The sequence below is a fragment of the Plantactinospora sp. KLBMP9567 genome (assembly GCF_033446045.1).
GTDB lineage: Bacteria > Actinomycetota > Actinomycetes > Mycobacteriales > Micromonosporaceae > Plantactinospora.
Genome location: NZ_JAWQRR010000015.1, coordinates 1 through 57,671 on the forward strand (window position 1 = coordinate 1; position 57,671 = coordinate 57,671).

General features: G+C 69.9%; 44 protein-coding genes (1 of these 44 running past the window's edge). 26 read left to right on the plus strand and 18 right to left on the minus strand.

The genetic code is table 11. The features are described from left to right. Window positions 1-114: 114 nt before the first annotated feature. Both R6Y94_RS11255 and R6Y94_RS11260 read left to right on the plus strand, forming a co-directional pair. Complete coding sequence (locus R6Y94_RS11255) at window positions 115-690, plus strand: hypothetical protein (RefSeq protein WP_318395765.1); 576 nt, start codon at window positions 115-117, stop codon at window positions 688-690. 216 nt (window positions 691-906) lie between these two features. Continuing rightward, window positions 907-3,063, plus strand: a complete 2,157-nt coding sequence (locus R6Y94_RS11260) for a M1 family aminopeptidase (RefSeq protein WP_318395766.1) — start codon at window positions 907-909, stop codon at window positions 3,061-3,063. A gap of 313 nt (window positions 3,064-3,376) precedes the next feature. Here R6Y94_RS11260 and R6Y94_RS11265 read toward each other — a convergent pair whose 3' ends face one another. After that, window positions 3,377-4,477, minus strand: coding sequence for a LacI family DNA-binding transcriptional regulator (locus R6Y94_RS11265; RefSeq protein ID WP_318395767.1), 1,101 nt, complete (start codon window positions 4,475-4,477; stop codon window positions 3,377-3,379). 228 nt (window positions 4,478-4,705) lie between these two features. On the opposite strand from R6Y94_RS11265, the gene R6Y94_RS11270 reads away from it, so the two are divergent. Together R6Y94_RS11270 and R6Y94_RS11275 are read left to right on the plus strand one after the other, a co-directional pair. Next, a complete protein-coding gene (locus R6Y94_RS11270) occupies window positions 4,706-6,352 on the plus strand; it encodes a sialidase family protein (RefSeq protein WP_318395768.1) in 1,647 nt (548 codons plus the stop codon). Window positions 6,353-6,443: 91 nt separating this feature from the next. Beyond that, window positions 6,444-9,719 carry a hypothetical protein gene (locus tag R6Y94_RS11275; protein WP_318395769.1) on the plus strand — a complete coding sequence of 1,092 codons (3,276 nt, stop codon included), beginning with the start codon at window positions 6,444-6,446 and terminating at the stop codon, window positions 9,717-9,719. 288 nt (window positions 9,720-10,007) lie between these two features. On the opposite strand, the gene R6Y94_RS11280 is transcribed toward R6Y94_RS11275, so the two are convergent. From R6Y94_RS11280 to R6Y94_RS11300, 5 genes are all read right to left on the minus strand, one after another. Beyond that, entirely contained in the window at window positions 10,008-13,049 is a 3,042-nt protein-coding gene (locus R6Y94_RS11280) for a family 78 glycoside hydrolase catalytic domain (RefSeq protein WP_318395770.1), read from the minus strand. 365 nt (window positions 13,050-13,414) lie between these two features. Continuing rightward, window positions 13,415-14,650, minus strand: coding sequence for an SGNH/GDSL hydrolase family protein (locus tag R6Y94_RS11285; RefSeq protein ID WP_318395771.1), 1,236 nt, complete (start codon window positions 14,648-14,650; stop codon window positions 13,415-13,417). 12 nt (window positions 14,651-14,662) lie between these two features. Further along, window positions 14,663-15,532: an alpha/beta hydrolase gene (locus tag R6Y94_RS11290; RefSeq protein ID WP_318395772.1), complete on the minus strand. Its 870-nt coding sequence runs from the start codon at window positions 15,530-15,532 to the stop codon at window positions 14,663-14,665. After that, window positions 15,529-16,887: a sulfatase gene (locus R6Y94_RS11295; RefSeq protein WP_318395773.1), complete on the minus strand. Its 1,359-nt coding sequence runs from the start codon at window positions 16,885-16,887 to the stop codon at window positions 15,529-15,531. The genes R6Y94_RS11290 and R6Y94_RS11295 overlap by 4 nt, the downstream gene beginning before the upstream one ends. Before the next feature lie 16 nt (window positions 16,888-16,903). After that, window positions 16,904-18,730, minus strand: a complete 1,827-nt coding sequence (locus R6Y94_RS11300; RefSeq protein ID WP_318395774.1) for a glycosyl hydrolase family 28-related protein — start codon at window positions 18,728-18,730, stop codon at window positions 16,904-16,906. 263 nt (window positions 18,731-18,993) lie between these two features. Between R6Y94_RS11300 and R6Y94_RS11305 the strand changes: the two genes are divergently transcribed. From R6Y94_RS11305 to R6Y94_RS11350, 10 genes are read left to right on the plus strand one after another with little or no spacing between them, the layout of a single operon-like run. Continuing rightward, entirely contained in the window at window positions 18,994-20,064 is a 1,071-nt protein-coding gene (locus tag R6Y94_RS11305; RefSeq protein WP_318395775.1) for a LacI family DNA-binding transcriptional regulator, read from the plus strand. Continuing rightward, window positions 20,061-20,987, plus strand: a complete 927-nt coding sequence (locus R6Y94_RS11310) for an ABC transporter permease (RefSeq protein ID WP_318395776.1) — start codon at window positions 20,061-20,063, stop codon at window positions 20,985-20,987. The genes R6Y94_RS11305 and R6Y94_RS11310 overlap by 4 nt, the downstream gene beginning before the upstream one ends. Beyond that, window positions 20,984-21,850 (plus strand): ABC transporter permease, encoded by an 867-nt coding sequence (locus R6Y94_RS11315; RefSeq protein ID WP_318395777.1) that lies wholly within the window; start codon window positions 20,984-20,986, stop codon window positions 21,848-21,850. Before R6Y94_RS11310 ends, R6Y94_RS11315 begins: the two co-directional genes overlap by 4 nt. A 32-nt stretch (window positions 21,851-21,882) precedes the next feature. After that, entirely contained in the window at window positions 21,883-23,406 is a 1,524-nt protein-coding gene (locus tag R6Y94_RS11320) for an ABC transporter substrate-binding protein (protein ID WP_318395778.1), read from the plus strand. Further along, window positions 23,403-24,434 carry an ABC transporter ATP-binding protein gene (locus R6Y94_RS11325; RefSeq protein ID WP_318395779.1) on the plus strand — a complete coding sequence of 344 codons (1,032 nt, stop codon included), beginning with the start codon at window positions 23,403-23,405 and terminating at the stop codon, window positions 24,432-24,434. The genes R6Y94_RS11320 and R6Y94_RS11325 overlap by 4 nt, the downstream gene beginning before the upstream one ends. Then, window positions 24,431-25,237: an ABC transporter ATP-binding protein gene (locus R6Y94_RS11330; protein WP_318395780.1), complete on the plus strand. Its 807-nt coding sequence runs from the start codon at window positions 24,431-24,433 to the stop codon at window positions 25,235-25,237. Before R6Y94_RS11325 ends, R6Y94_RS11330 begins: the two co-directional genes overlap by 4 nt. Before the next feature lie 11 nt (window positions 25,238-25,248). Then, on the plus strand, window positions 25,249-26,874 hold the full coding sequence (locus R6Y94_RS11335; protein ID WP_318395781.1) for an FAD-dependent oxidoreductase: 1,626 nt from the start codon (window positions 25,249-25,251) through the stop codon (window positions 26,872-26,874). Continuing rightward, window positions 26,874-27,800 (plus strand): dihydrodipicolinate synthase family protein, encoded by a 927-nt coding sequence (locus R6Y94_RS11340; RefSeq protein ID WP_318395782.1) that lies wholly within the window; start codon window positions 26,874-26,876, stop codon window positions 27,798-27,800. The genes R6Y94_RS11335 and R6Y94_RS11340 overlap by 1 nt, the downstream gene beginning before the upstream one ends. Then, window positions 27,793-29,433, plus strand: coding sequence for a glycoside hydrolase family 13 protein (locus tag R6Y94_RS11345; RefSeq protein ID WP_318395783.1), 1,641 nt, complete (start codon window positions 27,793-27,795; stop codon window positions 29,431-29,433). The genes R6Y94_RS11340 and R6Y94_RS11345 overlap by 8 nt, the downstream gene beginning before the upstream one ends. A 45-nt stretch (window positions 29,434-29,478) precedes the next feature. Further along, window positions 29,479-31,026, plus strand: a complete 1,548-nt coding sequence (locus R6Y94_RS11350) for an arylsulfatase (RefSeq protein WP_318395784.1) — start codon at window positions 29,479-29,481, stop codon at window positions 31,024-31,026. Window positions 31,027-31,045: 19 nt separating this feature from the next. Here the strand turns inward: R6Y94_RS11350 and R6Y94_RS45110 are convergent, their stop codons facing one another. The 11 genes from R6Y94_RS45110 to R6Y94_RS11405 form a co-directional block, all read right to left on the minus strand. Next, window positions 31,046-31,300: an alpha-amylase family glycosyl hydrolase gene (locus tag R6Y94_RS45110; RefSeq protein WP_412102737.1), complete on the minus strand. Its 255-nt coding sequence runs from the start codon at window positions 31,298-31,300 to the stop codon at window positions 31,046-31,048. Between the two features lie 130 nt (window positions 31,301-31,430). After that, window positions 31,431-33,278, minus strand: a complete 1,848-nt coding sequence (locus tag R6Y94_RS11360) for a right-handed parallel beta-helix repeat-containing protein (protein ID WP_318395786.1) — start codon at window positions 33,276-33,278, stop codon at window positions 31,431-31,433. Window positions 33,279-33,339: 61 nt separating this feature from the next. Next, window positions 33,340-34,161, minus strand: a complete 822-nt coding sequence (locus tag R6Y94_RS11365; RefSeq protein ID WP_318395787.1) for an ATP-binding cassette domain-containing protein — start codon at window positions 34,159-34,161, stop codon at window positions 33,340-33,342. Then, a complete protein-coding gene (locus R6Y94_RS11370) occupies window positions 34,158-35,159 on the minus strand; it encodes an ABC transporter ATP-binding protein (RefSeq protein WP_318395788.1) in 1,002 nt (333 codons plus the stop codon). Before R6Y94_RS11370 ends, R6Y94_RS11365 begins: the two co-directional genes overlap by 4 nt. A 31-nt stretch (window positions 35,160-35,190) precedes the next feature. Further along, entirely contained in the window at window positions 35,191-36,690 is a 1,500-nt protein-coding gene (locus tag R6Y94_RS11375; RefSeq protein ID WP_318395789.1) for an ABC transporter substrate-binding protein, read from the minus strand. Between the two features lie 73 nt (window positions 36,691-36,763). Beyond that, window positions 36,764-37,648 (minus strand): ABC transporter permease, encoded by an 885-nt coding sequence (locus R6Y94_RS11380; RefSeq protein WP_318395790.1) that lies wholly within the window; start codon window positions 37,646-37,648, stop codon window positions 36,764-36,766. A gap of 43 nt (window positions 37,649-37,691) precedes the next feature. Beyond that, window positions 37,692-38,621 carry an ABC transporter permease gene (locus R6Y94_RS11385; RefSeq protein WP_318395791.1) on the minus strand — a complete coding sequence of 310 codons (930 nt, stop codon included), beginning with the start codon at window positions 38,619-38,621 and terminating at the stop codon, window positions 37,692-37,694. Window positions 38,622-38,677: 56 nt separating this feature from the next. After that, window positions 38,678-39,004 (minus strand): DUF6385 domain-containing protein, encoded by a 327-nt coding sequence (locus R6Y94_RS11390; protein WP_318395792.1) that lies wholly within the window; start codon window positions 39,002-39,004, stop codon window positions 38,678-38,680. Window positions 39,005-39,045: 41 nt separating this feature from the next. Next, a complete protein-coding gene (locus R6Y94_RS11395; RefSeq protein WP_318395793.1) occupies window positions 39,046-39,978 on the minus strand; it encodes a DUF6772 family protein in 933 nt (310 codons plus the stop codon). Between the two features lie 50 nt (window positions 39,979-40,028). Beyond that, a complete protein-coding gene (locus R6Y94_RS11400; protein WP_318395794.1) occupies window positions 40,029-41,666 on the minus strand; it encodes a sialidase family protein in 1,638 nt (545 codons plus the stop codon). Then, window positions 41,663-42,736, minus strand: a complete 1,074-nt coding sequence (locus tag R6Y94_RS11405; RefSeq protein ID WP_318395795.1) for a LacI family DNA-binding transcriptional regulator — start codon at window positions 42,734-42,736, stop codon at window positions 41,663-41,665. Before R6Y94_RS11405 ends, R6Y94_RS11400 begins: the two co-directional genes overlap by 4 nt. Window positions 42,737-42,941: 205 nt before the next feature. On the opposite strand from R6Y94_RS11405, the gene R6Y94_RS11410 reads away from it, so the two are divergent. The 8 genes from R6Y94_RS11410 to R6Y94_RS11445 all read left to right on the plus strand — a co-directional run bounded on the left by R6Y94_RS11410 (window position 42,942) and on the right by R6Y94_RS11445 (window position 52,339). After that, entirely contained in the window at window positions 42,942-43,253 is a 312-nt protein-coding gene (locus tag R6Y94_RS11410) for a hypothetical protein (protein WP_318395796.1), read from the plus strand. Between the two features lie 117 nt (window positions 43,254-43,370). Continuing rightward, on the plus strand, window positions 43,371-44,309 hold the full coding sequence (locus R6Y94_RS11415; protein ID WP_318395797.1) for a formylglycine-generating enzyme family protein: 939 nt from the start codon (window positions 43,371-43,373) through the stop codon (window positions 44,307-44,309). Window positions 44,310-44,512: 203 nt separating this feature from the next. Continuing rightward, window positions 44,513-44,833: a hypothetical protein gene (locus R6Y94_RS11420; protein ID WP_318395798.1), complete on the plus strand. Its 321-nt coding sequence runs from the start codon at window positions 44,513-44,515 to the stop codon at window positions 44,831-44,833. Window positions 44,834-45,072: 239 nt separating this feature from the next. Then, the gene (locus R6Y94_RS11425; protein ID WP_318395799.1) at window positions 45,073-45,618 is read left to right on the plus strand and encodes a hypothetical protein; all 546 of its coding nucleotides are present in this window, start codon (window positions 45,073-45,075) and stop codon (window positions 45,616-45,618) included. Continuing rightward, window positions 45,606-46,643 (plus strand): phosphate ABC transporter permease subunit PstC, encoded by a 1,038-nt coding sequence (gene pstC, locus R6Y94_RS11430; protein WP_318395800.1) that lies wholly within the window; start codon window positions 45,606-45,608, stop codon window positions 46,641-46,643. The genes R6Y94_RS11425 and pstC overlap by 13 nt, the downstream gene beginning before the upstream one ends. A gap of 44 nt (window positions 46,644-46,687) precedes the next feature. After that, window positions 46,688-48,115 carry a phosphate ABC transporter permease PstA gene (gene pstA / locus R6Y94_RS11435; RefSeq protein WP_318395801.1) on the plus strand — a complete coding sequence of 476 codons (1,428 nt, stop codon included), beginning with the start codon at window positions 46,688-46,690 and terminating at the stop codon, window positions 48,113-48,115. Further along, on the plus strand, window positions 48,108-49,760 hold the full coding sequence (locus R6Y94_RS11440; RefSeq protein ID WP_318395802.1) for a phosphate ABC transporter substrate-binding protein PstS: 1,653 nt from the start codon (window positions 48,108-48,110) through the stop codon (window positions 49,758-49,760). The genes pstA and R6Y94_RS11440 overlap by 8 nt, the downstream gene beginning before the upstream one ends. Further along, window positions 49,757-52,339, plus strand: coding sequence for a hypothetical protein (locus R6Y94_RS11445; protein ID WP_318395803.1), 2,583 nt, complete (start codon window positions 49,757-49,759; stop codon window positions 52,337-52,339). The genes R6Y94_RS11440 and R6Y94_RS11445 overlap by 4 nt, the downstream gene beginning before the upstream one ends. 181 nt (window positions 52,340-52,520) lie before the next feature. On the opposite strand, the gene R6Y94_RS11450 is transcribed toward R6Y94_RS11445, so the two are convergent. Further along, window positions 52,521-52,694, minus strand: coding sequence for a hypothetical protein (locus R6Y94_RS11450; protein ID WP_318395804.1), 174 nt, complete (start codon window positions 52,692-52,694; stop codon window positions 52,521-52,523). 698 nt (window positions 52,695-53,392) lie between these two features. Between R6Y94_RS11450 and R6Y94_RS11455 the strand changes: the two genes are divergently transcribed. The 4 genes from R6Y94_RS11455 to R6Y94_RS11470 form a co-directional block, all read left to right on the plus strand. Further along, entirely contained in the window at window positions 53,393-54,439 is a 1,047-nt protein-coding gene (locus tag R6Y94_RS11455; RefSeq protein ID WP_318395805.1) for a substrate-binding domain-containing protein, read from the plus strand. A 231-nt stretch (window positions 54,440-54,670) separates the two neighbouring features. After that, on the plus strand, window positions 54,671-55,783 hold the full coding sequence (locus R6Y94_RS11460) for a hypothetical protein (protein WP_318395806.1): 1,113 nt from the start codon (window positions 54,671-54,673) through the stop codon (window positions 55,781-55,783). Window positions 55,784-56,287: 504 nt separating this feature from the next. Continuing rightward, window positions 56,288-57,037, plus strand: a complete 750-nt coding sequence (locus R6Y94_RS11465) for an Ig-like domain repeat protein (protein WP_318395807.1) — start codon at window positions 56,288-56,290, stop codon at window positions 57,035-57,037. Between the two features lie 263 nt (window positions 57,038-57,300). Next, on the plus strand, window positions 57,301-57,671 hold the 5' portion of the coding sequence (locus tag R6Y94_RS11470; RefSeq protein WP_318395808.1) for a hypothetical protein. 313 nt of this gene lie beyond the right edge of the window; the window shows 371 of its 684 coding nt (coding positions 1-371); it begins with the start codon at window positions 57,301-57,303; the stop codon falls past the right edge of the window.

Here is a 57,671-nt window from a genome sequence, read left to right on the forward strand (position 1 = left end):
GCCAAACGCCCCGCGCGGGGGGGGGGCCCCCCCCCCCCGCCGGGGGGGGGGGGGGGGGGGGGGGGCGCGCGCCCCCCCCCCCCCACCCCCGGAAGGGTGGAACAGGAGCAGCCGATGCCGGTGACCGTCGAGTGCGTGATCCCCACCGCGGACGGGGTGTTCCTGGTGCGGGACGTCAGCGCCGACACCGCTGTCGCGCAACAAGGTGCCGCCGACGCCGCGCGCATTCCCGGCAGCCGTGCCGGGCGCGGCTACGGTGCCGCCGGGGGTGTCCTGCTGGTCCGCTGTGCCGACCAGCTCAGCCGGCCGCGCCTGCGCATCGAGATCCTCGGTGCGGCGCCAGCCGACCAACCGCCGTGGCGCTGGGAGCCGCACACCACCCTCGACCTTCCGAGCGGACGGATCCTGGTGGACGCGGCCGACAATGCCGTACCGGCGGTCATGCGGGACATCGATGCCGGGGCGGGACCGGGCAGCTACGGCGTGCGCCTCGGGCACACCGGGCGGGCCGAGATGCGCGAAGCGGCGCGCCGCGTCCGGGAGGAGACCCTGTACGCCTCCGTCGAGGGCACGATGACGGCCTGGGGGAGCCTTGCGGGGCTGGAACGGTACCTCGTCCGGTTGTGGCCGCACCGTGCGGCGGCGGGCGGGATTCCCGTCGGGGTGCGGGCGAGACCGAGGGCGATCTGACCGGACCGCATCCGGTCGACCGAGACAGCGGGCAGCGGTCCCGACAACGTCTAGGGCCGGAATGTGTCGGCAGTAGACAGCGGGCCAGAGCGCTCCGCTCCGTATCGTGAGCGCGTCGGTGGTCGCGCTGGACTACGGAGTCGACAGGAGGCGCACCGGACCGAGGTCCGTCTCGGCCGCCGAGGAAGAGTCGTCCCAGCTCCCCGCGGAGAACACATGTTGCGCAGAGCCACACTCGTCATCTCGACCGCACTCGCCGTCGTCCTGGCCTCGAGTCCGGCCGGTGCGATGGCCACCGCCCAGGGCGGCTTCAGCCCCGGCGCGGCGGGCGCGGGCGACCCCTACCTCCCCCTCGACGGCAACGGGGGCTACGACGTCCAGCACTACCGGCTGGAGATCGGCTACAGCCCCGCCACCGACGTGCTGACCGGCGTTGCGACGATCACCTCGGTCGCCACGCAGAACCTCTCCGCCTTCAACCTCGACCTCGACGGGTTGACCGTCCGTTCGGTCACGGTCGACGGGCGCTCGGTCAGGTGGAGCCGGGACGGGGGCGAACTGACGGTCACCCCGGCACGCGGCATCGCCCGGAACGCCACCTTCAGCACCATGGTGCGTTACGACGGCGTACCGCAGACGATCGACGACCCGGCGATCGGTACCTCCGGCTTCGTCCACACCACGGACGGCATGGTCGTGGCCGGCCAACCGCACGTCGCCGCCACCTGGTTCCCGGTCAACGACCATCCGAGCGACAAGGCGTCGTACACCATCCGGATCACCGTGCCGGACGGCCTGACGGCGGTCTCGAACGGTGTCCTGACCGGCCGCTCCAGCCGGGACGGCCGGACCACGTGGAGCTGGGACGCCCGGCAGCCGATGGCCTCCTACCTGGCCACCGCCACGGTGGGCAGCTTCGACCTACGTGCGTACGAACGGGCCGGGGTCCGGTACTGGGACGCGGTCGACAGCGAGCTGACCGGGCCGGTCGTCCGGCCGCGCACCGGTGACCGGCTGCTCTACTCCCGGAGCGGCGCGCCCGGCTACAAGCGGCTCTCCCGGACCATCGACGTCCCCGCCGACGGCGCGCAGCTCAGCTTCTGGGCCAGCCTGGACACGCCGGACCCGGGCTTCTTCTTCGTCGAGGCGCACACCGTCGGGTCGGACGACTGGACCACCCTGCCGGACGCCGACGGCTACGCCAGGGACTACCCCGGGTCGTTGTGCGACAGCATCCCCGGCACGCATCCCTTCCTCGCCCACTACCTGAGCGTCGGGCCCGACGGCACGTGCGTGCCGTCCGGCACCACCGGCAGGTGGTTCGGGCAGAGTTCGTTCAACTACGGCAACGAGTACGGCAGGTGGACCGTCGACCTGGTCGCGTACGCCGGCAAGCGGGTGGAGGTCTCGCTCTCCTACGTCACCAAGGCGCCGGGCCCGGTCGATGACACGACCGAGCGCACCGGTGTGTACCTGGACGACCTCACCGTCTCCACCGGGGCCGGCAACACCTCCTTCGAGGCGGACGGGGATGTCCTGGACGGTTGGACCACGCCGGCCGCTCCGGCGGGCAGCCCCGCCAACCCGAACACCTGGACCACCACCACGGTCGACGAAGTGCCGTCGGCAGGAAGTGTCATCGACCGGGCACTCGGCCGCCAGCCCGAGGTCATCGAGTTCCTCGCCGCCGCGTTCGGCCCGTACCCGTTCCGCACGGCGGGCGCCATCGTCGACAAGGCGCCACTCGGCTTCGCGCTGGAGACCCAGACCCGGCCCGTCTACTCACCCGACTTCTTCGCGTACCAGAGCCAGGCCGACAGCGTCGTGGTCCACGAACTGGCCCACCAGTGGTTCGGCGACGCCCTGACGGTCCGGCAGTGGCGGGACATCTGGCTCAACGAGGGGTTCGCGACCTACGCCGAGTGGCTCTGGGCGGAGCACGACGGCGGCTCGACGCCCCAGGAAACCTTCGACTACTACTACCGGGAGTTTCCCGCCGACTCACCGATCTGGCAACTGAAGATCGGCGATCCCGGTCCGGCGGAGATGCTCTCCCCGGTCGTCTACAGCCGCGGGGCGATGACGGTACAGGCGCTGCGGGTCACCATCGGCGACGCCGCCTTCTTCGACATCCTGCGTACCTGGACGGCTTCCCGGGCGGGTGGCACGGTCAACACCGAGGAGTTCGTCGCGCTCGCCGAGCGGATCTCCGGAAAGTCTCTCGACGAGTTCTTCGCCGCATGGCTCTACTGCACGACCAAGCCAGCGGCGCCGGGCGCCCGGCGCAGCCCCGACCAGCCGAGGAAGGACCCGGTACCCGAGCCCAGGTTCAGCTCGTCGCTCCGGCCCGACGGGCAGCCGATGCGCTACTGATCGATCGGCGGGAACCGTCCGGTGGTACGGCCCGGTGGGCCGGCTCGTATCACCGGACGGACTCGGCTGCGGGCGCGCCCCAGCGACCGTCGCCCTGGCGTCCAGGCCCTCCGGCGCCCCGTCGACATCCGATCCTCCCGATCGGCGGTGAGTTCCCCACGACCTCCCGATGTGGGCGCGGTGGCGGGGACGCTGGTTGCGCGTCGACCAGGCCCGCTGCGGCAACCCGGCCGCCTGCGCCGGCTCGTCGAGGACCCGGTGCCTGCGGGGCGGTCCCGAGCCGTGGGTGCGGTCGCCGTCCGAAGAGCCGGCGTCAGGTGGTCGACACTCCGGTCTGCCGTGGCTGTCGGCGGGGTCGCCGCTGTCGCGACGGTCTGGGCGGCGGCGCGACGGTGGCGCCCGGCACGAGCGGGCATTCGACGCTCTCGCAGCGGGCTGCCTCCTCCTCCGGCTTCAGTAGCCGAACCAGCAGCCGGGTCGCCTGTCGGCCCATCTGCTCGCGGGGCACCACCAGCCCGGTCCACGGCGTGTCGTCACCGCGGGCACCCGTGGAGTCACCGAGAACGACGATGCTCAGGTCGCCCGGAACTGCCATGCCCTGCCGCTCACCGCAGGCCAGCAGCTCCTGGGCGAGGACGTGCTGCTCCGCGACGACCGCGGTGACGCCGGCCCGGCGGATCTCCGCGAGCAACCCCGTTACCTCGTCCGGCGACTCGAGCGTCCATACCGGGCCGACGGGCCGCCGCAGGTCCCCGGCCGGCACCGCGCGTCGGAATCCCTTCTCCCGGTCGCGGCTCGGTTGGGCGTCACCGTTGCCGATCCGCGCGTACACGACCCGCTCGTGTCCCACCTCGAACAGTCGCTCGGTCAGCCGCTGTGTCGCTCCGGCATAGTCGGCGGCGACATAGGGGATCGGCGCACCGCTGACCTCGCGGTGTCCCACGTAGACGAACGGGTATCCGGAGTCGCGGAGCTGCTCGATCTCCTCGACATTCGGGTAGCGGCCGAGGAGCAGCGCACCGTCGGCCAGGGCCAGCCGCGTCGACCCGTCCCGGAAGATCTGCCGGCCGCCGGCAACGCCGGTGAACAGCAGGAGGTCGTACCCGAGCTCGGCGGCCTCCTGCTCCATGCCGAGCAGGAACGGGAAGTAGAAGTCGACGCTGGTGGTGGGGAAGACCGGTTCGAAGGTGTAGACGCCGATGATCCTGTTGCGGCCACCGGCGAGCGACCTTGCGGAGGCATTGGCGACGTAGCCCAACTCGCGGATGACGCTCAGCACCCGCTCGCGGGTCGCCGGGCTTATCCGCACGCCCGCGTCGCGCTCGTTCAGCACGAGCGAGACCGTCGCCTGGCTGACGTCGGCAAGGCGGGCGACGTCGGCCTGGGTCGGTCGCCTCGCCGGTCCGCGGGTCATCCCTGCCCCTTGCTAATGCGCCCGACTGCGGTGATCGCAAGCTTCGCCTGTGGGTCGCGGCAGTGTCAAGGGAGCTGGTGCTAGTCATTTCACGGTCAGCGGCAGGAAACGAGCCGGAAATGCTAATACCCATTAGCACCTGGTGTCATGATCGGGACGGCGGTAACGTCCGGAAAACCTCATCGGGGTCGCGCAATGCCCGGAGCATCCGACCAAGGAGACATTCGCATGGTCCTGCCCATCAACCGGCACGACGTACCACGACGAACCGTCCTGGCCGCCGGTGCGGCCGCAGCGGGCGCGGCGCTGCTCGGCGCGCGTCCCGCCCTCGGCTCCGGCTCCACGCCACCGGCACGCGACGGGTTCTTCGCCGAGTCGACGGTCTGGGCCAGTGGCGAGGACGGCGTGGTGACGCACTTCGTCTACGGCCTGGCGGTGACCACTCAGGACACCGTGCTGGCTTTCAGCGAGGCGCGCCTGACCCGCGCTGATGACGGCGCACACCACGTGGTGTGCCGACGCAGCATGGACGGCGGGGCCACCTGGGGCGACACGATCGCGATCGAGACCAGCGAGGGGGAGGCGAGTTGGGCGAACCCGACGCCGCTCGTCGACCGGCGGACCGGCCGGGTCTTCGTCTTCTATGCGCTCAACGAGCACAACGCGGCGAGCCGGGTGTTCTTCCGGTCCACCGACGATGACGGTCGAAGCTGGTCCGACCGCCGCGAGGTGACCGGTCTTTTCGACGGTGACGAGCACGAATGGACGTTCCATCTTCCCGGGCCGGGCCACGGGATCCAGCTCGCCGACGGCCGGCTCGTGCAGCAGGTGTGGCACCGGCGTAGCGTGGCGTTCCCGGCCGACCAGCGGCGGTACGGGGTCGGCGTGATCATCAGCGACGACCACGGCGCCACCTGGCGGGCCGGCGGCGTGGTCCCGGTGTCACCGATATACCCGGTCAACGAGTCACGCCTGGTGCAGCGACCCGACGGGTCGATCGTCCTCAACGGCCGGTACTCCAGCGGCGGCGTCCACCCCCGGATCACCGCGGTCAGCGTCGACCGGGGCGAGTCGTGGTCGCCGCTGGTGTTCGACTCGTCGGTGGCCCACTTCACCGCGGTGGACGCGAGCCTCGCCCGCTACACCGGTGGTCCGGGCAGCCGTGCCGTTTCCCGGACGCTGTTCAGCCGGCCGGACAGCACCGCAGTGCGGGAAAACCTGACCGTGAGTCTCAGCTACGACGAGGGATGCAGCTACCCCTACAGCAGGACCGTCTACGCCGGACGGTCGAGCTACTCGGACATCGCGCGGCTCGCCGACGGGACGATCCTGGTGCTGTACGGCAAGGACGTCTCCGCCAGTAACGTCGTCGACCACGTCGCGCTCGCGCGCTTCGACCTGACCTGGCTCACCGGTGGCGAGGACTCGCTGCGGCGGGGTCCCCGGATCCGGGAGTTCCGCCAGCCGGCCGAGACCGCGTGGCGGCGGGTCCATGGTGGTGCCGCCAGCGTCGTCGGCGATCTGAACGCGTCGGGATACCGCCTGCTCGACTACGTCGCGGCGGCCCCCGGCGGCTACCTTGAGCTGTCCGTGCCGGTACCGCTGCCCGGTGTCTATGCCGTGACGGCCCGGTGCCGGCAGGACGCCGCGGCGGGCGTCTTCCGCGCCTCGATCGTCGGCGTCGGACCGGGGGAGACCTTCACGCCGGCCATCGACGTCGGCACCGCCTTCCGCGAGTTCTCCTGCGGACGCTTCACCATCGCCCGACCGGGCACCTACCGGCTGCGACTCGCGGTCGACGGACCCGGGGCCGGCGGCGGGACAGGACTCGGCCTGGACCACATCCGCCTGACGCAGGTCCCGCCCCGTCGTTGACGCCCGCCGCGTCCGCACCGTCGAGCCAACTCCCCCGCAGGTAGACCGTCGGCCCTCGCAGGTACCTGCTCGACCGTACTCGGAGGTTCCCATGATCCGGCCCGAAGCGGGACTCGCCCGCCGCGCCCTGCTCCGGTACGCCGCGGCCGGAAGCGCCGGTGCCGCCGTGCCCGCCCTGGTGGCATCCGGTGCCGCCGCAGCCAACCCCGACGGCGGCGGCGACGTTGACGCCCTCGTCCTGCAGAACCACGCGATCAGCCTGAGATGGCAGCACACCCCCGACGGTTGGGCATTGACCTGGCTGCGGAGCAAGCGGCACAACGGCTGGCGGAACGTCCGCACACCGTCCGGCCGGTACGGCATCTGGTCGGCCGGTTCGGCCCCGGACGCCGACAGTGTGCGGCGGGTGGCCGCCGGAACCCGCACGTCGTTCCTTCCGCAGCGGGCGAGCCGGCGGGGGCAGACGGTCACCTTCGTCGCGATGCAGCCCACCGGCACCATGCGGGCGGTGTGGCGGCTCGACCCCGCCACCGCGACCGACGTCGTGGTGACGCTCACCTGGACGCCGAACAGCGCCGGCTGGTATTCCATCCCGAGCCCGACGCTCGCCACCCTTGCCGACGAAGACCTCGGCTGGGGCGTCATCCCCGGCTACTGGTCGTCGGCGACCTCGGCGACCGACGACACGTTGACCTACCAGTACCAGGTGGGCGTGCCGACGGTACCGCTGGTGACCACGGAGGCCACGACGACCAGCCTCACCGCCATCCTGCGCAGCCGCACCCAGGACGTCGCGCTCGCGGTCATCGCCGACCCGTCGCTGGCCCGCGACCCGTGGGCCGGCAACGCCTCCACGCAGAGCACCTGGCAGGTCGCCATGTCGCTGCGGGCGCTCACCGGCGAACTCAGCCCGACGAGCGTCTACCCGGTGCTCGGGCAGGCAGGCTCGCAGCTCGCCGCCGGCGAATCGGTCACGGCGACGTTCCGGTACGTGCTCAGCGACGAGAGCTGGTACGAGGTGGCCAAGCATGCCACCCGGGACGTGTACCGGCTGGGCGACTATCTGGCCCTGGCACGCGCGACCGACTCGCTGTCGCATCGGATCAACCGGATGCACGACTTCATCGTGTCACCACGCTCCCAGTGGCACACCTGGGAGCACGCCGGGCTGACCCTCGGCGCGGAGAGCGGCAAGCTCTCCGACGTCGGCGCCATGTGGATGATGGACAAGCTCACCGGCGACCCGATCATCCGCCATGACCGGCTGCCGGTGGCCCGGAACTTCAAGCTGGCCCAACAGCAGACCACCGAGGGGCCGTTCCACGGCGCCGCGCTCGGCGAGTACTTCATGAACGGTGGCTGGGTCAGCGAGCTCGTCTGGACCAACAACCCCACCCCGGACTACGTCTCGCCGATCTTCACCACCTTCTACACGCTCGCCGACATGGGGAACATCGCCCTGTTCGACCCGTCGGACACCGAGATCCGGGATCGGATCCGGCTCGGCGCCGAAAGGCTGTTGAGCTGGCAGCACGACGACGGCAGCTTCGACATCGGTTACCAGCGGGAGAAGCCGGACGTCCGGCAGTACCCGGAGTTGCCCGACCTGCGTGCCACCTGGTACGGCTTCGTCGCCGCGTACCGGGTTCTCGGCGACGCCCGGTACCTGGCCGCGGCCCGGCGCGGGGCCGACTGGTTCATCGAGCACGCGGTCACCACCGGTGACTTCGTCGGCGTGTGCGACGACGCCCGGCTGACCCGCGACTTCTCCGTCATCTTCGCCGCGCAGGCCCTGCTCGAACTGCACGAGCTGACCGGCGTCCAGTTCTATCGGGATGCGGCGATCGAGTGCGCCCGCTTCTACACGCTGCACATCTTCGACCATCCCACCGCCACCACGGCCACGAAGACCTTCCACGGTGTCGAGGTGGCGGACTGGCAGACGAGCCAGGTCGGCCTCAGCTACGAGCGGTCCGGCTACACCGGCAGCGCGAGATGGGGCGGGCCCATCCTGCTGGCCAGCCACGCCGGTGCATTCGTGCGGTTCTTCCAGCTCACCGGCGACGTGCACTTCCTGGACCTGGCCCGGGCCGCGGCCCGCGGCCGTGACGCCTTCGTCGGTGTCGGCAGTGGCATACCGTCGTACTACTGGTCGGCCGGCAACGGCGGCGACAACGTCTACCCGTGGCACGGTTGGTGGCACATCGGGTGGGTGCTGGACTACCTGCTCGCCGAAGCCCACCTCCGCACCGGCGGCAAGGTCAGCTTCCCGCCCGGACTCTGCACCGCCAAGGTGGGATCCCACCGGCCGTACGGCTTCGCCGCCGGCCGGCTGTACGGACAGCCGGTGGACCTGTGGATGCCACGGACCCTGCTCACCGTCGACGACCCAAATGTGGACGTCATCACCGCACGGTCCACCGACGGCACCCGGTTGTACATGGTGGCGCTCAACCAACTCGGCCGGGCCACCTCGGCGACCGTGACGCTCAACCCACGCGGCGTCGAACCGGGCCGCCGCGCCAGCTGGACGGGGTGGCGGGCCGTCACCGGAAAGGCTGTCAGGACCGGCGACGCCGAGTGGTCGCTCTCACTGCCTCCGAACGGCGTCGCCGTCCTCGCTGTCGACGTGAGCCTCTCCGACGACCCGCTGGGACCGGAGTTGCGCGGCGTCACGGTCGATGGCGAACCCTTGACGCCGCTGGTCTTCTGGTCGTACCTCGCCACGGTCGAGAGCTGGGCGCAGTGGCGGGTCGCCGGCGCGCAGACCTGGACCGACACCGCCAACGAAACCGGGTATGCCTTCACACAGACCCTGGACCTGTCGACCCTTGAGAGGCCGACCGTGGTGCAGGTGCGCGTCGCCACCCGTCTGCCGGACGGGACCGTCGGATACTCGCCGAGCACCGAGTGGGAGGTGCCCGAGGTGTACGTTCCGGACGGCCCGAACCTCGCGCTGAACCGGCCGGTCGACGTCAGCTCGATATACCAGCCGCGGTACACCGGCGACCTGGCGGTGGACGGCAACGCCACCTCGAACGCCAGCCGCTGGCTCTCTGCCCTCGACGACGCGCAGCCGTCGATCACCGTCCACCTCGCCGCGCCGACCTCGCCGAGGCTGGTCCGGCTCTACACCGGCGGAGGGACCCCCTCCCTCCGGATCGTCGCCGGAGTCGTCCAGACCCGCAGCGCTGACGGCACCTGGGCGCAGGTCGGCGCCTTCACCGGCAACACCCTTCCGGTGGTCGACATCCCGATCGATTCCGGCCCCACCGACCAGGTTCGCCTGGTGGTCACCGAGCGGTCCACGGACGAGATCGACGTGGCGCGCGTCCACGAACTCGAGATCTACGACAAGGTGCGTTAGTCGGGCAATAAACAGAGGGCAGTCGTACCCGACCGGACAACCTGGTGTGGGCTGCCGCTGGCCGGGCTACCGGAGCAGGCGCAGGTCGACGGCGTCGGCCATTGCACGGTGGCCCGGCCGGGCCGGGGTGGGTGTGTTCGCCGCTGTCGTACCCGGGGAGCAGCGATGACGGGTCCCGCGGGTCCCGTAGCGCGGCGTCGAGGTCGATGACTCCGTGGTGGTCGACGCAGCCACGGAGGTACGCGTCGAGTCCGGTGCGCACCCGCTCCCAGCCCGGTCCCGCGGGGTCTACAGTTTCGCGCCGAAATGGTAGGTGCCCGAGCCCACCTCGTAGACCGCGTACCCGCCTTGCGTCTCGACGTACCTGACGCCTTCGGCCCGATCGGCTGGCCGACGGCCTTCGGTGACACTGTCACTGTCGCTGGTCGGCACGTAGACCGTCGCGGAGGAGTTGACCGGTACGGTGACGTCGAGCGTCAACTCGTCGTCGTCGCGCTCCCACCCGACCGCGATCCGGCCGCGGATGGACTCGTGCGTCGCGGTGGCGTGCCCGAGTGCACCGATGCGCGGTCGAACCACGAACTTCTCGTAGCCGGGCCCGGACGGGGACGGCGTGATGCCCGCGAGGTCACTGTAGAACCACTGGTCGACCGTACCCAGCATGTAGTGGTTGTTGGATCCCGGAAGAATGGCCCAGCGTGACGGGATCGTGGTCGCTCCGTTCTCGATCCAGTAGCCCCAACTGGGGTAGGTGGTCTGGCTGGCGAGCCGATGCGCAACGTCGTGGTGACCGTACGCGGACAGCACCGGCAGCAGCACGCTGGTGCCCAGGATTCCGGCGTTGAGGTGCCAACCGCGAGCCTTGATGTCGTCGACCAGGCTTTGCACCACCGACGCCCTGTGCGCCTCCGGGACCATGTCGAAGGCGAGCGGCACGGCATTGGAGGTCTGCTTGTACTCGAACCCCTCAAAGGTGTCGTAGTAGCCGCCGTTCTGGTCGTAGTAGACGGCGTTGAACCGGTCCCGCACATGGTCGGCCAGGGCGGTGTAGCGCGCGGCGTCGGCGGCTCGGCCGAGCACAGTGGCGATCTGCGCCATTTCGCGGGCCGACTTGTAGAAGTAGGCCGTGCCGACCAGGCGCCGGTCTTCCTGGGGGTTCGCCCCGAAGGGTGACGAGTGGTCGCCGTACTGCTCGACGCTCATGATTCCGTCGTCGAGCTGCGTCTGCATGAAATCCATGTACCTGGTCAGCAACCCGTAGTGCTCGGTGAGCACGGTGCGGTCACCGTAACTGACGTAGAGAGCCCAGGTGAGTGCCGGAAGAACACCGGTCCAGGCCGCGGAGATACTCCCCGAACGGAAGTCGTTCGGCCATGGCGCGACGACTGTCACCCTCCCGTTCTGCGCGGTATCCACCTGGTTGTCCTCGAAGTCGTCCAGCCACTTCTTGAAGAAGGCGGCCATGTCGAAGTTGTAGAGCATCGTCGGCAGCGCGACGTGCGCGTCGCCGGACCAGCCGCGCCGCTCGAAGGTCGGGCTGTCGGTCGGGATGCTCTGCAGGTTGTTGAGGATGGTGGCCCGCATCGCATCGTGGATGCGACCGTACAGCCGGTTGGACGACGTGAAGCGGCCAACCGAGTCGACCGCGTTGTGTACCTGCCGACCCGTGATGGTGCTGGTGCTGGGCCGCTCGGGCAGGCCCTCGACCTGGACGTACTGGAAACCGGTGTAGCTGAATCCAGGCTCCCAGACCTCCCTGCCCTTGCCGTTGAGGAGATAGATGTCGAGCTGTCCGGGCGCGTCGCTACGCTCCGGGTCGTGGTGACCGAGGTTCCGCACCGTTCCGTCGTCGTTCAACTCCTCGCCGTACAGCATCCTGACCTCGCTGCCGGCCGGACCGGAAACCGACAGTCTGGCCCAACCAGCCGTGGTCCGGCCCATGTCAAACACATATACGCCCGGCTTCGGCTCCGTGATGCGCACCGGCTCGATGTCGGTCGCGGTGATCGGAGGCATCGACTGCGCCCGAATCTCCTGCGCCGGGGGCGAGAGGACCGCAGCGCTGGACCAGCCGGTGGCGTCGTAGCCGGGCGTAGCCCAACCCGGCAGCGCCCGCCGGGCGTCGTATGTCTCGCCGGTGGCGATGTTGTCGTAAACCGTCGGCCCCTCGGTCACCCGCCAGGTCCGGTCCGAGGCCACGGTCTGCGTACTACCGTCGGTGTATTCAATCTCCAACTGCAGTAGCAGCTTGGTATCGTCGACGAAATCCGCACCGCCAGCCGGGCTGACGAATCCGAAGTGACCTCGACCCAGCTCGGCGCCGATCGCGTTGGTGCCCCGCTTGATTTTCCCGGTGACGTCGTAGGTCGAGTACAGCACCCGTTGGTTGTAGTCGGTGAAAGCCGGGTCGAGGACTCGGTCACCGCTGCGTTCCTCGCTCCTCGTGGCCGCGGCTATCCGTGCGCCGTTGAGGTAGTACTCACCATATCCGAGCCCGCTTGCATAGAGCCGAGCTTGTTTGACCGGCTTGGTGACACCGAACTCCTTCCGGAGCAAGGGCGCCGGCGGATGGGTAGGGCGAAGCCGTACCTGGTTCAGCCACGGCCCCTTCCCGTAGGCCGCAACCCCGAGCGCGTCGGACCAGCCGGTGTCGTCGAAACCGGGCTGGTTCCAGCCCGACTGGGCCTGCCGCGTCGCGCGCCAGGACGAGTCCGTCATGACCTCGACACGCTCGCCGCCGGCCAGCTCGACCATGAGCTTGCCGACCAGGCCCGCCGGGCCGACATACCGGTTGCGGGCCGAAACCGCCAGCGTGTTGGGCCCGGCCACCAGCATGTCGGCGAGGTCGACCTCAATGGCCATCCGACCGCCGAAGACACGCGAGTGAGAACGCGCGGCCTCCGCCCCGTTGACATACAACACGAACGCGTCATCCGCCGCGACGACCATCACGGCTCGCTCGACGGGTTGGGCCGGCAGATCGAGTGTCCGACGGAAGTAGCGAGAGCCGGCGGGTACGGAGGTTGCCGGATCGCCCTCCGGGTTCCAGATCCACCAGGCTCCGGCCAGGTTGTCCGGTCCCTCCGGCATGCCGATCCACTCGGCCTTCCAGTCGGACTCGTCGAGCAGCCCCATCTCCCACCAGGCCGGGGCGCTCCATGCCCGAACGTCGCCGTCACCGTCAGCGACCCGCACCCGCCAGAAGTACCGGGTACCGGCACGCAGACTCGGGCCCGCGTACGCGACGTTGACCGACTGGGACGACGCCACCCAGCCGGAGTCCCACACGTCCGGTCGGCCGCCGGTCAACCGGTCGGACGTGGACGCCACCTGAACACGGTAGCCCGTCTGTACCTGTGCCCGCTGCGATGACTCCAGTACCCAGCTCAGCAGGGGATGAGGTTCGTCAATCCCCAACGGATTGTGTGCATATTCCACCGTCATATCGGCCACGACCAGCCCGCGATCAGCCGCCGGCGCCGGCTGCGGCACCAGCGACGCCACCAGCAGCGGAACCGCCAGCACGGCAACCGCGCGAACCCGGAGTCGGAACACAATGCCTCCCACACAGATCGGTGCATGGAGCAATGGATGAATCGGCACACCGCCGCTACCACCAACAGACCGAACAATCGCGGTGTGAAAACGAAGACCTCGCATACCCCGAGGACACGCCGCGCCGGTTGAAGCTCGAGCTAACCGAGCAGGCGCAGCTCGACGGCGTCGGCCATGGCGCGGTATCCGGCCGGGCTGGGGTGGGTGCGGTCGCCGCTGTCGTACTCGGGCAACAACGATGTCGGGTCTTCCGGGTCGCGTAGCGCGGCGTCGAAGTCGATCACCCCATCGTGGTCGGCGCCGCTGCGGAGGTAGGCGTTCAACTCGGTGCGGACCCGCTCCCGTTGTTCGGTGTACGCGCCCCGGTGAGACGGCAGAACGGTGCCGGCGATGACCCGCAGGCCGCGGGCCGCCGCACGGTACGCGATCTGCCGGTGCGCGGCGATCAGGTCCGCAGAGGTGGCGGCCGAGCCGTAGATGTCGTTGATGCCTTCCAACACGATCACGGTGCGCACGCCCGCATGGGAAAGGACGTCGCGGTCCAGCCGGGCCTGGGCGGTGACGCCGGCACCGGGTCGCTCGGTGATGAGCCGGTTGCCCGAGATGCCCGCGTTGAGGATCGCCGGCCTGCGGGGTGGGGGCAGGGTGGCGGCGATGCGTTCGGCGAGGAAGTCGCACCACCCCTGGTAGCCGCCCCGGGGCAGGCTGCCGCTGTCCGTGATCGAGTCGCCGAGCGCGACGATCGTACCGGCGGACGGCTCACCCTCGCCGATGACCGCATCCACCCAGAACCAGTGCTCCACCGGCGTGCGGAACGCCGTCCCGGACTCGTCCGCAGCGGCGTCGCCCGGCGGGGACAGAAAGGAGAAGTCCTTGGGGCGTAGGTGCCCGGTGACCTGCTCGAACCGGCCGGGCGTGTAGACGCTGATCGCCAGGTCGTCGCCCGGCCCGATGAGGAGCGGCACCGGGTCGCTGATCACCTCGGCGCCCGGCGGTACGGTGATCGCCGTCGAGCCGCCGAAGGTGAGCGCCTTGTTCGTGCCTGACACCAGGGCCGCGCCGGCCGATCGGCGGCCGAGATAGGCCGAGCCGACGGGGAGCGGCGCGGTGCCGAAGGCGTTACTCAGCCGGACCCGTAGCCTGCGGGCGCCGATGGTCGCCCGCACGGTGACCCGGACGGTCTGGTCGGCAATCGGGTAGGGCAGCGCGTCCGGCGACGTTCCCCAGATGGTCACCGGTCCGTGGGTCGGCGGTGTCGCGACCGCGGCCGCCGGCCGAGAGGTCGCGAGCTGCGCGCCGACGGCCGCCACGCCGACTCCACCGAGAAACGCGCGCCGTCCGACGCGACTCGGCGACTCCTTCTTCGAGGCGAACATGCATCTTCCTCTCTACGTGGTGGGGCTTGCCGCGGTGGGCGCCGGCGAGCCGATCACCGACGTGAAGTGCTCGCCGAGGAAGCGGGCCGTCGCGCTCAGACAGCCGGCGTGGTCGTGTACCGGGAGTGCGTGCCCTTTTCCCACGACGATTTCGAGCCGGTTGGGTACGCCGGCAGCGTCGAGCGCGGCGTGGAATGCCTCAGCCGCGGCCGGCGGCGTGGCCTCGTCCTGGTCACCGACGCGGGTGAGGATCGGCGGGCAGGTCGGGGTGACGTGGGTGATGGGGGATGCCTGGGCGGCCGTCACCTGGTCGCTGTCATCGCCGAGGAACGCCCGGACCCGCTCCGGGAGCGGCGGCCGCCCGAGTGCTTCGCTGCGCAGGTCGACGACAGGGTTGTAGAGCACCGCCGCCTGAACCTGGCTGGAGACCTCCGCCCAGCCGCCGGATCCCTCGAAGCGCCCAGGGGTCAGGGCGACCATGGCCGCCAGCTGCCCGCCGGCCGATCCGCCGGCTACCGCGATCTGCCGGGGGTCGAGGCCGATTTCGGCGGCGTGGCCGCGCATCCAACGCACAGCGCACTTCGCGTCTTCGAGGGCTGCCGGCCACCGGGCCTCCCCGGACAGGCGATAGTGGATCGTGGCGGTTACATAACCGTCGGCGGCGAGCTCGTCGGCGAGTCGGGCAAGCAGACCGGGGCTACCCGAATTCCACCCGCCGCCGTGGATGAAGACGACCCCCGGCCGTTGCTGTGCAGGATCGCCGGCGTGGAGGTCCAGAGTCAGGGTGCGTCCTCCCCTGCCCGCTGTCCCGTAGGCGACGCCCGATCGCCGCCGATTTCCGCGGCGCGGCAGAGGAGTGGTGGCGGGTGGTGGTTGTGTCACGGACGTTCCCTTCCGGGCCCGAGCCCACTGATCGCCTCGTCATGCGAGGGCGACCGCACCGCGCCCACGAGCAGCGGATCGTCGACCTCGATCAGCCACTGGCGCAAGCGGGACATCAGTGCTGCCCGGTCGTCGGCATGGCGCGGATCGTCGATCACGTTGGACGTTTCGTCTGGGTCGGCGTCGAGGTCGTACAGCTCCGCAACGGGATGGCTGGCTGCCGGGCCACTCAGCCCGACCCGCGGCGTACACCGCCGGCGCCACGACTGGCTGGCGTCCATGATCGACGGTGCGGAGCTGAAGTTCACGATGAGCTTTCGCGAACCGGTTCGCACGCAGCGGCGCGGATCGTAATAGTCGTGGTAGGTGAGCTGGCCGAAGACCGCCTGGTGATGTCGGCCGGCCGTCCCCATCATGGCCGGCGCCTGGCTGAGGCCTGCCACGTCGGCCGGGATGTGTCGTCCGAGCGCGTCGAGCAGTGTCGGCACCAGGTCGATCCCGGAGACCAGGTCGGTCACGATCCGGCCGCCCTGCCAGCCGAGCGCCGGTGCCCGGGCCAGTAGCGCTATCTCCAGTCCTGGGTCGTAGAGAGTACATTTCGCCCGTGGCAGCGCGAGGCCGTGGTCGGTGACGAAGACCACGATGGTGCTCTCGGCCAGCCCCAGATCGTCGAGCTTGCTCAGAACCCGGCCCACGCAGGCGTCCATGTACCGCACCGCGCCCTGCAGTTCCGCGATCTCCTCTCGGGCGCTCGCGTCGTCGACCAGATAGTCGGGTACCGCAACTCCTCGCTCGGCGTACGGCGACATGTGGTCGCCGACGAATCCCATGACTCCGGCAGGGTCGCGGCGGCCCGGCAGCCGGTGCGGTTCACGGAACCCGACCTGGAGGTAGAACGGCCGGCCGAGGTCGGCGAACCGGACCAGCCGGTCGATCGCCCGGTCTGCCACGACTTCTCCCTGACCTCCCGTCAGCACCTCGTCGAAGCCGAGCCGCTGGGCAACCTCCTCGTCGGGTCGGACCCGGGACTCGTGGTGGACACCGATGAGCGATGTGAGATAGCCGAGTTCGGCCAGCCTGTCCGCCAGGTGGCGTTCGCCCGGCCGAAGGTCCCAACCGAACTGGGCGTGGGTCAGGCCGAGTACTCCGTTCTGCTGGGGGAAGCGGCCGGTGAACAGTGACGCCCGTGACGGGCTGCACTGGGGGGCGGTGCTGAACGCCCGGCTGAAGCGGACGCCCGAGGCGGCCAGACGATCCAGGTTCGGCGAGTCGACCGTGGGCACACCGTAACAGCCGAGAAAGCGACCGAGGTCGTGGCTGTGCAGCACAAGGACGTTCAGCCCGCGACTGTCCATTTCGATCGGTCGGCCGTCAGACAGCCGAGCCGAGGACGACGTTGCGCCAGGACTGGCCGTCGGAGAGCGCGAGGGCGCGCTTGCCGGTTTTCGGGTCGCGGACCATGACGAGCCCGCCGACGTTGTCCGCCGGGTCCGGCAGGGAGTCCGGCGCGTGCTCGGCGAGCACCACCTGATGGGTGTAGACGGACCGCATCCGCCGATCGGCGCTGCCCAGATCCCGCACCTTGTCGGCGGGCGGGACCAGGCCGTTGACGTTGGAGGTCATCGAGACCACCTCGTTGCTGGAGTTGGTCGCGCACAGCAACTCGGTGGCGGCCGAGCCGGACTGGTTGACCGGGACCACCCGCAGCCCGCCCTTGACGCCGGCGCTGGCGTTGCTGCCCTCCACGACGAAACTGCCGTAGGCGTCCGAGCCGACGTTGGGTGCGGCGGTGGTGGTGGACCGGACGATGACGGAGCCGTTGACGGCGGCGGTGAGCTGGTGTTGGTTGGCTCCGGCGCTGCGCCGCTCGACGTAGTTGTCGGCGCCGACCGTGCCGGCGTACAGGACACCGGCGGTGTTGCCGAACGTGTTGCCGGCGACCGTGGATCCGGAGACGGTGCCGACGACCCGCACCGGAGCCGTGCTGGCCACCGGGTTGTCGCCGAACACGTTGCCGGTCACCGTCACGCTTGCCGCGTCTCCGTTGATCCGGACAGCACCCCACCGTTCGTCCCGGTCGAGATTCCAGTTGTCGAACGAGTTCGAGGCAACCGTGATCTCGGACGCCGACGAGGCGAAGTAGACCGGCGAGCGGAGGACCCAGTTGAAGCTGTTGCCGGTGATCGTGACCTTCCGCGCGGCCGCCTCGGGGCGGAACTCGATCGCGTGCGACGGGCGGCCTCCGCCGGTGGGCTCACCGCCGCCGAAGATGTTGCCGGTGAAGGTGAGGTTCGTGCCGCCGGACGTGATGGCGACGACTGATCCGCCGGACCCGTTCTCGACGACGTTGCCGGCGAACGTCGAGTTGACGATCCCGCCGGAGAACAGCCGCCGGCCGATGTCGAGAACGTTGTTCGAGATGACGGCGCCGCGGAAGTTGTGGGCGTCCGCACCCGACGTGACGATGGCCGTGCCCATGCTGTGGAAGTGGTTTCCCTCGATGAGCCACTTGCGCATCCCGTAGGGCAGCAGGTGTACGCCGCTGCCGGAGACACCGGCGGTGGGCCACGAGATGTCCAGCCCGAAGTCACCGACCGCGACCAGGTTGTTGGTGAAGACGAGTCCGCGCCCGACGTGCTTGACGGCGGTGTAGAACTCCACGAAGGTGCACTCGGTGATCGTGGCGTCCATGTCGTCGGTGTTCGCCCGTTCGGCCCCGGGATCCCGGGCGATGTGGATGGCCTGTGAGTTCTTCAGGCTCGCCGCAACGACGAAGCAGAGGCCGCGAACGGCCGCCAGCGGTGCCCGCAGCAGGATGCCGGTCCCGTCGAAGTCGACGTCGATGATCGAGGTCCGCGAGCCCATCGTGCCGGCGCCGGCCAGGACGAGACGGTTGAAGTGCGGGCCTCCCGCCCCCTCCATGTCCGGGATGACCAGGGTCCGGGTGATCCGGTACGTGCCCGGCGGGAAGTAGACGATTTTGGTCGCCCGCTGGAGCTGCGCGTCGATGGCCCGCTGGATGGCATCGGTGTCGTCGGCCACCCCGTCCGCGACCGCGCCGAAGTCCTGCGGAGTCGTCGCGCCGGCCAGGTTGACCGGCGCTGCGTGGGCGGGAGCGGTGACCGCGCCGACGGTGGCCGTGGCGATACCCGCGATGCCGGCTGAGCGCAAAAGGTGACGGCGGTTGACGGTGCTCATGCGATTGGCCCCCTCAGTGGAGTGGGTCGGGCGGAGCGCCCGGTCGTCGTGCGTTCCGGGACAGCACCGGCGCGATCAACTGATACGTATTGAGGCGGCAGCGTACAGAAGATCGTCCGGGCACCACAAGAGGCGGCGAGTGGTCCTTCTGTAACGCGCCGGCAGCGCCGATGTCACCATTCCGTGATCCTGGCCCCTTGCGGAGGTGCCGCAGGGCCCCTACTGTGACCGAAGTTCGTTACGTATTAGTCAGATGGGTCGAGATGCGGAAACGTGTGGGGCCGAGACGGCCCACCCAGGTCGAGATTGCCCGCCGGGCCGGCGTCTCCCAGGCCACGGTCTCGCTCGTGCTGAACGGGACCGACGGTGTGCCGGTCTCGGAGCAGACCCGCCAGCGGGTACGCCAGGCGATCGAGGACCTGGGATACGCGGTGAACCCGGCTGCCCGGGCGCTGCGTGGCATGACCGTCAAGACCATCGGGCTCTACACGTTCGAGTCGGTCTTCCCGGTCGACCAGCGGGACTTCTACTACCCGTTCCTGCTCGGCGTGGAGGAGGAGGCGGCCCGCCTCGGCTACGACCTGTTGCTGTTCACCTCGGCCAACACGGCCCGGGACGGCGTCTACGCCCGGGGGCACAACGCGCTGCTGAAGGCGGACGGATGTGTCCTGCTGGGCCGGCACATCTCCCGCGACGACCTGGCGAACCTGGTCCGGGAGGACTTCCCGTTCGTCTTCATCGGTCGGCGCACGGTGGACGGCGCCGAGTTGTCCTACGTCGCCCCGGACTACGTCGCACCGACGAGGGGCCTCGTGGAGGAGCTTGTCGCGCTCGGGCACCGGCGTCTGCTGCTGCTGCGGCAGACCGACGGTGCCGAGCCGGGCGAGGACCGCGAGCTGGGCAGCCGCACTGGCGCCCAGGCGGCCGGCCTGCCCGCCGCCGACCTGCTCGTCGAGTTCTCCTCCGGCGCGGAGGACGTCACCACCGAGCGGGTGAGCGGTTGGATCCGAGCCGGCGTGACGGCGGTCCTCGTGGAGCCGTCCGAGGACAACGCCACGGGCGTGGCGCTGGCCGAGGTCACCCGGGCGGCGGGAATCCGGATACCCGACGACATCTCGGTGGCCTTCCTGGGCTCCGCGCCCGCACCGACGGCGACCCGGATCTGGACCTCCTTCGAGCTGCCCCGGGTCGAGATGGGCCGGGCAGCGGTCGACCTGCTGGTCAAACTGCTCGACGGTGTGCAGGACCGGCCGATCCAACTGCTCGTCCCGTGCACCGACGTGCGGGGCAACTCGATCAGCCGGGCACCGCGGGCGCAGGTGACGCCGCGATGACCAGATACGTGGTACGCACCGTCGGCACCGCGATCGTGATCATCCTCGGCGCCGCCACCCTCGTCTTCTTCATCATGCGGATCGCGCCGGGCGACCAGGCGACCGTGCTACTCGGTCCGGACGCCACGGCCGCCGAGGTGGCGGCGATGCGGAGCAGGCTCGGCCTGGACCAGTCGCTGCTGGTTCAGTACTGGCACTACCTCACCCAGCTGGCGACCCTCGACTTCGGCGACTCCTACCGCTTCGGCCGCCCTGCCCTCGGCCTGGTGCTGTCCCGCCTGCCGGCCACGGCGGAGCTCACGCTGACGGCCACCGCGATCGCGATGCTCGGCGCGGCGATCGGTGCCCTGGCCGGCGCGTACCGTGGCCGGTGGGTCGACCGTGGGATATCGGGCTTCGCCCTGGCGCTGTACTCCATGCCGCCGTTCTGGATCGGCATCATGCTGATCCTGGTACTGGCGCTGAAGTTCCGGTTGCTACCCAGCGCCGGCACCGGTACGCCGGCGCACATCGTGCTCCCCGCACTGACGCTCGCCGCCCCGTTCACCGCGCTGCTGGTCAGGATCACCAGGAGCAGCGTGGCGGACACCATGGCCGAGCCGTACGTGCAGCGGTCCCGCGCCAAGGGGCTCACCACCCGCCAGGTGGTCACCGGACACGTCCTGCGCAACGCGGCGCTGCCGGTGGTCACCATCGGGGCGCTGCACGTGGGAACCCTGCTGGGCGGCGCGGTCATCATCGAGACCGTCTTCGCCTGGCCCGGCCTCGGCTCACTGCTCGTCTCCGCGGTCGCCAACCGGGACTACTCCATCGTGCAGGCAGCGGTGCTCGTGATCGCGGTCATCGTGGTGTGCCTCAACGTCGCGGCGGATCTCGCCGCCGCCCGGCTCGACCCGAGGATCCGGTTGGGAGGCGCGGCATGAGTGCGATCGCCGTACTGGCGCGGGTCCGGCCGCGGGCCCGGCGTTACCCGCCGGCCGTCCCCGCCATCGCCGCCGTCGTCCTCGCCGGCTACCTCGTCGCCGGCCTGATCGGCCCGCTGCTGATCTCGTACGACCCGGTGGCGACGAGTGTGTCGGACCGCCTGCTCGCGCCCGGCTCGACGACCGCCGACGGAACTGTCGCCGTGCTGGGCACCGACGGCGTGGGGCGGGACATGCTCGGCCAGTTGGTGTACGGGGCCCGTACCTCGATCGTCATCGGGTCCTCCGTGGTGGCCATCTGCGTGATCGTCGGGATGATGTTCGGCACGCTGGCCGGCTACCTGTCCGGCTGGACCGACGTCGGGATCTCCCGGCTCATCGACGTCCTGATGGCCTTCCCGGGTATCCTGCTCGCCGTCGTCATCGCCGGACTCTTCGACCGGGGCATTCTCGTCGTGGTGCTGGCGCTGTCCGTCGCGGGCTGGGTGGCGTTCGCCCGGCTCGCCCGCGGACTGACGTTCTCGCTGCGGGAACGGCCGTGGATCGACGCCGCACGGCTGATCGGGGTGCCCACCCCGATCATGATCGTCCGGCACATCATCCCGTTCGTGATCGGACCGGTCACCGCGTTGGCGACCACGGAGTTCGCCGGCGCCGTCCTGTCCGAGGCCGGTCTGAGCTTCCTCGGGCTTGGCCTGCCGCCCTCCGCGGTCTCCTGGGGCCAGGTCATCGCGAACGGCAGGGACTATCTCGACACCGCTTGGTGGATATCCGCCTTCCCCGGGCTTGCGCTGACCGGGCTCGTGGTGAGCACGGGCCTGCTCGGCGACCACCTCACCCAGCGTTTCGGCGCCCGGCGCTGACAACGCATCCCCCTAACCCAGGAGAAGATGCAATGACGCTACAGCGACGGATGCGTACGGAGGTCCTCGCCGCCGCGGCCCTGGCACTCGTCGGGCTCGTCGGCTGTACCACCACCTCCGGCGGGTCCGAAAACGGCGGCGACGTCGCGCAGGAACTGGCCGTCGCCGTCCAGTTCCCGATCGAGAACCTCGACCCGCACGGCGCGTCCGCAATGGACAACGGCACCCAGATCGCTGCCAAGGCCATCTTCAGCCCGCTTGTGCGTATCGTCGGAAAGAGCCAGTTCGAGGGCGTCCTCGCCGAGTCGTGGCAGACCAACGCGGACGCCTCCGAGTGGACCTTCAAGCTGCGCGACAACGTCACCTTTTCCGACGGGTCCCCGGTCACCGGCTCGGACGTGGTCGCCTCGTTCAACCGGGTGGTGAGCCTCGCCGGCCCGATGGCGGTCAACTTCAAGGACCACCAGGCCAGGGTCGATGGCACGGACACTGTCGTCATCACCGGCAAGGGCCCGGATCCCGCACTGCTCGGCAAGCTCGTCACGTTCTACGTGACGCCAGCGAACCAGGACAAGGCGGGTTGGGAGAAGCCGATCGGTAGCGGACCCTTTGTCCTCCAGCAGTTCGCCCCTGGCCAGAATCTCGTCCTCGGTGCCAACCCGAAGTACTGGGCGGGCAAGCCGCAACTGGACCGGCTGGAGCTGCGCAGCATCCAGGAGATCGCGGCGCGGATGACCGCGCTGAAGACCGGCGAGGTCGGACTCACCTGGGCCATGCCGGACGACCAGATCCCGGCCCTGCGCAGCGACCCGGACCTCGCCGTGGAGAAGCTGGATGGCGGCGCCGTGGTGACGATGTGGATGAACAGCTCGGCGAAGGGACTGACCAGCCCGGCCGTCCGGCGGGCCCTGTGGCAGGCCGTCGACTTCGAGACGATCATCAAGTCGCTGTACCCGGAGACCGGCGCTCTGGCCAACTCGGTGATCGGCACCAACGTGCTCGGCTACGCGCCGCAGACCCCGGTCAAGTACGACCCCGTCGCGGCCAAGGCGGCGCTGGACGCGGCCGGCTGGGACTACGGGCAGACGATCCGGTTCCAGTTCTCGCAGCCGCAGTTCCAGCAGTTCACCGATGCGGTGGCGAGCGACCTCGCCAAGATCGGCGTCAAGGTCGACCCCACCCAGAAGGAGTCCGCGGTCTTCCTCCAGGATCTGCTGGCGCTCAACTGGGACCTGAACATCCAGCAACTCGGTACCGCCGGCTTCGACGCGGCCACCAACCTCGGCCGGCTGTACACCTGCGCGGCCAAGCGGACCGGCTACTGCAACGCGGAGCTGGACAACCTGCTCGCCCAGGCCGGCTCGACCAGCGACACCGCCAAGCGCCAGGACCTGTACGCGCAGGCATCCAAGATCATTTGGGACGACGCCGTCGGCATGTACCCGATGTTCGTCCAGATCCCGTACGCCCGGAGCAAGACGCTGCAGGACTTCACGCTCCCGGTGGACGGCGTACCGGACTTCGCCAAGGTACGGATCGGCAGCGACGCACGGTGAAGCCGCTCCCGACTTCCCCGGTCGCCGACCCGGCACCGAGCGAGCCCGGCCCCGGCGGTGGCCCGGCGGAGCTGCTGCGGATCGAGCATCTGTCGATCGACCTGCCCGGCCCGGCGGGTCCGGTCCGGGTGGTGGACGACGTGTCGTTCGCCGTCGACGCGGGCCGGACCACCGGCCTGATCGGGGAGTCGGGCAGCGGCAAGACGATGACCGCCTCGGCGATCATCGGCCTGCTTCCGGCCGGTGGCACGGCCTCCGGCCGGATCTGGTGGCACGGCGAGGACCTGGTGGCCATGCCGGAGAAGGCCCGGCGCCGGCTGCGCGGGCACAGCATCGCCATGATCTTCCAGGACCCCCAGTCCGCGCTGAACCCGACGCAGACGATCGGCCGGCAGGTCGGAGAGATCCTCCGCCGCGGCGGCATGCCGGCCAGCCAGGTACGCCGGGCCGTGATCGACCTGCTCGACCGGGTGGGGGTGCCCGATCCGGAAACGCGGCATGCCCAGTACCCGCACCAGTACTCGGGCGGCCTGCGGCAACGCGCGATGGTGGCGACCGCACTCGCCGGTTCGCCACAGCTCATTCTCGCCGACGAACCGACGACGGCGCTCGACGTCACCGTCCAGGCCCGGATCCTGGGGCTGCTCAAGCGCATCCGCGAGCAGGAGGGCATGGCCATGTTGCTGGTCAGCCACGACCTGCGGGTGATGGCGCACGTCGCCGACGAGGTCGTCGTGATGTACGCCGGCCGGGTGTGCGAGATCGGCCCCAGCCGCGAGGTGTTCCACCGGCCGGCGCACCCCTACACCAGGGCGCTGGTGGTCAGCGTCCCGGCGGTGCGCAACAAGACGGCCATCGCCGACCCGCTGCCCGGCAGCCCGGCGAACCCGGCCGAACGGCCTCCGGGATGCCCGTTCCATCCCCGGTGCCCCAAGGCTCGCGACCGGTGCCGCACCGAGGTGCCGCAGTTGCGGCACCTCGCCACCGGCCGGCAGGTCGCCTGCCACTTTCCCGAGGAGGCGACGTGACCGCCACGGGGCAGCCCGCGCTGCTGGAGGTCGACGACCTCGTGGTCAACTTCGGCACCCGGCGGGAGCGCCGGCGCGGCCTCAAGCCGAACGCCGTCGACGGCGTGTCGCTCACGGTAGGTCCGGACGAGACACTCGCCGTCGTCGGCGAGTCCGGCTCGGGCAAGACCACGGTTGCCCGCTGCGTCGTCGGCCTGCAGGCGGCGCAGCGGGGCACGGTGCGGTTCGACGGCGTCCAGGTCGGCCCGGTCGGCACCCGCACTCCGGCGACCCGCCGCGCCGTCCAGATGGTCTTCCAGGATCCCGCCGCCTCGCTCAACCCGCGGATGACGGTCCGCGCCATCATCGCCGAGGCCTGGCGTACCCACCGGTCCGTCGCGCCTACCGACCGGACCTGGGACGCCGCCATCGAGGACCTGCTGAACGACGTCGGCCTGGACGCCGGCATCGCGGCCCGGCGCACGCCGTCGCTGTCCGGCGGGCAGTGCCAGCGGGTCAGCATCGCCCGCGCCCTCGCGCTGCGGCCGCGCCTGCTGGTCTGCGACGAGGCGGTCTCCGCCCTCGACGTCTCCGTCCAGTCCCAGATCCTGCGCCTGCTCGTCAGCCTGCGGGCCTCCCGCGGGCTCGCCATCCTGTTCATCACGCACGACCTCGGCGTGGTCCGCCAGATCGCGGACCGGGTGGCGGTGATGCAGCACGGTCGGCTGGTCGAGACCGCCAGCGCCGACGACCTGTTCGACCAGCCCAGCCATCCCTACACCAGGACCCTGCTCGACGCCGCCCTCGACCTCGAGGGCGCGTGACACCCAAGACGATGGAACGGAGCACATTGGAGTCGCGAATTGCGGACGTCGATCTTGCCATCATCGGCGGTGGCGTGGGCGGCGTCGCCGCGGCGCTCGCCGCGCTGCGGCGCGGGCTGCGGGTGGTGCTGACGGAGGAGACCGACCGGATCGGTGGTCAGTTCACCAGCCAGGGAGTGCCGCCGGACGAGCACAGATGGATCGAGCAGTTCGGCTGTACCGCCTCGTACCGCAGATACCGGTCCGCCGTCCGGGACTACTACCGTCGGTGGTACCCCCTCACCGTCGCGGCGAGGAACGACCCCCGGCTCAACCCGGGACTGGGTCGGGTCGGCCCGTTGTGCCACGAGCCGAGGGTGAGCGGAGCTGTGCTGCGGTCCCTCGTCGACCCGTACCTGAGCAGCGGGCGGCTGCGCATCCTGCTCCGGACCAGGCCGGTCGGGGTGGAACTGCGCGGTGACCGGGTCACCGGCGTCACCGTGGAACGCGCCGACGCCGGCCGGGTACACCTCGTCAGCCCGTACTACCTGGACGCCACCGAGCTGGGTGACGTGTTGCCGCTGGCCGATGTGGAGCACGTGACGGGATTCGAGTCCCGGCACGACACCGGCGAGCCGAGCGGGCCCGAGGTGGCACAGCCGGACAACATGCAGGCGATCTCGTGGGTCTTCGCCGTCGAGCACCGGGAGGGCGAGGATCACGTGATCGAGCGCCCGGCCCGGTACGACTACTGGCGCGGCTACCGCCCGGCGTACTGGCCGGGGCCGCAGATCGGGCTGACCGCGCCCGACCCCCGGACGCTGGCGCCGCTGACCCGCACCTTCACCCCGAACGCGCGCTCCGGGCAGGTGGTCGCCGACCAGAGCCAGGATCCCGGCGACCGCGAGCTGTGGGAGTTCCGCCGGGTGGTCGCCCGTGAGCTGTACGAGCCGGGCTTCGTCACCAGCGACGTGACCCTGGTGAACTGGCCGATGATCGACTACCTGGACGGCCCGCTGATCGGGGTCGGCGAGGAGGAGAAGCAACACCATCTGCGCGGCGCCCGGGAACTGTCGGCCAGCATGCTCTACTGGCTGCAGACCGAGGCGCCACGACCGGATGGCGGCCAGGGATGGCCGGGGCTGCGGCTACGGCCGGACGTGATGGACACCGTCGACGGTTTCGCCGCGGCACCGTACATCCGGGAGTCCCGGCGGATCCGCGCCGAGTACACCGTCGTCGAACAGGACCTCTCCCTCGCCGTCCGGGGCGACGCAGGCGCAGTGGCGTACGACGACACCGTCGGGGTCGGTATGTACCGGATCGACCTGCACCCGTCGACCGGGGGAGACAACTACATCGACATCGCAAGCTGCCCCTTCCAGATCCCACTCGGCGCCCTACTGCCGGTGCGGATACGCAACCTGCTACCGGCCGGGAAGAACATCGGCACCACACACATCACCAACGGCTGCTACCGGCTGCACCCGGTGGAGTGGAACATCGGCGAGGCAGCAGGCTCGCTGGTGGCGTACTGCCACCGCGAGGCGGTGGAGCCGCACGACGTCCGCCGCAAGGAGCAGCACCTGCGGATGTTCCAGAGCACGTTGGTCGCCGACGGCGTCGAGCTCGCCTGGCCAGAGGTTCGGGGTTACTGATGGCGCTGTCTGGCAAGGACCTGCTCAGCGGCGTGGTCGTCCCGGCCGTCACTCCGATCGGCGGGCACGGCGGTCCGGATTTCGCCGCCGGCTGTGGGTACTTCGACGCGCTGGCCGCCGTCGGCGTAGAGAAGATCATGCTGTTGGGCACCAACGGCGAGGGGCCGCTGTTCGACACGCAGTCCATCGGCCAGTTCCTGGCCGACGCCGTCGGGCAGTGGAAGCGGCGGGTGCCAGGGGGAACTGTCGTCGTGAACGTCTCCGCCGCCGGGACCCGCGAGTCGCTGCTGCGGGCAGAGGCCGCCGCCGCGGCCGGATCCGATGCGCTGGTACTCAGCCCACCGTTCTACTTCCAGCACAGCGAGCGCGACATCGCCGCGCATTACCACGCGGCCCGCGCGGCGTCCCTTCCCGTCATCGCCTACAACACACCGAGGTACGCCTCTCCACTGGCGGCCGGTTCGATCCGGGCGTTGGCCGAGATGCCGCACGTCGTCGGCGTCAAGGACAGCTCCGGCGATGCCGCCGTCCTCGCCGAATGGCTGGAGGTATCCCGCCGTCGGCCGGACTTCGGGGTGAGCCAGGGCGCCGAGCAGTACCTGTACGACGCGTTGGCCGCTGGCGCGGACGGAATCACGCCCGGCATCGCGAACATCGCGCCCCGCGTCGCCGTCGAGCTGGTCGCCGCCCATCGTGGCGACGACGACGTGCGCGCCGCTCGTGCCCAGGAGCGGATCGTGCGGGTGATGAAGATACACCACGTCCGGCCGGGTGTTCCGGTGGTCAAGGCGGCGCTGGCGCTGCGTGGCCTGTGCCCGGCGGACCTGGCCCCGCCGCTGCGGGTCCTCGACGACGACGAGACCGCCGACCTGCGGCGGTTTCTATCCACGGTGGAGCATGAGTTGATCGGTACCTCGGATGGCTGACGCGCAGTGGTGGCGCACCGCCGCCATCTACCAGATATACATCCGGTCGTTCGCGGACAGCGACGGCGACGGCATCGGCGACATCGCCGGGATCCGCAGCCGGCTCGGCTACCTCGCGCAGCTCGGTGTCGACGCCATCTGGATCACCCCCTGGTACGCCTCCCCCAACAACGACGGCGGCTACGACGTACGCGACTACCGCGCCATCGACCCGACCTACGGTGACCTGCGGGAGGCCGAGCTGCTCATCGGGGAGGCACACCAGCACGGCTTGAGGGTCATCCTGGATGTCGTGCCGAACCACACCTCTACCGACCATCCCTGGTTTCAGGCCGCGCTCGTCGCCCCACCCGGCTCACCGGAGCGCGCCAGGTACCACTTCGTGGACGGGCGCGGATCCGGCGGTGAGCTGCCGCCCAACGACTGGCGTAGCACCTTCGGCGGCAGCGCCTGGCAGCGGGTGACGGAGGTGGACGGAGAGCCCGGACAGTGGTACCTGCACCTGTTCGACCCCAGTCAGGCCGACCTGAACTGGTCACATCCCGAGGTACACCGGGAGTTCCTGGACATCCTGCGGTTCTGGTTCGACCGCGGTGTCGACGGGTTCCGTATCGACGTCGCCACCGGACTGGTGAAGCACCCTGGCTATCCCGACCTGGGCTACCGGGAGGAGGATCTGCTCGTCCTCACGAACGTGCCGGACCATCCGCACCGGGACCGCGACGGGGTACATGCGATCTACCGTGACTGGCGACGGCTCGCCGGCGAGTACGACCCACCAAGGATCTTTGTCGCGGAGGCATGGGTCGCCGATTCTGAGCGGCTGGCCCGTTATGTGGCGCCGGGCCAGCTCCACACCACCTTCAACTTCCCGTTTCTGCAGTCCGCCTGGGACGCCGGCGAGTTGTCCTCGGTCATCGAGTCGACCCTGCACGCGATGTCCCGGGTCGGGGCACCGCCGACCTGGGTGCTGTCCAATCACGACGTGGAACGGACGGTGACCCGCTACGGGCGTGCGGACACCCGGAAGCAGCCGGGCAGATCCGGCCACGAGCTCGGACCGGTCGACATTGAGCTGGGCCGGCGCCGGGCCAGGGCCGCGATTCTGCTGATGCTCGCCCTGCCCGGCGTGGCCTACCTCTACCAGGGCGAGGAACTCGGCCTGCCCGACCACATGGACATCCCCGTCGACCGCATCCAGGATCCGATCTGGACCCGCTCCGGCGGGCGGCGCCGAGGACGCGACGGCTGCCGGGTTCCGCTTCCGTGGACGCTGGACCCGAAGGGTGCCGGGTTCGGTTCCGCGGACCCGTGGCTCCCGCAGCCCCACGGCTGGGAGACACACTCGGTGCAGAGCCAGCTCGACGACCCGACCTCCACGTACCACCTTGTGGCGCGGGCGCTGCGGATCCGCCGGAGCCTGGATCCCGCACCGGAGCTTGAGTGGGTGGTCCGATCCGATTCGGTTCTGCGCTTCCGGCGCGGGCCGGCCCTCGAGTGCATTGTCAATTTCGGCGCCACTGAGGTGCCGGTGCCAGCGGGCGCGGTTCCCCTCCTGCGCAGCGACACCATCGACGTGACGCCCGACCCGATCGGGCCGGACACGGCCGCATGGCTGCGGCCGAGGGGATAGCTCACCGGACCAGCCCTCGCCCGGGCGACTCGTAGAGGATGAACCATGAAGCGGCCGAACATCGTGTTGATCGTCGCCGACGACCTCGGGTACTCGGACATCGGGTGCTACGGCGGCGAGATCCGCACGCCGAACATTGACCGGCTGGGGCGGGCCGGGGTGCGGCTGTCGCAGTTCTACAACACGGCGCGGTGCAGTCCGTCGCGCGCGTCCCTGCTGACCGGGCTGCACCCGCACCAGACGGGCATCGGTGTCCTGGCCAGCCCCAACCGGCCCGGCGGGTACCCGGGTAGCCTCAACGACCGCTGCGTCACCGTCGCCGAACTGCTCCGGGACGCCGGCTACGCCACGAGCCTGTCGGGTAAGTGGCACCTGAGCGGGTCGGTGTGGGAGCCGTCCGACTCGTGGCCGACCCGGCGGGGATTCGACGACTTCTTCGGCACGCTCAGCGGCTGCGGCAGTTACTACGACCCGGGGACGCTGCGCCGGGGCGAGGCGGATGCGAGCGCCGAGGCCCGCGATCCGCGGTTCTTCTACACCGACGCGATCACCGATCACGCGGTGGAGTTCGTCGGCCGGCAGGCCGCCGCCGACCGTCCGTTCTTCGCCTACGTCGCCTACACCGCGCCGCACTGGCCGCTGCACGCCCCGGCGGAGGACATCGCCGGGTACGACGGTGTCTACGAGGCGGGCTGGGACGAGTTGCGCGGCCGCCGGCTGGAGCGGCTGCGTGCCGAAGGCTTGGTCGGCGCGGAGTCGCCTCTGTCCGAGCGGGACCCGACACAGCCGCCGTGGTCAGCGGTGCCGCACAAGGCGTGGGAGGCACGCCGCATGCAGGTGTACGCCGCCCAGGTCGAGCGGATGGACCGGGGCATCGGGCGGATCCTGGACCAACTGGCGTGCTCCGGCGTCCTTGACGACACCGTGGTGGTATTCCTGTCCGACAATGGCGGCTGCGCCGAGGAGTTGCCGCTCGGTGACCCCGAGGAGTTCCGCAGCAGGCGGGCGACGATCCCGGCCGCCACCCGGGACGGCGCGCAGTTGCGGGTCGGCAACGATCCGGGCATCGACCCCGGCCCGGAGGACACCTACGCCAGCTACGGCGTCGCGTGGGCAAACTTGTCCAACACCCCCTTCCGGCTGTACAAGCGGTGGGTACACGAGGGCGGTATCGCCACCCCTTTTCTCGCGCACTGGCCTGCGGGCGGCCTGGTCGGCGGTCGGATGGTCCGGACGCCGTTCCAGCTCACCGATGTGTTACCCACCTTGTCCGGGGCTACCGGCGTCGACTATCCGCGCGAGTACCGGGGGCGGGAGGTGCTGCCGCCCGAGGGGCGCAGCATGTTGCCCGCGCTGCGGGGAGAATCGGGACCGGATTCCGACTTGTTCTGGGAACACCTCGGCAACGCCGCGGTACGCCGGGGGCGGTGGAAGCTCGTCCGCGAGCACTCCCAGCCGTGGGAACTGTACGACATGGACGCCGATCGCTCTGAGGTTAACGATCTCGCCCAGCGACACCCCGGCCTCGTCGTCGAGCTGGCCACCGAATACGAGCGCTGGGCGCAGCGGGTCGGCGTCATACCCCGCGGCTAGCCCCCGCCACATCGATCCGTCAGCGATCGCGGCCGATGCGGGGGACGAGTGCGGGGCCGCCCGGGAGCACAGGTGGTCGCAGGAGGTTCGCGACGATGTGGAGGATGCCGAGGATGCCTGCCGGGTGGCATTCCTCGACGAGCTCGCGAGCTTCCTCGGTGGATCCGTAGCGGAGGTGGACGGCACGACAGTCGGCCACGTCGTGGCCTGCGTCGCGCGGCGGCGAGTCGAACCAGGGCGTGATCCGGATGGCGTCGATGCCGAGCGGCGACAATCGGTAGATCCGGCTGCGCAGCCCGGTGATGTCGCCGATCCCCTAGCCATTGGCGAAGGACCGGTTTACCCCTGGTCGATCGCCGCCATGCGGCACCATGCGGCCGATGTCGTGCCGTCCACTGCGTTTCCTACTTGATGGCGTTGCCGAGCGGCACGCGCTGCCACGACGTGCCGTCGGACATGGCGAGGCAGGGCTTGCCGCCGTGGCCGTCGCTGACGTGGATGATTGCGCCGCTGTTGCTGCCGGCGGGCGGCAGGGTCTTGACGGTGTACGGGTGCAGGCGGGTGGCATGGGCGTAGACGGTGCGGATCTGCGCGTCGGGGCTGCCGATGTCGCGGGCGTTGTCGGTCGGGGGGATCAGCCCGGCGACGCTGGCCTGGAAAGCGACGACCTCGTTGGTGTTGGTGGTGGAGCACAGCAGGTTGGTGGCCGCGGATCCGGATGCGTTGACCGCGACCACCTCGACGCCGCCCTTGACGCCCGGCCCGGAGCCGCCGGCCAGTGCGCCTTCGACGAGGTAGCCGCCGTAGCTGTCGCCGGCTGTGATGCCGCCGGTGGCGGTGCTGAGGACGCGTACGGCGGCGGCTTTCGCGGCGGCCACCTGGAGCTTGCTGAACCTGCCCGGTTCGGTCTCCACGTAGGAATCGGGGCTGATCGTCCCGGCGGCGACGAGTGCGTCCTGCTCGAACGTGTTGCCGACGACGTTGGACTCGCGCAGGGTGCCGACGACGTTGACCCCGGGTTGCCCGTTGGGGTTGGCCGACAGGACGTTGCCGAGGGCGGCGAGTCTGGTGGCGTCCGCGCCGAGGTGGACGGCGCCGTGGCCGGCCGCCTTGACGAGGTTGAAGTGGTCGAATGAGTTGTCGGTGATGCTGACCTTGTCCACGGACTGGTCGAACCGGATGGCGGAGGCGCGGATCCAGTTGAACGAGTTCGCCGAGATGGTGACGTTTTTCGCGGATACCCCGCTGGTGAAGTGGATCGCGTAGCGGGGCGGCTCCCAGGCGCCGGGGTCAGTGTCGAACCCGCCGATGATATTGCCGGTGATGGTGAGGTTGTGGCCGCCGGAGTCGATCTGGATGACAGCGTTGCCGGTGCCGTTCTCGATCACGTTGCCGGTGATGGTGGAGTTGGTGAGACTGCCCTTGAACAGCCGCCGACCGATGTCGAGCAGGTTGTTGCTGATGATGGCGCCGCGGAAGTCGCCGTCCGGGGGGCCGTTGAAGATGATGGCGTCGAAGTTAGAGTGGAAGTGGTTGTCGGTGATGATCCACTTTCGCGTACCGTAGGGCAGCACGTGCACGCCACTGCCCTGGATCCCTTCGGTGGGCCAGGAGATGCTGATGCCGTTCGTGCAGACGGCGACCTTGTTCTTGGTGAACAGGAAACCCCGCCCGACGCTTTGGATGGCGGTGTGGAAGCGCAGGAACGAGCATTCGACGATGATGACGTCGGTGTCGTCGGTGTTCGCCCGGCGCGCGACGTGGATCCCGACGTTGTTGGCCGTCTTCACCGGGGCGTCGAACGCGACGCCGTGGATGCCGCCCAGCGACGCCTCCCACCGGATGCCGACGCCGTCGTGGTGAAAGGTGATCTTTGACGACTCCTCGCCGAACATGCCGTAGCCGCGCAGCACGAACCGGTTGAGGTGGGCGCCCGGGGTGTCGTATTCGTGGTCGCCGACGACGATCGTCGACGTGACCTTGTAGAGCCCCGGCGGTAGCACGACGATCTTGTTCCGTTGGGTGCGGGCGGCGTTGATGGCGGCCTGGATGGCGGCGGTGTCGTCGGCCTCGCCGTCGCCGACCGCGCCGAACTGCTGCGGGGTGAGCACCGGGGATCCGTCGGCGTCGACCAGGCTCGGTGGTGGGGTTTCGGCGTGTGCCGGCCCGGTGAGGGCGAGCCCGCCGAGGCCGGCGGCACCTGCCGCGGCGGCGGACCGGATCATCATCCGGCGGTTGATTCGATCGGTCACTGCGTCCTGCTCCATTCGGTGGGTTGGTATGGATGGGACTGGTGGGTGGTACCGGGGAGCCTCAGTTGGCCGCGTCGAGGTCGACGGCGGCCGCGAGGAGTTCTCGGGTGTAGTCGTGTCGTGGTGCGGTGAACAGCGTCTGCGCTTCGGCGTTTTCGACAAGCTCGCCGCGGCGCATGACGAGGACGCGGTCGGCGACCTGGCGCACCACACCGAGGTCGTGGGTGATGAACAGCATCGACAGCGACCGCGCTTGGCGTACCTTCACCAGTAGTTGCAGCACCTGAGCCTGGACGGAGACGTCGAGGGCGGATACGGCCTCGTCGCAGACGAGCAGCCGCGGGTTGAGGGCGAGTGCCCGGGCGATGCTGACGCGTTGGCACTGGCCGCCGGACAGTGCGGTCGGGCGTTTGCCGGCGACGTCGGGGTCCAGCCCGACCTGGGCGAGCAGGTCGACCACGGCGTCGCGGCGGCGGCGGGGGTTGCGGCGCACACCGTCCGGGGCCGCGTCCGGGTGTGCCTGCCAGGCTTCGGCGATGGAGGCCTCGGCAGACAGCCGGGGATTCAGCGAGGACCGGGGATCCTGAAAGATCATGGCGATGGTGCGCCGCATGCCGCGGTCGCCGGATCGCCGGCCCAGCAGGGACTTCCCGTCGTAGTGGATGCTGCCCGAGGCCGGTTTGACGAGTCCCACGATGGCCTGGGCGATCGTCGACTTCCCGGAGCCGGATTCGCCCACCAGGGCGACCGTCTCCTGCGGTGCGACGTCGAGGGCCACGTCGCGTACCGCCGTGATCGTCGTCCGTCGGCCGAGCCCACCGCTGCGTGGCCCGGGGTATGTCACGGTCAGATCCGTGATCTGCAGTCCGGTGGCGGTGGTCACGGCGACTCCTCCGCGAAGTGGCAGGCGCTGAGCCGTCCCGGTACCACCTGGCGCAGTGCCGGCACCTCGGCCCGGCAACGGTCCTCGGCGCGAGGGCAGCGCGGGTGGAACGGGCAGCCGGCGGGTCGGTCGAACGGGTTCGCCGGGCTCCCCGGCAGCGGGTCGGCGATCGCGGTCGGCTTGTGTACGGACGGGACGCTGCGCACCAGCGCGGCGGTGTAGGGGTGCAGTGGCCGGCGGAGTACGGCCTTCGCCGGCCCCCTCTCGGCGACCCGGCCGGCGTACATCACGACGAGGTCGTCGGCGACGTGCGACATCACCCGCAGGTCGTGGCTGACGAGCAGCATCGACAGGTGGTCCTCGTCGCGCAGCCGGGCGAGCAGGTTCAGGATCCGAGCCTGCACGGTGACGTCCAGCGCGGTCGTCGGCTCGTCGGCGAGGATGATCTTCGGCCCGCCGGCCAGCGCCAGCGCGATCATCGCACGTTGCCGCATCCCGCCGGAGAACTCGTGCGGGTAGGCGCGGACCCGGTTGCCCGCATCGGGGATACCGACATGGTCGAGCAGTTCCACGGCACGCTGGCGGGCCTGGCGTCGGGACAGCCCCCGTCCCCACAGGATCTCGCTGACCTGATCGCCGATTGTCATCGTCGGGTTCAGCGCGGTCGACGGGTCCTGGAACACCACGGAGATCTCCCGGCCCCGGACCTGCCGGATGCGGGTGGGGCCGGCCCTAAGCAGGTTCTCCTCGCCGAGCAGCACCTGCCCGCGGAGCACGGCGGTGTCCGGGGTGAGGCGGACGAGGGCCATCGCGGTGAGCGATTTGCCGCTGCCGGACTCGCCGATCAGACCCGTGGTGCGACCCTGCGCGATGTCGAACGAGACGCCGTCGACCACGGTGGCCACGCCGCGGGGGCCGGGCAGCCGGATCGACAGGTCCCTGACCCGCAGCGTCGCCGCGGCCGATGGCTGCGATGCCGCGGGCAGCTGGGTGGACATTACTGCCGTCGCACTCGTCGGCTGGGGCCGGTCAATCATCAACCGAGACCGTGTTCAGCGGCGGCAGGCTTTCGAGGGTGGGTGCGAGTCCGGAGATGCCGGACCGGGTGGCGAAGACGACCTTGACGAACATGGGGTACATGCCGACTGCCTCGTTCCAGATCAGCGCGGTCGCGTCGCCGTACGCCTGCTTGCGCGTCTCCTGATCGGTGGAGGTGTTGCCCTTCTTCAGCAGTGCGTCCAGATCCGGGTTGCAGTACCCGGTCCGCTTCGCCGCGCAGGTGTAGAGCCTGCCCAGGTTGTACGACGCGTCCAGGCCGAGCGTGCCGACCTGCTGGATGTTGATATCCCAGTTCAGGTTCAGCAGGTCCTCGGTGTAGACGGCCTGCTCCTTCTGCAAGGCCTCGACCTTGACCCCGATCGCGGCCAGGTCGGAGACGACCGACTCCACCCACTGCTTGAACTGCGTCTGGGAGAAGTGGAAGCGCAGGGTGGTGTTGAAGTCGAACCCGGCGTCGACGAGCGCCTGCTTCGCCGCCTGTGGGTCGTAGCCGACCGGCTTCTGCGGCGCGTAGCCGAACACCGTCGGCGCCAGCACCGAGTTGGCGGGTTGGCCACTTTCCGGGTACAGCGCCTTGATGATCTTGTCGAAGTTCACCGCCTGCCACAGGGCCCGCCGGACCTCGGCCTTGTTCAGCGCCGGGGTCGAGGCATTCATCCACATCGTCATGACCCCGCTTCCGTCGGCGGTCGTGAACTTGATGTCGGAGTTGCTGCGTAGCTGGGTCACCTGGTCATCGGGGATGCCCCAGATGATGTCCGCTTCGCCGGTCTGCAGGGCGGTGACCCTGGCTGCCACCTCGGGGATGGACCGGATGGTCACCTGGTCCACCTTCGGCTTGTCTCCCCAGAACTTCTCGTTGGGGACAATCACCAGGTCCCCGCCGGGGGTGAACGACTTGACCTTGAACGGACCCGACGTCACCGGCGTACCCGTGTAGCTGTCCTCGGTGGCGCTCGCCGGGGTGATCCTCAGTCCGGTCAGCTTCGCCAGCAGCGCCGGGTCGGGCTCGGCGGGCTTGAACGTCACCGTGTCATCGGTCGACTCGACAGCGACGTTGACGAAGTTCGCCGAGAACGGGCTCTTCGCCTCCACGGTGCGGGTGAACGACGTCGCGACGTCCTTGCCGGTCAGCGCGGAGCCGTCGGAGAACGTAATCCCGTCCTTCAACGTGAAGGTGAACTGTGTCGCGGTGTCGTTCGACTCCCATTTCTCGGCCGCGACGCCCTGGAACTCGCCGGGTCCGACCGTCGCCAGCAGCGGGGCGTACAGCTGCAACGAGGCGAGACCGGTGCCGCCGTCGATGGCGAGCTTGCCGTTCGGGTCGATCGACTCGATTGGGAACTGGCCGGCCACGACGAGCTGGCCGCCGCTGCCGCCGCCGGAGTTGTCGTCTGCGCCGCATGCGGCGGTTGTTGCCAGGGTAAGGACCGCCGTTGTCGCGACGGCGGCGAGCCGGATAGACCTCATCGTCGTGCTCCTTACTGTGCTGAGTTCGGCTGTGCTGCGGGGATGGGGGTGTGTGCGGTGGGGTCGGGTGTCGTCATTGCCGGCGGCCGACGTGGCGGGTGAACAGGTCTCCGGTGAATCCCACGCTGATGACGAGCAGGGCGAGGGCGATGCCGGGGATGGTGGATATCCACCAGGCGCTGGCGAGGTACTCCTTGCCGGAGGCGATCGTCTGTCCCCAGGAAACGGACGACGGCGGCAGACCCAGTCCGAGGAAGCTCAGGCTCGCCTCGGCGAGAATGGCGCCGGCGAACTCGGTCGTCGCCAGCGCGAGCGCGGGCCCGGCGAGGAAGGGCACGATGTGCCGGGTCACGATGGTCCGCCGGGGCACCCCCATCACGGTCGCCGACCTGACCCAGTCCCGCTCGCGCAGGCTCATCGCCATGGACCGCGACAGGCGGGCGAAGCTGACCCAGTTGGTGACGGTGAGCGCGATGACGACGATCACGAGGCTGCGGTCGAAGACGCCGGCGATGACGATGGCCAGCAGGATGCCCGGGAACGCGACCAGCACGTCGATGACGCGGGACACCGCCACGTCGGTGATCCCTCGCCGGTACCCGGCGAACGTGCCGAGGGCGACGCCGACAAGTCCGCTGAAGGCGACCACGAGCAGCCCGATCACGATCGACGTGCGGGCGCCGTACACCACCTGGCCGAGCAGGTCCCGGCCGAGGGCGTCGGTGCCGAAGATCGCCGTGCTGCCGTCGCTGGTGACCGAGCCGGGGCTGAGCAGCCGGTCGTCGAGGTCGCCGCGTACGGGGGAGTAGTCGATGATCAGCGGGCCTACGGCGCCGACCAGCACGTACAGCCCGAAGACCACCATCGGGACGGCCTGCACCGCCCGGCCCACCCTGGTCCGGGCGGCGGTCACCGGGACCGGTGCGACCGGGCTTTGTGCCAGCTCCAGCGCGGTCATCCGCCGCCTCCCGTCCTTCGTCCGGTTGCGCGGGCTAGCTCGGTCACGACGCCACCCCCGCCCGGATACGGGGATCCAGCCGGGCGTTGAGGACGTCGGCGAGCAGGTTCATCGCCACGACGACGATCGCGATGAGGACGGTCGCCCCCTGCACGATGGCGTAGTCGCGGTTGCCGACGGAGCTGACCAGCAACGAGCCGACACCCTGCCAGGCGAACACCTGCTCGACGATCACCGCGCCGCCCATCAGGGTGCCGATGTGCAGCGCCACGATGCTCACCACCGGGATCACCGAGTTGCGTACAGCGTGGCGGGCCAGCACCGTCCGCTCGGACAGACCTTTCGACCGGGCGGTCAGGATGTACGGCTCGCTGGTGACCTCCGCGAGGCTGCTGCGGGTGATCCGGGCCACCAGGGCGGTGAACGGGATGGCGAGGGTGATCGCCGGCAGCACCAGATGCCGGAAGTCCCCGGACCCCGCACTGGGTAGCAGCCGCAGGGTCAGCGCCATCAGCAGGATCAGCATGATGCCCGACCAGAACGACGGAAGCGCCTGCATCACCAGGGTGACGGCGGAGATCGCCCGGTCGGCGAGCCGGCCCGGCGCGCGGCCGGCGAGGATGCCCAGCAGCGGTCCGAGCACCAGAGCCAGCAGCGTCGCCGTCGCCGTGAGCAGGATGGTGGCCGGGAGGCGGTCGAGGATGACTGTCATAGCAGACTCGTGGAAGCGGTACGACTCTCCGAAGTCGCCGGTGACGGCTTCGCGCAGGTAGCTGAGGTACTGCGCGAAAATCGGCCGGTTGAGTCCGAGCTCTTCACGTAGTGCGTCTACTTCTGCCGCGGTGGCCTCAGGCCCCAACTGGACGGTGGCCTGGTTGCCAGGGGCGAGCCGCAGGATAACGAAGGTGAGGCTCAGAGTCCCCCAGACGGTGAAGACCATGAGGCCGAGTCGCCGGACCAGCCGGGGAAACATCAGTATCTCTCCTCCTTCTTTTCACTATCAGGCCCGAAAGCGTGGCCGCCTGCGGGTCATCCCTTCAGGGCGAGGTGGACCAGGACGGTTGCCGGCTGCTGCTGCGTGGCGCCGCTGAACGCCAGCCGCAGCCACCCACCGAAGTTCGTCAGTTCGATTGCGGCAATCTTTTCGCCCGCCGCGATCACCCGAGGGTTGCCCCGGTCCACCCAGTGCAGTCCGTCCGGCGAGATCTGTGCCTGGACGGACAGATCCGGGTGGTCGCCTTCGACCTGGACGAAGAAGACCGCCTCGCCGGCCCAACCCGCTTCGTAGGAGTGGGTGGTGTGGGCGGCGGTGATCGTGAGACGACGTTCGATTACGGAAGTAGCGAATGTGAGCACGAAGGACCTTTCCCAGTGGAACGACGGTTGGCCGGCAGCGGTCAGTCCGTGGAGTACACGACGGAATCGAGGAAGAGATTCACGGATCGGTCCGTGTCGGTCTCGACGAAGAAGATCGGGTTGATCAGGTTGGTGATGTTCTTGTACGGCTCGGTCAGCGTCGGTGACAGTCCACGCAGGTCGAACGTGCGGTCCATGCTCTGCATCTCGACGTACTCGCGCCGCTGGTAGTCGACGAGCAGCCGGAAATAGAGCCAGTTGAGCTTGTCTGGGCTCTCGTTGTACAGCAGGTCCTGCTCCCCGTCGGGCACCCACTGGAAGGCGTCGGCCGAGCCGTCGGGGTAGCGGCGGCCGTACCAGAGGTTGTCGATCCCGGGCCGCTGCCAGCCGTCCTCGCGGCCGTAGCACCAGTCCTTCTTCGTCACCCCGTCGGCCACCCGCCAGTACTGCCACTTCTTGGTGAGCGTGCCGTTGACCGAGTTCACGTACCGTACTCCCGGCATCCAGCGGTACTGCGCGTCCTGCAGGTCAAAGTAGAACCCGAACGCGCGGATGTCCTCCTCGCCGAAACCGAGCCGGTCCTGCTGCGGCGTGTACGCGTACCACGCCTCGATCTGGATGTACCGCATCGTCGGGTCGAAGTTCGACAGCCGCTTCAACGCGACACCCATGCTGCCGTTGGCCGGCTTCTCCTCGTACCGGTTGGCGACCGGCCTGGTGTTCAGTTTCAGCGAGTACGTGCCCTCCATCGACCCGTGCGTGGCGGCGAACCGCATCGGCGCCGCGCTGATCATCGACGGTGCCCAACTCGCCAGGTCCACTTCGGAGGGGTAATGCCGGTAGTCGTCGTTGACAAAGTTGGGCGTCAGGTCCAGCCACCCGTTGAAGCCCTTGTCGAAGTCGTCGTAGGTGACGATGTTGCGCAACGGCTTGAACTTCTCCAGGCCGCGCTCATAGTGAATGACCTTTTGCACCATGCCTCCGTGGCGATAGCGAATGTGCCGGATGGGGGTGTGAAGTTCTGCTACGTCCTGCCGGGCGGGTCGAGCCGGATCGAATCGACCTGGAACGTGTACGTGCCGTCGGGACCTGCACCGGCCGCGGCGAACTCGACGCGCACCGGCCGTTTCGCGCGGACGGTGATCAGTCCCAGGTCGGCGTCCAGGAAGGGGTTGCCGGATGAGGTGGTGACGACGCCGCCCCTGCGGCGACCGTCCACCGTGACGGCGACGTCGCCGCCGCCCGCTTCCTGCGGTGTGCGGAAGCGGCATCGCAGACGGCGGGGACCTGTCACGGCCGGCACGATCGTCACGGCGTACCCGTCACCGTGGGCCGCCGCCGGGATGTGGGCCACCGCGGAGCCGGCCGCGGCCGCGTCGAGGACCATCGGCGCCCGCGGGATCGACGTTTCGACGCGCAGTCCCTCCACCTGGTAGAGCCTGTGCGGCTCCGTCGGCCGGTGGTGGGCGCCGTCGCGGTCCTCGGTGAGCCAGGCCAGGTCGAACCGGGCGGCCACGACGTCCTGCGTCTCGACTCCGGTCGGCCCCAGCCTGCTGTAGAGGACGAGGAGTTCGCTGTCGCTCAGCCATACAAGGTCGGAATAGCCGGCCCGCGCACCGTCGACGACCCGGCCCCACGACCACGACTCGGCGCCGTCGTAGCTGATCCGCGCGTACAAGGTCTCCCGTGCGGTGCCGGCCACGGGACTGGTGTAGACGATGCGCTCGACGCCGCGCCGGTCGACCCGGGCGGCGAGGCCGGCCGCGATCCCCGCATGCGGGGCGATGTTCGTCTCGATGACGGCCTCGGTGAAGGTACGACCGCCGTCGCGGCTACGGGCCACGGCACGGCTGGTGTTGCTCACCCCGCCGGCCAGCCGGGAGTGCACCACCACCTCGCCCGTGGCGAGCTGCGCGATCCGCGCCTCGTCCAGGCCGAGCCCCGCAGGGTCCGGCACGACGCCGCCACCGGCCCAGCTCCGGCCGCCGTCGTCGCTGTAGATGACGCTCGCGCCGTAGTCGCGTTCGGCGGCAGGCAGGCTCAGCGTCCGCCGATGCCACACCTCGACCAGCAGCCGACCGCTGGCGAGCTGAATGCCGCGGCCCGGCCCGGGTAGGTGGAACGTCCATCCGCGCCCGTTCGCGGCGAACAGGTCCGTCACCTCGACCGGCTTGCTCCAGGTGCGGGCGTCGTCGGTCGAGGTGCGCCGAAAGACCCTCGAGGACTCGCCCTTTTCGTTGAGCGCGTAGAAGAGCGTGATGCGTCCGGTGCGCCGGTCGACCACGGGTGTGGGATTGGCCCAGGCGCCGCCGTCATGGTGTTCGAGGTACCGCGTCGGACCCCAGGTCCGACCGCCGTCGGTGCTGCGCCGCAGCACCAGGTCCTTCGGACCATCGTCGGCGCTGGAACCGAAGCGCGCCTCGCTGAAGGCCAGCACTGTGCCCTTCGGCGTCACGTCCACGGCGTGCACCCGGAAGTCGACCCATCCGTTCTCGCCACGGGACCACAGCGTCGTCGGATCCAGGATTCCTGCATCGGTGCGCCGGAGGCTCTCGCGGGCCGCCGACGGCGTCGCGGCCAGGACGGCGGTAGCCGCACCCAACCCGGCGGCGATCGCCTGTCGTCTGGTCAACCACGCCGGTGCCGTATCGCGTTCGATCATCTCGTCACTCCCGTCGAGGGCGGTGCCGACACCGAATCGCCCGGGACCTGGATACAGTCCAGGTAGATCTGCCGGTGCTGTCCGAGCTCGGTGTCGAGCAGTTCGAGCAGCAGGCGTACGGCTTCGCGGCCCATCTGTTCCCGAGGGATGCTGAACCGGGTCCAGTCGCGGGCGGTCGCGTGGACCAACGGCGGGTCACCGAGAAGGAAAACCGAGCAGTCCTGCGGAATGCTCGCGCCTGCTTCGGCGGCCGCCCGCTCCACGGCGAGGATTGCGCTGTCCTCTTCGCTGTGCTCTACCAGGACCGCCGTGATGCCCGCGGCAAGCCAATCTTCGAACCGGGCACGGGTGATGTCGGCGGGTTCCTCGTCCGGCGGATGGATCACGACGTCGTCACCCGGGATCCCGGCAGCGGCGAGCCCTGCCCAGAAACCCGCCTCGCGATCCCGCAACCATTCCTTGTCGTCGGTCGCCTTCAGGTACGCGAACCGGCGGTGTCCGAGGCGGACCAGGGACTGCACCGCTGCGCGTGTCGCACCGACGTAGTCGGCCGCCACATAGGACAGCTGTTGGCCGGGCACCTCGCGCCGACCGATGAAGACGAACGGGAAGTCCTCGCGCAGAAGCGCTGTCAGATCGTCGTGGTGGAGACGACGTCCGAGCAGAACGCAGCCGTCGGCCAACTTGAGCCGGTTGACCCCGCCGGCGTAGATGCGGCGATCACCGCCGGCGGTCGCTGAGCTGAACAGCAGGAGGTCGTAGCCGTACTCGGCGGTGGCCCCCTCGACGCCGAGCAGGAACGGGAAGTAGAAGTCCCGTTGGTCTACGGGGAAGACCGGCTCGAAGGTGAACACGCCGAGCAACCGGTTGCGGCCACCCTTGAGGCTTCTTGCCACGGGGTTCACCGCGTAGCCGAGCTCGGCCGCGGCCTCCAGCACGGCCCGCCGGGTCTGCTCGGCGACGTTCGCGCTCGCCGGCCCACCGCTGATCACCAGGGACACCGTCGCCTGGGACACGCCGAGGCGACGGGCGATGTCGACTTGGGTAGCTCGCCGACGTGGCGTCGTCATGTCGAGAACCTCTTTAATACGTATGAAGAAGATCGTCGCCGACGTTACGGAGAGATTTCTGCTCCGTCAAGAGGTCATGTCCGGCGCCGTCCGGTGCCGCTCGTGGGCGCGCTCCGCGACGCCGGGTACGGCACCGGGACGTCGGCAGCTGGCATCCTGAGCAGTACGGTCTGGGGACCCGACCGCGCGAGTACGGCGGGAAGGGGTGCTGCCGCCCGAGCGGCGCAGCATGTTGCCCGCCCTGCGCGGCGAGCGGCTACCGGAGGTGACCCTGTGCTGGGAACACCTCGGCAATGCCGAGGTACGCCGGGGGCGGTGGAGGCTGGTCCGCGAGCACCCCGGACCATGGGGCCTGTACGATGTCGCCGCCGACCGCTCCGAGTCGACCGATCTCGCTCAGCGTCGTCCCGGCCCTGTCGCTGAACTGGCTACCGAGTACCAGCACCGGGCACAGCGGGTCGGTGTCGTACCCCGCGACCAGACCCGCACGGCGGGTAGCGCACCAGCACCCCGCTGAGCAGGGAGCGGGCTTCCACCTGTGGCACGGTGGGAGAAACCACGGCGTGCGGTGGAGAGGGGAGGCGTGACCTTGAGTTCGTGCTGCGGACCGGGCAGAGATCCAGGGCATCCGACGATGGCGACGTTCGACTTCGACATCCCGCAACGGGACTCCGTCCGGGTGGCGAAGAGCATGATAGCGATCCCGGCCGGTTCGTTCTGGATGGGCGGCGACGACCAGGATGCAATTCCTGCGGACGGGGAAGGACCGGTGCGGGAGGTACACGTATCGGCCTTCCGTATCGACTCGAAGGCAGTGAGCAACGCAGCCTTCGCCGCGTTCGTGAAGGCCACCGGGTACGTGACGGAGGCCGAACGATTCGGCTGGTCGTTCGTGTTCCACCAGTTCGTGGGGGAGCGGGCGCGAGGTGCGGTGATGGATGCCCGGGTTCCGGACGCGCCATGGTGGCTGGGCGTGCAGGGGGCGGACTGGCGGCACCCGGAAGGTCCGGGTTCGCACGTGGGCGGACGCAGCAACCACCCGGTGGTGCACGTTTCCTGGGCCGACGCGACCGCGTACGCCGGCTGGGCCGGCAAGCGGCTGCCGACGGAGGCGGAATGGGAGAAGGCCGCCCGTGGTGGCCTGGTCCGCAAGCGGTTCCCCTGGGGGGACGAGTTCACCCCGCGCGGGCAGCACCGGTGCAACACGTGGCAGGGTCGATTCCCGACCAGGAACACCGGCGAGGACGGATACCTCGGGACGGCGCCGGTGGATGCCTACCGGCCGAACGGGTTCGGCCTCTACAACATGTCGGGCAACGTCTGGGAGTGGTGTGCGGACCGGTTCGACGCCGACTGGCACGTGGAGCCCTCGGACGCCACGCGGATCGATCCTCGGGGACCGTCCACGGGAAACAGCCGGGTGATGCGGGGCGGCTCCTACCTGTGCCACGTCTCCTACTGCAACCGGTACCGGGTTGCCGCGCGTACCCACAACACGCCGGACAGCGCAAGCGGTCATCTCGGCTTCCGCTGTGCCGTGGACGAGCCGGAGACGCGGCCCGCCGCGGCCTGAGTACCGGGATCGGCGGCGGCCGGTGAACCGTAGTTGGCGCCGCCCGGCTGCCTGTTCTTAACCCGCCCCATGTCCGGCGTGCGTGTCGGCGTGCGCCGGTCGCCACTGGGTATGCCTAACGTTCACACCCTGTGACAATCGATATTGGCGAGTACGACCGGGCCGGGCGAGGGCACCGGATGCCGCGGCGACGCCGTTGGCGGGTGGGACTGATCGTACTGCTGGGTGCGGCCGTGATCGGCCTGCCGGGGTACGCGACCGCGGCACCGAGCCCCGGCCCGGGCGGTGCGGGACTGGACGTCAGGGTCGAGGTCGTGCCCTCCGGCAGTCCGAGCCCCACGGTCGCTCCGAGCCCCACGGCGAGCCCCGGCCCGACGGGAACTCGCACCCCGCCCGGCGGATCCGGCGGAAACCTCCCGCGTACCGGTTGGTCGCTGGTGTCGTTGTTCGCGGGCGGCGCGTTCCTGTCGGCGCTCGGGATCGGGTTACGGTTCCTGGCCCGCCGCCGGGCGGTGGTCCCGTGAGCCGGAATTCCTCGGCCGGTCAAAGCAGCGGAATGAGCGGCAAGTCGGCTACTGGCGTTATCGAGCCAATGCAGAATACGTCCTATTTCGCGACTTCGAGTGAACTGATGTTTACCCTGTGCACGTCTGGCGTGAGCATTCGGCTCCGCAGTGCGTCATGGGTCATGCACAACATGATCGCGGTGGTTGCCCGATCGGGACCATTCAAATGGGCGTGTCAAGCCCCACGGGAGGATCCGGTGCACCAGCCGAGCTTCGTTTTCCTGGCCATGTCCGCAGGGTCGGGTACCCGGGTGGACGAGGCTGCCGAGGAGGTCATCTGGATGCTCGTCTCGCCCAACAACCGAAAGCTCGGTCGGGGCGAGGTGGGCTACCGGACGTACGTGGAATGTTGGGCGGCCGTCAAGCGGTTGCGCGAGCAGCATCATCGGGCCAGTGCGCTGGCCCTGACCGACGAGTTCACCGGCCAGTGGGCCTGGCGGCTGGACCTGGACGGCGAGACGGTCGCCATTTCCAGCCGGTCCTACCTGCGGGCCAGGGAATGCAACTACAACCTGGAACGATTTCTCGCCGCGATCCCGCTGGCCGAAATCGTGGAGGGCACCCGTCTGGTGCGCAAGGGGCGTCGCGTGGCGCCCCAGGGTGGCCAGCCGGCCGGACCCGCTGCGCCGCGCGCCGTCCCGCCCCGGGTGGACGACGGCCGGGGCGACCCGCGGCGGTCACCGGCGACCGATGTCGGCCGGCGGACCGGCACCGGGACGAGGGCCCAGCGATGGCCACGGTAGAGGTCCCCCGGACCACGATCCCGGGCTCTCCGGAGGGGGCTCCGGACCTGCCCCGCCGGGTGCGGGAGCGGCGCGGCGGCGGCGACCTGCTGTTCCGTGGTCTGGCTCGCGGTGGCGGCGTCGTCGTGCTCTGCGTCATGCTGCTCGTCGGCGGCTTCCTGCTGTATCGGGCGCAGGACGCGCTCGGGGTCGCCGGCTGGTCGTTCCTGACCACCCAGGAGTGGGACCCCGACGCGGGCGCCGGGCGTTTCGGGATCGCCGCCGTGCTGACGGGTACCGTGTTGATCGCCCTGGTGGCGATCGTGGTCGCGGTGCCGCTGGCCACAGGTGCGGCGCTCTATATCTCCGAGTACGCGCCGAGGCGGATCAGGCAGACCCTGATCAGCCTGGTCGACCTGATGGCAGCCGTACCGAGTGTCGTGTACGGGCTCTGGGGATTCTTCCTGCTCCAGGACAACGTGCTCGGATTGAGCAACTGGATCGCCACCTATTTCGGCTGGATCCCGATCTTCGACGTCAAGGACTCCGACCCGCGCGATCCACTCTCGACGATGACGGTCTACACCTCGTCGACATTTGTCGCCGGGCTGGTGGTGGGCATGATGATCACGCCTATCGTCTGCTCGATCATGCGGGAGGTCTTCGCCCAGGCGCCGGCCGGGGAACGGGAGGGCGCGTACGCGCTCGGTGCGACGAAGTGGGGAATGATCCGGGCCGTCGTACTCCCGTTCGGGCGCGGCGGCATGATCGGCGGCACCATGCTCGGGCTGGGCCGCGCGCTCGGCGAGACGATCGCCATCGTCATGATTATTTCTCCGGTCTTCCAGATCCAGCCACGCATCCTGGAGAACGGGGCCAGCTCGGTCGCGGCGTTGATCGCTCTTCGCTACGGCGACTCCACCGAGGCCGGCATCTCGGCTCTCTTCGCGGCCGGGCTGGCCCTGTTCGTGATGACCCTGATCGTGAACTTCCTCGCCTCGATGATCATCGCTCGCAGCCGGTCCGGCGCGGCGAGCGAGGTCTGAGGGGTGCCGACGATGAGCACCACGACGAGCAAGGTGCGCCGACGATGAGCCCGAAGCACGCGATCGACGAGCAGACGGATGCCCCGGCCGCAGCCGGCCCGGCGGTGCCGGACGAGACCGGGCCGGCGGCCGGGCACGAACCGCCGCGTCCGGCCGATCCGGCGGTACCGGCCGCGCGGGTGCGGTCGGAGCGGGGACGGACCACCACCCTTCCGGTACGCCCCGAGCAGCCGGACGCGGTCGAGGTGCGGCGGATCACCGCCACGATGCGGCGTACCGACGTTTTCGCGGCGGTCGGCGCGGCGGTCGCCGCGCTGAGCGTGACCACGCTGCTCTACACCCAACTCGCCCCGTTCGACGGCGTACTCGGCTTCGTCGTGATCGCCTACCTCGCCTTCCTCGGCTTCTACGGGCTGCTGGTGTCGCTGGACGAGGACGGTCCCGCCGTACGGGACCGGCTGGTCGGCGCCGTGGTGCACAGCCTCGGTTTCCTGGTCCTCGCCGTACTGGCGCTGGTGGTCCTCTACACCTTCGCCGAGGGCTGGCCGCCGCTGACGCACCTCAACTTCTTCACCGAGGACATGTCGATCACCGGCCCCCTCGAACCGCTCAGCCAGGGCGGCGCGCTGCACGCGATCGTCGGCACGCTGCAGCAGATCGCCCTGGCCCTGCTGTTCACCGTGCCGCTCGCGGTGATCTGCGCCGTCTTCCTCAGCGAGATCCCGGGACGGCTGAGCCGGCTGGTCCGGACGATCGCCGAGGCGATGACCGCACTGCCGTCCATCGTGGCCGGTCTGTTCGTCTACGCGACCCTGATCCTCGCACTCGGTTACCGCCACTCCAGCTTCGCCACGTCGCTGGCGATCAGCGTGATGATGCTGCCGATCATCATCCGCGCCGCCGACGTCGTGATCCGGCTGGTACCGGGAAACCTGCGGGAGGCCGCGCTGGCGCTGGGCGCCTCACAGTGGCGGACGGTCTGGCACGTGGTGCTCCCGACCGCCCGTTCCGGGCTGACCACGGCGGTGATCCTCGGTACCGCGCGGGGGATCGGCGAGACGTCTCCGGTGCTGCTGACCGCCGGCGGCGCCACCAGCGTCAACCTGAACCCGTTCGACGGCTGGAACAACTCGTTGCCGCTGGTCACCTACTCGCTCACCCGTTCGCCGGAGGAGAGCTTCATCGTCCGGGGCTTCGGCACCGCCGCGACCCTGATGATGCTGGTGCTGCTGCTCTTCGTCCTGGCCCGGCTGGTCGGCGGGCGCGGCCCGGGACAGCTGAGTCGGGGTCAACTGCGACGCCGGGCCCGGGAGTCGGCCCGGGACGCGACGCGGTACGCCCGCCGCGCCGGTTACCCGGTGGCACCCGCTCCGGCGCCGCGCCCTGCGACGGCCCCTCCTGCGCCGACCGGTGCCGACCAGCACGGTGTGCACGCTGTTTCCCCACCCGAGAAGGAGAACCGCGATGGCTGAGACCGCTACCCGGACGCGCCGGGGGGTGGCCCGGCTGCTCACGCTCGCCCTGGTCGCGGCATCGGTGCTGCTGGGCGTGCCGGCCGCCGCCGCCCCTCGGCTCGTCTCGATCACCGGCTCCGGCTCGACCTGGAGCCAGAACGCGCTCGACCAGTGGCGGGCCGATGTCCGGCAGAACAACATCACCGTGCACTACAGCGGCGTCGGCTCGACGGCCGGCCGCAACGCCTTCGCCCAGGGCACGGTCGACTTCGCGGTCTCCGAGATCGAGTTCGGCGCGGAGGCGAACGAGGCCGTTCCGCGCCGGAAGTTCGCGTACATGCCGATCGTGGCCGGGGGAACCTCCTTCATGTACAACCTGAAGATCGGTGGCCGGCGGGTGACGAACCTGCGGCTCTCCGGCGACGTGATCGCCAAGATCTTCACCGGGTCGATCGATATGTGGAACGACGCCGCGATCCGGGCGGACAATCCCGGGCTCAACATGCCGGCCCGGCGGATCGTCCCGGTGGTCCGCTCCGACGGCTCCGGCACCACCGCCCAGTTCGTCAAGTGGATGAACAACCAGTACCCGTCGATCTGGCGCCCCTGGTGCCGGGACAAGGGCCGGACCGAGGCGCAGTGCAACGTGCTGTCGTTCTACCCGCCCGGGTTCACCGCACAGGCCGGGTCGAGCCAGATCGCCGGATACGTCGCGGGCAGCAACGCCGAGGGCGCCATCACCTACGTCGAGTACTCGTACGCCAAGGAGAACGGTTTTCCGGTGGTCAAGGTGCTCAACAAGGCCGGCTACTACGTTGAGCCGACGGCCAACAGCGTCGCGGTGGCGCTGACCAAGGCGCAGATCGAGACGGGCAACCCGAACGCTCAGAACTACCTCACGCAGAAACTGGAGGGCGTCTACAACGACCGGGACCGGCGTACGTATCCGCTCTCCTCGTACTCGTACATGGTCATCCCGCTCGCGCACGAGAACGGGGTCACCGAGGACAAGGCGTACACGCTCGGGCGGTTCGCCTACTACTTCCTCTGCCAGGGCCAGCAGAAGGTCGACCTGCTCGGCTACTCCCCGCTGCCGATCAACCTGGTGGAGGCGGGCTTCAACCAGGTGAAGCGGATCCCCGGAGTGGTGCAGGAGGCCCGGCCGATCCGTAGCTGCAACAACCCGACGTTCTCCACCGACGGCACCAACACCCTCGCCCGGACCGCCCAGAACCCGCCGGAGTGCGACAGGAAGGGCAACGGTCAGCAGTGCACCGCCGGTACCGGTGGTGCCGCCGGCACCCCCACCGGGAACAGCAACCCCAGCGGTGGCGGTAACCCGACCACCGGCAACCCCGGCGGCCCGGGCAACCCCGGTGGCGCCGGACCGAATGCCACGGCCGGCCCGACGGCCAGCCAGTCGGCCGGACCGGGACTGGTCGACCCGGCCACGGGTGAGGTGATCGGCACCGGCGACGGTGGCGGGGGTCAGCAGTTCGTCGCGGGGGTACCGGTCTCGCTGGACGGCGAGGGCGGATGGCGACTGCGGCACACCATGATGGTGCTCGCCGGGGTCGTACTGCTCGCCCTGGTGATCGGGCCACCGTTGATCTTCCGGCGGACCGGGGCCACCGGTGCCGGCGCCGTGGGGCGGGACCGGTGAGGCGCCGGCCCGGTCGCCCGTCGCTGCGGCGGCGCTGGGCGGCGGCGGTGGCGGCGGCACTGATCGCGCCGACGGCGCTGCTCGCCGTCGGCGGGCTGGACACCCGGGAGGCGGCGTTGGCCGCCGTACCCGAAGACCGGCTCACCGAGTCGGCCGTGACCCAGAGCGGCCGACGCGGCCAGCACGAGGACTTCTCCGACCTGCGGGTCACCGTCTCACAGACCCGGAACCTCGTCACCCAGGGCATCGAGATCACCTGGACCGGCGGCAGGGCGACCGCACCGGAGAGCGCCTACGGCACCAGCTACCTACAGATCATGCAGTGCTGGGGGCCCGATCCCGACGCCGCCGACTTCCGCGAGACCTGCCAGTTCGGCGGCCTGACGGCCAAGGGGGAGGTCAGCGAGGAACTCGAACTCCAGGTGGGCGTCTCCGCCTCCAGCCGATCCGTCGACTTCAACCTGGACGCCAGCGGAAACCCGGCCGGTCGGGACCCGGCCGAACGCCTGCCGGCCGACGCGCAGGTCATCCCGTTCCGTTCCTCCGACGGCCAACGTACCCGCATGAAGGACTTCCCGCCGGAAGGCGCACCGGACGACGGCGTCCCCGACATCGAGGACTTCTTCCGACGTGACGAGACCAACGAGGTGGTGGCCGCCCGGACCAGCTCGGACGGTACCGGCCGGGTCATCTTCGAGGTCCAGCGCGGGTCCGACGCCAAGGGACTCAACTGCGGCGAGGTCGTCGCCGGGGCTCCCACCGGCCGGCGCTGCTGGCTCGTGGTCGTACCTCGCGGCGAGCGGGATTTCCACGGCAACGTCTACCAGAGCACGAGGCGGGCGAGCGGCTCGCCGCTGCTGCCCAGCTATTTCGCCAACCGGATCGTGTTCCCGCTGGACTTCGAGCCGGTCCGCCCACCGTGCCCGCTCGGCGGCCAGGTCTTCGACACCGTCGGCTCCGAGCTGGTGGCGCCGGCCACGGTGAGCTGGCAGGCCAGTCTCTGTACGGGCGGCCGGGCGGCGTTCTCGCACACGGTCACCACGGAGACGACCGCGGACGCGGCCGTCCTCTCCCCGGGCCCCGAGGGCCGAGGGGTCGCCTACGTCGACAGGCCGGTGGTCCGCGAGGAGACCGATCCGATGGTCGTGCACGCCCCGATCACCGTGAACGCGGCGGTGGTCGCCTTCCAGATCGAGGCCCGGACGTCGAAGTCGGAGGTCCCGGGCTCGAAACCGGAGGCGCAGCGGATCAACGGCCAGCCGCTGCCGGAACTGAAACTCACCCCGCGGCTGTTGGCCAAGCTGCTGACCCAGTCGTACCTGCAGGACGTACCCAATCCGAGCGAGACTCCGGACCTCGCCGGGAATCCGCGGTCCATCCGGGTCGACCAGGAGTTCGTCAGGCTGAATCCGGTGTTCGACAGCTTCTTCCCGACGTCGCGCCACTATCCGATCCAGTTGCCCGACGGTGAGTCGGTGCTGGCCCACCGGGTGTGGCAGTGGATCCTGGCGGACGAGGCGGCCCGCAGGTGGCTCTCCAGGGTCCCCGACGAGAACGGAATGCGGGTCAACCCGGCCTACGCACCGCTGGTGTTCGGTGACGGGCAGGGCCTGCCGCGCTTTCCGAAGGAAGACCCGAGCTGCCGCACCGGGGAGCCCACGAACGGCGTACCGAAGTTCCCGTACTGCATGCCGGGCTTCGCCCCCTGGGCGGAGAGCCTGGAGGTCGCCGCGCGGCAGACGCTGCGCAGCGACGCCCGGCAGCGGATCGTCTGGGACGAGACCGCCGGCGGCGTCGACCCGGCGAATCCCCAGGCGCGGTTGGGCGACTACAAGGCGGCACCGCCGCCGCTACCGGGCCGGAAGTTCGGGCTCGGGATCACCGATGCGGCGTCGGCGGCCCGGTACGGGCTGGCCACCGCGAGCCTGTGCGACGCCGAGGGCGCCAACTGCGTCAAGGCGGACACCGCCGGCCTGCTGGCCGGGGTCGGCGCGATGGAACCCGGCCCGGTCGACGGGGTGTTGCAGCCCGACCCGAGCCGGTCCGCGCCCGGCGCGTACCCGCTGACCATGCTGACCTACGCCGCGGCCAACCTCGACCGGGCGGAGCCGGCCCGTCGCGAGTACGCCCGGCTGCTGCGCTACATCGCCACGGACGGGCAGACGGTCGGGTCCAAGCCCGGACAGCTCCCGCCCGGCTACGCGCCCCTGCCGCAGCCGCTGCGGGACCAGACCCTCGCGGTGGCCACCGAACTGGCCCGGACCACGTCTCCCTCGCCCACGCCGACCGTCCCCGCCCCGGCGTCCGGGCCGGATCCGGCACCCCCGCCCCCGGCCCCGTCCACGCCGGCGGGCGGGGTGACACCGAGCCTCGGTGCGACCCCGACGGCCACCCGGACATCTCCGGTCGTCGCCGCACCGGTCGCCGCGACGACGCCGACTCCCGGCGAGCCGGTCGGATGGATGCGGTTCCTGTTGCTCGGTGTCCTCGGGGTCGGGATGGCGAGCGGCATCTCCGGTCCGATCATGTTGATGCTCGGCTATCGCCGTCCGGCCGCGACCGGCACCGGGACGGGATGAATTCCGCGCGCACCGGTCGCCGCCTCGAACCATTCTCAACCTGAACCGCACGGCCTGCGCGACCCGACATCCACCTGCGGCCACGACGGACCGCAAGGGGAGGGGTGAAAGTGTTCCAATATATATGGCGGGCGATTCATTCGGCCTACATGTTGGCGAAATACAGCGCACTGAAGTGAACTCAGCGAGCTTCGGGTAGGTATTTGTATTCGAAGTGGGTCAGGTGCAGGGCTGCGGCGACGATGTCGCCGATGCGGCGTGGACTCGCGGTGGTGTGCCGCAGGGTCTTCCAACGGCCGATCAGGAGCCCGGGCATCGCGTCGGAGGTCCATACCGGCAGCCCGTCCGGACGCATGACCGCTTGGACGTTCGCGCCGAAGTCGCGGTGCCTTTCCGGAGTACCAGGCGTCGATCGTTTCCCGCTTCACGCTCAACGTGGTCCCGGCGAGCCGGTCGCAGTCGAGCAGCTTGCCGTCCAGGATCACGTGGGACCAGCCGTCGTCGGCGACCCGGCGCAGCGCCTCGTGCAGGTCACCCGCCCTCGAGGCGAGGACGGTGACGCCCTCGGCCAGGTACCGGTAGGCGGTCGCCCGGGAGGCGCCGGACCCCGCGCCGAGCAGTGTCACGTCCTCGCCCCTGCGGAACCACACCAACACCAGTAGCGCCTGGTGGAAGCAGGTCAGCGCGCGGGTTCCGGGTCGGGTCCCGCGAACACGGCGTTCGGCCGCGAGGAGGCGGCCGAGGTGCTGCACGAGTTCCCTTGGGACATCGATGGTGGCACGATAAGCAATCACGTGGAGCCCTCTCGAAGACCGATTCCGTCGCAAGAACCTGTCTATCGATGGCTCCACGCCTATATCCAGCGCAGACCGACTTGACCTGTTATGCCCGTGTCGGACAGATCCCACCCACACCGCTCGCTGAGATCACTTCACTGAACGTTCCCCCGACGCCGGTATCGCGGCCCCGCTCCGGGGACTGATGCTCCATTCGGCTCACTCGGAAAGAGCAATGAGTCGGACCTCTTTTTTGAGGAAAGGGAGAACAATGCAGGTGAGGATAATCGCTGCGGCGGTGGGCGCGGCCCTCGTCGCCGCTGTCGCTGTCGCGGCGGGGGGCGGCCCGGCCGGAGCCGACCCCGACCCCGTGACCGACTACCGGACGCTGGCCGGGGTCGGTTCGGACACCACCCAGGACGTGCTCAACGGGCTCGGCGAGGCGATCACCGTTGGCGGCCAGAAGGTGATCGCCTCCTGGGACGCGCGTGGCACCGCGACCGTCCAGACCAAGGCGACGGCCTGCGAGCTGGCCCGGCCGAACGGCTCGTCCGCGGGCCGGACCGCGCTGCGGGACTCCAAGCTGCCCGGTAGCCCCACCGCCGGCTGCGTCGACTTCGCCCGGTCGTCCAGCGGTACCACCAACGTCCCGTCCGGTACCGGGACCTGGGTCCCGTTCGGAGTGGACGCGGTCACCTTCGCGATCAACCGGAACAGCGATCTGCCGATCAACATGTCGGTGGCGCTGCTGCAGAACATCTACAAGTGCGTGATCAACCACATCGGTGGCATCCCGATCCAGCCGCTGCTGCTCCAGGCCGGCTCCGGCACCCGGCAGTTCTGGAACGGGCAGATGTCCATCACCGACCAGGAGATCGCCCTCGGCGACTACCCGTGCCTGGTGCCGGCGTCGCCGACGGTTCCGGACGGGACCGGCCTGCCGGAGGTGCAGGAGCACGACGCCCGGGTGCTGGAGGGGCACACCGACTACCTCATGCCGTACTCGATCGCCCAGCACATCGCCCAGGGCAACAGCCTGGCGGGGGTCGAGGACCGGCGGGGCCCGTCGGAACTCGGCCGGGTCAACACCGTGTCGCCGTACGCGGCCGGGACGAGCCCGCCGAACGAGGTACTGAACGTCGGCTTCCCGCTGCGGCGTACGGTGTACAACATCGTCCCGACCGCCGACCTGAGCAACGGCGTGATCGACCAGGTCTTCACTGGTTCGGACTCGCTGATCTGCCAGCAGGGCGCCCTCATCCAGCGGTACGGCTTCGGGGTCGCCGCCGACTGCGGTTCCGTCGTGCTGCGCGGCAACCTCTGACCGTCCTCCGCTGAACTCTTTTCGCTCGATCTGTTCGTGCTCGCGGCCGACTCTCGTCGGTCGCGGGCACGACCAACCGCTTCATCTGGCCTTCATGTGGGCGAAGGATTGGGCACAGAACGTTTTCTAAATACCGGTGTCGGGCGTACGCGAATCAGGGGAATGCTGATTGCGGCCCATTCATATAGGGGAATGGGTCGACCTCCGGTCTCTCTGGCGAAAGGGAGAACAATGCAGGTTAAGTCCCTAGGAAAGGCGGTGGGGGCGGTGCTCGCGGCCGCGCTCGCCGTCACGGCGGTGGCCAGCCCGGCCTCCGCCGACCCGTTCACCGGGTTCCCCCCGTTCCCGACCGACGCCGCCTCCTACCGGACCCTGGCGGGCACCGGGTCGGACACCACCCAGGACGTGCTGAACGGCCTGGGTGCGGCGATCGGCGGCGGCACCGTACTCGCGTCGTGGGACGCGCGCGGCACCTCACCGATCAAGACCAAGGTCGACAACTGCGTGTTCCAGCGGCCGAACGGCTCGACGGAGGGCAACCGCTCGCTCTGGGCCTCGAAGGTGCAGGCCCCGGCGGCGAGCACGATCGAGGACTGCGTCGACTTCGCCCGTTCCTCCAGCGGTACGACCCTGGTCGCGGGTGGCAACGGGACCTGGATCCCGTTCGCTCTGGACGCGGTGACGTACGCGATCAACGAGAACAGTGACCTGCCGACCAACATGTCCCTGTCGCTGCTCCAGAACATCTACAAGTGCGTCACCGAGACGGTCGGCTCGTTCCCGGTCCAGCCGCTGCTGATCCAGCCCGGATCCGGCACCCGGCAGTTCTGGAACCAGCAGATGGGCATCACCGACGCCGAGATCAGCGCCGGTGACTACCCCTGCCTGGTACCGCCGTCGGCGACGGTGCCGGACGGCACCGGGGTCCCGCCGGTGCAGGAGCACGACGGCCGGGAACTCGTCGGTCACAACGACTACGTCATGCCGTTCTCGATCGCCCAGCACATTGCCCAGGGCAACGCCCTGCCGGGCGTCGAGGACCGGCGGGGCCCGTCGCTGCTCGGCAGCATCAACACGGTGTCGCCGTACGCGGCCGGCAGCAACCCGCCGAACGAGGTGCTGAACCCCACCTTCCCGCTCAACCGGCGGGTGTACAACATCGTCGCCTCCAGCGAACTGACCGAGGAGTGGATCGATCGGGTCTTCACCGCCGGCGGGTCGTTCGGCTCGCTGCTCTGCGACCAGAGCGGAGTCATCACCACCTACGGCTTCGCGACCATCGGCGACTGCGGGTCCACCACGCTGACCGGCAACCTGAACACCGCCGGCTGGCCGCCGGCCTGACACCCGGGACGTAACTCCCGGGAGCGCCTCACGGACCGCACTCGTGGCCGGCGTTCCGCGCCGGTCGCGAGTGCGGCGTCGAACGGATGGACGACGACATCCATCCGACAGCGTCCGCCGGCCGACTGGCGGTTCGCGTGTTCCGCCGGGCGTGGGTCCTGCTTCGGTTCATCTGGCCTTCATGATGGCGAAGCATTGCGCACGAAACGTTCGCGAGGCGCGGGTGTCGACGTACCCGGCGGGCAGGGAATGCTGATCGCGGTCCGTTCCGCACATGCCGGGCGGGCCGAAACGGCAGTTTGCTCCAGCCGTCTCCACATGATGCGAACCACAGGTCAGGGCAGCACACCTCGACGGAGTTCGGTCGGACCACCGGACCGGACTCGGCGTTCTTCCCACGTTGCGTACCACCACCACGGCGGCCTTCCCGCCGTCGACCCGAAGCCCCGGGGCGCGATTCCCGGGAACGGTAAACCGCGAAACCGCACCGAGAGGAAGTGCTTCGTGAGCAAGGCCAAGTCTCTGTTCGTCCGGACGGCGGTAGCGCTGTCGACCGCCGCGATCGCGACGCTGGCGCTGGTCGGCCCGGCCGGCCCCGCGCAGGCGGAAAGCCCGGTTCTCGGCACCGTCGCGCTGACGCCCACCGGCGGCGGCGTGCACGACAACCCGTTCGTGACGGCGGCCACCACCTCGGCGGCCTGCCCGACCGGCTTCGGCGAGAACGCCGCGCTGAAGGTCGGTCCGCTCGGTGGCCCGTACAGCCCGCTCGCCCGCATCGGCGGACTCGCCAACTACGACCAGGCGCCGTTCACCCTCGCGGCGAACCGTTCCCTCGCCACCGCCCTCGGCGCAGCTCCGGCGGACGGCACCTACGAGGTGGCCGTCTCCTGTTCCGGTACGACCGGGTCCGCCCCGAAGGACTTCTCGACCCTGATCACGGTCACCGGGGACACCTGGGCAGTGAAGGACGCGGTGGTCACCACCACCAGGCTGACCGCCAAGCCTGGCCTGTTCGCCTTCGAGGGCCAGCGGGTGACGTTGACCGCCACGGTGCGGCGCAACGTCGCCGGCAGCGTCGAGTTCTTCGCCGGCTCCACCAGCGTCGGCACGGCGCCGCTCACCGACGGCAAAGCGGTCCTCGCCACCACCACCCTGCCGACCGGCCTGCTCCAGCTCAGGGCCACCTTCACCCCGGAGGACCCGCGGCTGTTCGGGGCCTCGACGTCGCAGATCTGCTACCTGGTGATCGGTTGATCCCACACGCCCGAGGCGCACCCGGGTGGCCGGCCCGCCCGGTTGGGCGGGCCGCCCCCCCCCCCCCCCGCCGGGTACACCAAAACGGACCGACGGGTGTCACCCCCCCACCCCGCGGGCGGGGCCGCCCCGGCTCGACGGTCGTCGCGGTCGCGCTGCTCTCCTGCGCCGGCACGATCGCCGCGGCACTGGTCGGGCTCACCTCACCCGTCCAGGCGGCACCCTCGCTCGGCACCCTCGCCATCGACCCGACCAGCGGCAACGTGACCGACGGCTCGGCCCAGGCACCCGCGTTCACCGCGCGTACCTCGGCGGGCTGCCCGGCCGGCTGGGGGGCCCAGGCGCAGATAAGGATCGGCCCGGCCGGTCAGCCGGGACGACCGGTGGGCGGCACCCTCGACCGGATCGCCAGCGCCACCGGCTACGACGCCGGCCCCTTCACCCTCGGCACCAACCGGTCGATCAGCAGAGCGCTGGACCCGACTCCCGATGACGGAGTCCACCCGGCGCCGGCGGACGGCGACTACCGGATCACCATCGAGTGCCTGACCGATCTGGCCGAAGCGCACGAACACTGGTTCCAGACCGTGGTCACGATCAGCGGCTCGACCTGGCAGGTCAAACAGACGCCGAG

Coding starts and splice junctions, on each gene's coding strand:
- R6Y94_RS11255 (WP_318395765.1), top strand. CDS start 115: ATGCCGGTGACCGTCGAGTGCGTGATCCCCACCGCGGACGGGGTGTTC.
- R6Y94_RS11260 (WP_318395766.1), top strand. CDS start 907: ATGTTGCGCAGAGCCACACTCGTCATCTCGACCGCACTCGCCGTCGTC.
- R6Y94_RS11265 (WP_318395767.1), bottom strand. CDS start 4,477: ATGACCCGCGGACCGGCGAGGCGACCGACCCAGGCCGACGTCGCCCGC.
- R6Y94_RS11270 (WP_318395768.1), top strand. CDS start 4,706: ATGGTCCTGCCCATCAACCGGCACGACGTACCACGACGAACCGTCCTG.
- R6Y94_RS11275 (WP_318395769.1), top strand. CDS start 6,444: ATGATCCGGCCCGAAGCGGGACTCGCCCGCCGCGCCCTGCTCCGGTAC.
- R6Y94_RS11285 (WP_318395771.1), bottom strand. CDS start 14,650: ATGTTCGCCTCGAAGAAGGAGTCGCCGAGTCGCGTCGGACGGCGCGCG.
- R6Y94_RS11295 (WP_318395773.1), bottom strand. CDS start 16,887: ATGGACAGTCGCGGGCTGAACGTCCTTGTGCTGCACAGCCACGACCTC.
- R6Y94_RS11300 (WP_318395774.1), bottom strand. CDS start 18,730: ATGAGCACCGTCAACCGCCGTCACCTTTTGCGCTCAGCCGGCATCGCG.
- R6Y94_RS11305 (WP_318395775.1), top strand. CDS start 18,994: ATGCGGAAACGTGTGGGGCCGAGACGGCCCACCCAGGTCGAGATTGCC.
- R6Y94_RS11310 (WP_318395776.1), top strand. CDS start 20,061: ATGACCAGATACGTGGTACGCACCGTCGGCACCGCGATCGTGATCATC.
- R6Y94_RS11315 (WP_318395777.1), top strand. CDS start 20,984: ATGAGTGCGATCGCCGTACTGGCGCGGGTCCGGCCGCGGGCCCGGCGT.
- R6Y94_RS11320 (WP_318395778.1), top strand. CDS start 21,883: ATGACGCTACAGCGACGGATGCGTACGGAGGTCCTCGCCGCCGCGGCC.
- R6Y94_RS11335 (WP_318395781.1), top strand. CDS start 25,249: ATGGAACGGAGCACATTGGAGTCGCGAATTGCGGACGTCGATCTTGCC.
- R6Y94_RS11340 (WP_318395782.1), top strand. CDS start 26,874: ATGGCGCTGTCTGGCAAGGACCTGCTCAGCGGCGTGGTCGTCCCGGCC.
- R6Y94_RS11345 (WP_318395783.1), top strand. CDS start 27,793: ATGGCTGACGCGCAGTGGTGGCGCACCGCCGCCATCTACCAGATATAC.
- R6Y94_RS11350 (WP_318395784.1), top strand. CDS start 29,479: ATGAAGCGGCCGAACATCGTGTTGATCGTCGCCGACGACCTCGGGTAC.
- R6Y94_RS11370 (WP_318395788.1), bottom strand. CDS start 35,159: ATGTCCACCCAGCTGCCCGCGGCATCGCAGCCATCGGCCGCGGCGACG.
- R6Y94_RS11375 (WP_318395789.1), bottom strand. CDS start 36,690: ATGAGGTCTATCCGGCTCGCCGCCGTCGCGACAACGGCGGTCCTTACC.
- R6Y94_RS11380 (WP_318395790.1), bottom strand. CDS start 37,648: ATGACCGCGCTGGAGCTGGCACAAAGCCCGGTCGCACCGGTCCCGGTG.
- R6Y94_RS11385 (WP_318395791.1), bottom strand. CDS start 38,621: ATGTTTCCCCGGCTGGTCCGGCGACTCGGCCTCATGGTCTTCACCGTC.
- R6Y94_RS11400 (WP_318395794.1), bottom strand. CDS start 41,666: ATGATCGAACGCGATACGGCACCGGCGTGGTTGACCAGACGACAGGCG.
- R6Y94_RS11405 (WP_318395795.1), bottom strand. CDS start 42,736: ATGACGACGCCACGTCGGCGAGCTACCCAAGTCGACATCGCCCGTCGC.
- R6Y94_RS11415 (WP_318395797.1), top strand. CDS start 43,371: ATGGCGACGTTCGACTTCGACATCCCGCAACGGGACTCCGTCCGGGTG.
- pstC (WP_318395800.1), top strand. CDS start 45,606: ATGGCCACGGTAGAGGTCCCCCGGACCACGATCCCGGGCTCTCCGGAG.
- pstA (WP_318395801.1), top strand. CDS start 46,688: ATGAGCCCGAAGCACGCGATCGACGAGCAGACGGATGCCCCGGCCGCA.
- R6Y94_RS11440 (WP_318395802.1), top strand. CDS start 48,108: ATGGCTGAGACCGCTACCCGGACGCGCCGGGGGGTGGCCCGGCTGCTC.
- R6Y94_RS11450 (WP_318395804.1), bottom strand. CDS start 52,694: ATGCGTCCGGACGGGCTGCCGGTATGGACCTCCGACGCGATGCCCGGG.
- R6Y94_RS11460 (WP_318395806.1), top strand. CDS start 54,671: ATGCAGGTTAAGTCCCTAGGAAAGGCGGTGGGGGCGGTGCTCGCGGCC.